Origin of the sequence: Flavobacterium caseinilyticum (assembly GCF_004349085.1) — a bacterium.
GTDB lineage: Bacteria > Bacteroidota > Bacteroidia > Flavobacteriales > Flavobacteriaceae > Flavobacterium > Flavobacterium caseinilyticum.
Genome location: NZ_SMFM01000003.1, coordinates 230,686 through 288,268 on the forward strand (window position 1 = coordinate 230,686; position 57,583 = coordinate 288,268).

A 57,583-nucleotide genomic window follows, 5' to 3' on the forward strand; every position below is an offset into this window, starting at 1 on the left:
AATTTTTTATTTAATGCTTCTGGAAGTCTAATTTCAGCAGCTATACGATTACAGAAATCTTCTAATATGTTTTCATTATCCATTCTTTCAGGAGTTGCTGTCAATCCTAAAAGCACTTGTGGTTTGAAATAATTTATTATTGGTCTATAAGTCGATGCCGAAATATGATGCACTTCATCAACAATTATAAAGTCATAATATTCAGGGGTTAGAGTAATATCTTTTAATCTATTATTTAAAGTTTGAACCGAGGCAAAAACATATTCATTAGAATTTGGTTCCATTCCATCAACCCATAAATCTCCAAAATTATTATCTTTTAAAACTCCTCGAAATGTTGCTTGTGCTTGTTGCAAAATTTCTTTTCTATGAGCCACAAAAAGTAACTTTGATGATTTATTATTACTTCTAAAATTTTTATAATCAAATGCAGAAATAACTGTTTTTCCAGTTCCTGTAGCGGCTACTATAAGATTTCTATATCTATTATGAACCGTTCTTTCAACTTCTAATTTTTCAAGTATTTCATTTTGATAATGAAACGGTTTTATATCAAAATAAGATGTTGTAAAAGTGTATTCTTTTGAAAACTTGCCCTGTTTTAAAGCTTCGACTAATTTTACAGAATGAATATTTTTATTATATAATTCAAATTCAGTATTTTGCCAGTATGCCTCAAATGTTTTCTTGAATTTATCAATTATATGCCCCACTTCTTTAGTCGTCACTTTTAAATTCCACTCTAAACCATCCGTTAAAGCAGAACGGGAAAAATTAGAAGAACCGATATATGCCGTATGAAAACCTGTGTTTCTTTGAAACAAATAGGCTTTTGCATGCAATCTTTCATTACCTGTATTGTAGGAAACTTTTACTTCCGTATTTTCTAAAGAAGCTAAAAACTCCACTGCTTTAGCATCTGTAGCTCCAATATAAGTAGTTGTAATTACTCTTAATTTTCCTCCACGACTCGTAAACTCTCTAAGTTCACGTTCTAGAATCCTAATTCCTTTCCATTTGATAAAAGAAACTAATAAGTCAATTCTATCTGAAGATAAAATCTCTTTTCTCAATTCACTTTCAAGAGTTGTCCCTGAATTTCCACCTGTAAAAAGTTCACTGTGAATCAATCTTGTGTAAGGAGTAATTTCTTTTAAATGCAAATCCAAATCAGTGAAATGAGCATCCACTTTTGTAAAAACAGCTTTTAGAATTTTACCTTCTGTTTCTATTAGATCATCCTCAAACTCTTCTTTTTTTAATTCTTCTTTCAGAAATAAAATAATCTTATTAGCGATCTCTATTTGTGTCTCTACAACATCATCACCCTTAATTAAAGTGAAAGCATGTTTAATTGTTTTACCGATATGTTGCGATAATAATTGAGCAGCTTCGGCTTTATCAATTGAAGTTTTCTTAACCTGAAAAGTATCTTTATCTAATTCGTTTATTTTAAAGTTGATTAGTTTAGTAACTAATTCCTCATACAGTCCTTGGTTCATAATTCGAGTTTTAAAAATTCTTCAACGATTGGCAAATCTGCTTCTGCCCAATCAAGACTTAATAGTTCTACTTTTTCTAATAACTTGTAATCTTTATGCTCTGCCAATCTAATTTCACCATGAATATATTTTGCTATAAAAGGAATTAAATTAATTTTAAAAACTCCGTAATCATAAATGCTACTAGAAAGCTTTTTTATAACTTCAATATCTATGTTTATCTCCTCTTTAATTTCTCTTTTAACACAATCTATTTCAGTCTCGTTTTCTTCTAACTTTCCTCCTGGAAATTCCCATTTCAAAGGCAATTTCATTTTATCACTTCGTTGAGCAACTAAAATTTTATTCTCAATTAAGATAATGGCACAAGTGACGTTTACAATGTTTGACATTTTATGAATAATTATAAAAAAGTAAAGTTTAATTGTACGAAAGATAGTCTGTTTTATATCAATATTAAAAAACTAACTGACAAAAAAAACGCTACTCTTTCGAATAGCGTTTTTTGAATTTCTTATCAATTTATGATGTGATTGCCACGTTCCTCGCAATTACAATCGTCTGAGGAATCGAATGCCCTAGCCCTGATGGGAACGGCATCCTTTTCCTTCCGCCACTTTCGGCGGAGGAAAAGATACAGTGTACAGCAGGAAATAGCTCCTCCCTTCGACTGCGCTCAGGGTAAAATCCTTACCTACAATTGTTGTTACTCCAACTCTGGCAATAATACCACTCCCATGTTGTATAACGTAAAGGCCTGAATATCGACATTTTCCTGAATGGTTGCTGCTACGGATTTTCCGGCGCCGTGTCCTGCATTGATGTCAATACGGATTAGGGTTGGGTTGGTTCCGGTTTGTTTTTCCTGTAATTCGGCAGCAAATTTGAAACTGTGCGCCGGTACAACTCTGTCATCGTGATCGCCCGTTGTGACCATGGTTGCCGGGTATTGAATCCCTTTTTTTATGTTGTGTACGGGAGAATATCCCTTGATGTAGTTGTACATTTCCTTGCTGTCCTGCGCCGTTCCGTAATCATACGCCCAACCTGCTCCTGCGGTAAAGGTATGGTAGCGCAACATGTCCATCACGCCCACTGCCGGTAAAGCAACTCGCATCAAATCCGGACGTTGCGTCATGGTAGCTCCCACAAGCAATCCTCCGTTTGATCCACCGCGAATGGCTAGGTATTGTGAAGAGGTGTATTTCTCAGCAATCAGGTATTCTGCCGCTGCGATGAAATCATCAAATACATTTTGTTTTTGCATTTTGGTTCCGGCATCATGCCATTTTTTTCCGTATTCGCCACCGCCACGTAAATTGGGTACGGCATAAACGCCTCCGTTTTCCATCCAAACGGCATTGGCAATGCTGAAACTTGGTGTCAAGCTCACGTTAAATCCTCCGTAACCATACAACATGGTTTGATTTGTCCCGTCAAGTTTCAATCCTTTTTTGTGGGTGATAATCATCGGGATTTTGGTTCCGTCTTTGGAGGTATAAAACACTTGCTTGGACTCGTATTTCTCGCTGTCAAAGTCTACTTTCGGTTTTTCATATACCGCAGATGTTCCTGTTGCTGGTTCGAATGAAAATATAGAACCCGGCGTGATGTAATTTGTGAAGGAATAATACAAGGTTTTCTCTTTTTTCTTTCCGCCAAAACCACCTGCAGTTCCTACGCCCGGCAATTGGATTTCACGTAACAATTTCCCGGAATAATCATATTGTTTTACTACCGAAACGGCATCTTTCATATAGTTAGCAAAGAAATACCCTCCACCTGTTGATGGAGACAACACATTCTCCGTTTCTGCAATAAAATCTTTCCAGTTTTCCGGTTTCGGGTTTTTCACGTCTACGGTAACGATGCGTTTGTTGGGCGCATTTAAATCGGTTTCTATGAATAATTTCCCGCCTTCGTTTTCGATGATGTTGTTGTCACTTTTGAAATTATCCACAATAGTCACAATAGGACTGTTGGGTTTTGTCAAATCTTTGATGTACAACTCGTTTCCATAGGTAGAATTAGACGCTGTGATAACCAAATAACGGTCATCTTCAGTCACGCCACCGCCTACATAACGGCGTTTTTGATCTGCACCAAAAATTACTTTATCGTCTTTTTGTGCGGTTCCTAACTTGTGGAAATACAGTTTATGTTGGTCGGTTTTCGCCGACAATTCACTTCCTTTTGGTTTGTCATAACTGGAATAGTAGAATCCTTCGTTTGCTTTCCAAGAAACACCACTGAATTTCACATCGACAATCGTGTCTTCGATTATTTTTTGCGAAATAGCATCCATGATGATGACTTTTCTCCAGTCGCTTCCGCCTTCTGAAATGGCATAGGCTACTTTAGACCCATCTTTGGAGAAATCCAATCCGCCAAGCGAAGTGGTTCCGTCTTTAGAAAAGGTGTTGGGGTCCAAGAATACGGTTTCGGTTCCTTTGGCATCTTTTCTGTACAACACCGATTGGTTTTGCAAACCATTATTTTTATAGTAATACGTAAAATCTCCTTCTTTGAAAGGGGCTCCTATTTTCTCGTAATTCCATAGTTTTTCCATTCTTGCTTTCAAGACATTGCGAAACGGAATTTGGGCTAAATATCCGTAAGTCACTTCGTTTTGTGCTTTTACCCAAGCACCCGTTTCCGCAGATTTGTCGTCTTCTAGCCAGCGGTACGGATCCGGAAGCTTGGTATCGAAATAGACATCAACAGTTTCCCCTTTAGAGGTTACGGGATAGGTTATGGGTTTTGGATTTGGGTTTTGGCCAAAAGTCGCCATTGCAGAAGATACAGCCATTATTAAAAAAGTTTTTTTCATATGTTGATATTTAGTGTTTTTCATCGGTCATATGTAATTCACATATCATCATTGGTGCTTGCGACCCAATTAACGTTATGCTCATTTCATTAGATTCTGTTTTAGGTTGTTACAAAAATAGGGAAATAGTTAGTGTTGTTAAGGTGAGAAAGTCTTAAATAAAACTAAAAAAAACGTTTGCTTTTCGAATAGGATTTGGGTTGAATGAAATAGCAACTATTTTTTTCGCCACGAATTATTCGAGTTATAGTTTAAGTTAAAAGTTTAATGAATTTTAAAGCCAGTACAATTGTGTCCGCACTGCGGACGTAATTCAAATACGGCCACAGATGACACGGATTGAACGGATTCACACTGATTTCATAGCTGATAGTTCTATATTTTCTGGTCAACATTTATGTCTGAACAGTACCTTATTCATTGTCCTTTCCTTGCTCAAAATTCTGCAGTTCAATATTCACAGCTTCCAACAACTGTTGCTCCGTGGGCAGGTATAATTTATATTGACTGGCTACAATATTTTTCTCGTTTTCCGGCAGCGTAAATTTCACTACTCCGTCATTTTTATTAGCACAAAGCAAAATATCAATAGTTGGATTTTCACGAGGCAGTTTTTCTACTCGATCATAATAATTCACATACATCTGTAATTGACCGATATCCTGATGCGTAAGTTTATCTGTTTTGATTTCGATAATGACGAAGCATTGCAATATTCGATTATAAAAAACTAAGTCAGTAAAGAATTCATCGCCATCAATATGTATTCTTTTTTGTCTGGCTACAAATGAAAAACCATTTCCCAGTTCCAATAAAAAATCCTGCAAATGAGTAATTATGGCACTTTCTAAATCCCTTTCATAGTATGCTGCTTCCCTTTTTAACCCAAGAAACTCCAGATACATCGGGTCTTTTATAATCTCTTTAGCATCCGAAGGCAATTTTTCGTTTTTGGCTACAGCAAGTACGCTTTCTTTATCATTGCTGATTAAAAGTCGTTCCCAAAGACTGCTATAAATTTGACGTTCTAATTGCCTGGTATTCCAATTATTTTTTACCGTTTCGGCTATGTAGAAGTCCATTTTATCTTGACTATCAAGACGAATAATTAGTTTGTAATGCGTCCAACTCAATTGCGAACGCAGTGCGTTCGCAATTGGAAAAGAGCGATAAAACTGTCTAAATAATTCTATTTGCCGTTTTGAAAAACCACTTCCAAACTCGGGTTCTAACTGTTGTGAAATGTATTTTGTTAAATACTCTCCATAATCCGCACGGTCCTTTCCATCTTGTTCTTCCTCGAAAATACGTTGCCCAATATATCAATACATTAAGGTTCTTTCATTGTCTACCGCTCTAATTGCTTTGTCTTTCGAAGCTGTTATAATGGCTTTAATATCAGGAATTACAGATTGGTTTTGTAGCATCATAATTTTGGGTTATAAAAATTCATTCGATTCTATACACAATAATACGAAAAAAGCACTGAAATAGTAATCAATGGTTTTTGTGCTTAAACCAAAAAAACGCTACTCTTTCGAATAGCGTTTTCTAAAATGGTTGACATCAGAATGAAGTGCTTATTTTACTTTAACTGGATATGTAATTTGTGCATCTGTTGCTCCACCGGCATTTGTAATATCCCCAGCTGCAACACCCGCTGCACTTTTAGCTGGTTCGTGTCTCAACACAACCACTATGTTTCCAGTTGCTGCTGCTGTACCTGTTTTCAAAGTAAAAGCCAATCCAATAGGCTTCCCGTTAACATCGGCATCGGCATAAGTAAAAGCTCCTATTGTTGCTGGTGCCTGAAAAAACAACTGGTGCTCATCGCCTTCTTCTTTTATTTCCAATGTAATATCATCAACTGGCGTCACGGTCTCGTTTAGGAAACGCACTGCTCCTGTGTAAGTTGTGTTTACCAATAAATCTCCAGAAACAGTTACCACTGGCGCATTTGGTCCGTCTCCATCAAGATCTCTCGACGTCATAGTAATCGTCTGGCTTCCAGCGGTCAGAGTTGTAGTCACCGTTGTGATTACTTCTTCCTCATTTACTGCAATTGGATCGTCATTGTTACAAGATGAAAAGCTTACTAAAGTGATTAATGCGATTGCTAAAATTTTTGAATTTTTCATTTTATTGTTTTTGTTTACTTTTTAATAATTGAATTTTAATTGAATTTGAAAGTTTCTACCCATTTCATCGGCAAAAAAACGTTGCCTGTTCAGATAGTCCCTGTAAGTAGTGTTTAAAATATTTTGAACAGAAAATGCGATCGTTGCATTGGTTTTACCGAAAGTCTTGAATTTCATTTCCGAATAAAAATGCAACAATTGATAGGCCGGTGGCGGTGTACTGATATCTACCAGAACGGGTACTAACTCGTTATTCACGATAATGTTTGTAATGAAATTATTGTCAGGAAACTGATTTTGACGCAGTACCACTTCGCTCTTCAATTCGAGTTTCAAATCATTCCATTCGTTCTTTGAAAACTGTATTTTATTACTGAAATTCAATGGCGGAATATCTATTAACGATTCCTTGTTAGTGAGGTCTTTCCCGTTGACATAGCCTAAAGCGAAATCATGTTGCCATTGTTTGCTTATTTTCCAATGGGTTTGCACATCAACTCCCGTCAATCTTGCATTAGTTTGTTGGTATTCCCAAACGGGGAAAGCACCACGAGTAGTTGTTTCAAAATCAATAGGACGCAAGAACATAAAATTGCGGACGCTATTGATAAATGGATTCACCTCAACAGAGAAAGCGGTCCATTTTTTCTGCAATGTTGTCGATAGTTTGATTGCTTGTTCTTTGTCTAAAGCTAAATCGCCTAACTCGATAATCCCGGTGGAATGATGCAAACCGTCACTAAAAAACTCGGATGGATTTGGGTTTCTTGTCGCAAGGCTAATATTAGAATACCAATTCAAGTCTGCATCAAATTCCTTGTGAAACCCTGCACTGGCTGAAATATTATGAAACGTAAAACTAGGCTTTACTAACCATTTAAGACCATTTTCACCCACTATAAAATCAGCGAATTCAGTTGCATAGCCTCTTTCGTCCCATCTGGATTTATAATAAAACTTAGCCGCATCCACTTGAGAAAAATCATAACGCATTCCTGCATCCACAGAAAAGCTATCCGATACATCATAACTGGCTATTCCATAAGTTCCAAATTCGATTCGTTCAAAATTAGGAATAAGCGGATCTATTCCCGTGGCTGGATTAGCAAAATTATTCTGGAAGGAGGTGTTGAATCCCGTTTTTAAAGTCCAGTCATGAAGTGCTTTCTTGTAATCTACATTGATGGCATTAGTCGTTAATTCCAAGTCTAAAGCCGCTACGTTACTAAAACCTCCTCTTCGTACATCAAACTCTAATCTTTCATTGAACTGAAAAGAATACTGCACAGCCAGGGAAGCCGTTTCATCGAAATAATAGTTGTAGTTCAACTTAGCCAGATGATGTTGCACCTTCTGCTTTGGATTTTTTATCGTGTACGTGAAATCATTTACAACCGAGGGAATTTTATTGGTAATGGAATTGTACAAATCGTTTACATTCCCGGTATGAGAAGCACTCAAAATACCAATCGTAGTATTGTAAAAACTGTAATAACCGGAAATATCATATTTTTTTCCAGTGAATTTTACATCTCCGGAAAAATTAGCTTCCCGATTTCCTGAATTGGACAATACATAATCCGGTGCTTCTTTGTCGCCTGAATACTTGAACGTTCCCAAAGCATTCCAACTCCATCCTTTGTCGTTTCCTTTGTGCAAACTTGTACTAACGGAACCCCCTCTGCCATTGGACGCCAAATTCAGAATGGTTTTACCAAACAGCGTGTCTCTTTTTACTGAAACCGGTTCTATAACCACTAAACCTCCTACCGCATCACCACCATACTGCAACCCGGAAGCGCCTTTAATCACCGTTATTTTCCCCGCAGCGTTTACATCAAAATTGGGTGCATGTTCCGTTCCCCATTCTTGATCTTCTAATCGCACATTGTTATTGATAACTGGAACCCGACTTCCAAACAAACCATTAATAACCGGCTTCACCACAGAACTTCCCGTTTTCAAGCTGGAAACTCCCGCTACCTCTTTAAGGATATCTCCAAGTGTCTGGTTGCTGAATTTTTCGATAGTTTCCGTTTTGATCTTTTGTTCCAATAGGGATTTGTTCAGCGTATTGGCTTTTTGCCTTATGATTACTTCACGAAGTTGGTCCGTATTTTCTTTTAAAGTAAAGTTCAAAACTTGGTCGCCCGATAAATTTACCAGCGTATCAACAGATTTATAACCAACATACGAAACGAATACTTTGATATTTCCTGCAGGCAGTTTTTTTATGCTGTAGTTACCGGAAACATCCGAAGAAACGGTTTTTGTTCCAATGTGAATGTGACTCCCGGAAAGAGGCATTCCTCCTTGGGTAGTGATTTTCCCACTAACGGTGTTTTGCGCAAAACTAAGGCTGCAAAACAAACAGAAGCAGAAAACAATATAGATTTTTGTTTGCATTTTCCTTGTTCAAAATATATAAACATGTGAATCATTTCCAAAATTGAAAATAATGTATTAATGTGAAATATAATTTAAACTAATGGAGGAGCTCGAAGCGCAAAAAGGCTTCCTTTAAAGAATTGTGTGATTTCTTTGGACTTAAAATCAGCGTTATTTAAGTATAATTCTGCTGAATTTATTTTAAAATGAAGAAAAACAGGAAATATAAAACCGCTTAATTTATAATCGCACACATCACAAAAATCTAAATTATGATGTTCGTGTGTTATTTCAGCAGTGGCACTTTTCTTATGAACACATTGTATGTTGGAAAGTTGCTGTGCTATATGTTCGTATTTATGAACGGATTGGAACAGCATCGAAAGCAATACTGTCATCGTTAATAAGAAACTAAATATAGAAAAATTCTTTTTCATCTTTGGCAAATATAACAATACTGAAATATAAATCCATTTGTTTTAACAAAATATACATTTCGTCAAAACAAATGGATTTCAAAAATTAAACCAAAAATCAAATTTTCATTCTTCTGGAGAGGGAAAGCAAGCTTTTTTTACATAAAAACTTAAACCAATTTCGCCGCAATCAAATATTCAGCAATTTGGATTGTATTTGTTGCTGCTCCTTTTCTCAAGTTGTCCGCAACAATCCACATATTCAAAGTGTTTTCCTGGCTTTCGTCACGACGAATTCTACCTACAAAAACGTCATCTTTTCCTTGTGCATACATTGGCATTGGATACGTATAAGTATCGTTATTATCCTGAACTACTACGCCATCGGTATGATGCAAAATGTTTCTTACTTCGTTTACGTCAAAATCATTCGAGAACTCCACGTTTACCGCTTCACTGTGTCCGCCAACAATTGGCACACGAACCGCAGTTGCTGTAACGGCAATTGTATTATCGCTTAAGATTTTTTTAGTTTCACGAACCAGTTTCATCTCTTCCTTAGTGTATCCATTTTCTTCAAAAGAATCACATTGTGGAATCGCATTTCTGTGAATTGGGTATTTGTAAGCCATTTCGCCTTGAACACCTGCGTATTCATTTTCCAACTGTTGCACTGCTTTTACACCCGTTCCAGTAATGGATTGGTAGGTAGAAACAATTACACGTTTGATGTTATATTTTCTGTGTAAAGGAGCCAATACCAAGACCATTTGTATTGTGGAACAGTTAGGATTCGCAATGATTTTATCTGCTGCAGTCAGTTCAGTCGCATTGATTTCCGGAACGATCAATTTTTTGGTTGGATCCATTCTCCACGCCGATGAATTATCGATAACGGTTGTTCCTGCTGCTGCAAATTTTGGAGCCCACTCCAGTGAAGTATCGCCACCTGCAGAGAACAAAGCAATATCTGCTTTCATATCCACTGCGGTTTGGATGCCTACTACTTTATATTTTTTACCATTGTATTCAATTTCTTTACCCACTGATCGCTCAGAAGCAACCGGGATTAATTCTGTCACAGGGAAATTTCTTTCTGCCAAAACTTTCAACATTACTTCGCCAACCATTCCGGTAGCGCCTACAACTGCTATTCTCATCTTATATTTTTATTACTGAATATTAAATTTGAAGTACAAAAGTAACTAATATTAAAACCAAAACAAGTGGCTTCACAAAAAATAACAAAATGTTACATTTATAACATTTGACTAAAAATATGAAAATCCAAAGTAAAATTGTTTCAAGTAATTGTTTCTTTTTGAATGGCAAAGCTTATAAAATTATGTTCTATATAATATTTGAACCATTAAGAATTTAAGAAAATTAAGTTTCAAAGTGCTTCTTAATGTAACCTAATTTCTCAATGGTAAAAAAAATGCTAGTGTCTAGATAAACTTTTAAAGAAAAACCGCCTCGATTACGAAGCGGTTTAGTCCTGAAATGTATTCAGGATAAATTAGAATATATAATGTAGCAAAAATTACTTTTTCAATAAATCTCGAATCTGAGTCAATAATTCTTCTTGAGTTGGTCCAACCGGCGCAACTACAACAATTTCTTTTTTCTTGGCTTTTTCAGCGGCTCTTAAAATCACAAAAACAAAAAACGCAATAATAACGAAGTTTATAATAGCTTGTAGTAAATTCCCATAGGTAATTACAGCAGCGCCAGCCTTTTTGGCTGCGGCCAAATCAGGATAACTGTTCCCATCCAAAGTGATGAATTTTTGGGTAAAATCGATACCCCCAGTTATCAAGCCAACTATCGGCATAATGATATCATCCACAGCAGATCCAACAATTTTGCCAAATGCACCAGCAATAACTACTGCAGTAGCTAACGACAATACGTCGCCCTTCATTAAAGAAGCTTTAAAATCACTTAAAAACCCCATAATATATTTATTTAAGTTAAACTTGTTTAAGTTGCGAACATAATTAAAATTTTAACAAATCCATGAATAAATTATCGCTTTTTTAACTATTCTCTATAAAAAACACGTTTAACCCGTTGAGATACACTTGTAAGAATTTCATAAGGGATTGTATTTAGTTTTTCGGCGATAAAATATACCGTTGGATTTTCTCCAAAAATAAGTATTGAATCACCCTCTTTACATTCGATTCCCGTGACATCCACCATCAGCATATCCATGCAAATACTTCCAATTATATAGGCCTTGGAGTTTTTTATCATCACAAATCCTAAACCATTTCCCCAACCTCTGGAAATTCCATCAGCATATCCTATAGGAATAGTAGCAATTTTGGTTGGCTTTTCGGCTATAAACCGGCGTCCGTAGCCCACACTTTCTCCTGCCGCGATCATTCTTATTTGCGAAATAACCGATTTCAGCGTACCCACATTTTTGAGTTGTTTTTGTTCTTCGACATCATTTGAAACGCCGTATAATCCAATCCCCAAACGAACCATATCATACTGTGAATCTGGAAAATTACTGATTCCCGATGTATTTAAAATGTGTCGCAACGGTTTTATTTGTAATTCAAACATTAATTTAGACGATAATTTTTCGAATAATGCTATTTGTGAATGGGCAAAACCCATGTGTTCGAGATCATCACTGGTGGCCATGTGTGACAAAATACTCGTTATTTTTACATTTGTATTTCCTTTCAACGCAGCTATCAGTTCTTCAATCGTGTTTTCCTCAAAACCAAGTCGATGCATACCCGTATCAAATTTAATATGAATCGGAAAGTGTTCTAAATTTTTCTGCTTCGCTATTTTCAAAAAAGCATAAAGTCCTTTCAAGCAGTAAATTTCCGGTTCTAATTGATGTTGGATAATAGCTGAAAAACTCGTGTTTTCCGGATTAAGAACCATTATTGGCACCTGAATCCCTCCATTTTTCAATGAAATACCTTCATCTGCAAAAGCCACTCCTAAATAATCAATCTTATGATATTCTAGTAATTTCGCTATCTCGAGTCCACCATTTCCATAACCAAATGCTTTAACCATCACCATAATTTTTACGTTTGGTTTACACTTTGCCTTAAAAAAATTTAAGTTGTAGCTGATTGCATTTAGATTTATTTCCAGCACTGTTTCATGTGTTTTCTCTTCTAATAAATAAACAATTTCTTCAAACTGGAACGATCGGGCTCCTTTTATCAAAATGGTTTCATTTCCAAAGTCAAGATTTTCAAAATCAGCGACAAATGCTGCCGTGTTTTTGAAAACGATACAATTATCAAATTTATTTTTGAATGCCGAAATAGTCTCTCCAATCCCGATAACGCGGTCAATTTTATTCGAAACAATCAACTGGGAGACTTTAGTATATAATTCTTCATTAGGCAAACCGCTTTGAAAAATATCCGAAAGAATGACCGTTTTCTTCTTGTACTGTTTTTGACTTTCGAGAAAATCCAACGCTATTTTCAATGATTGAAAATCAGAACTATAACTGTCATCTATGATACTACAGTTGTTGATTCCGTTTTTGACTTTTAAACGCATTTCCACCGGATACAACAATTCCATTCGATTTTGAATGGTTTTTTCATCATATTTAAAATACAACAAAACCATCAAACACGAAATTGCATTTTCAATAGAAGCCGCATCTTGAAAAGGAATTTTTATTTCAAAATTTTCCTGTCCGAATTGAATATTCAAAACGGTCTTATCCTCTATATTTTTTTTAGAAACAAAAACCGATGCACTTTTATCATTAAAACTCCACGAAAAAGCTTTGGTTCCCGAATTGATACGAGCATCAATACTTTTATTTTTATGATAAATTAAAACCTTAGCGCGCTCAAAAAGTTTAAATTTTTCTGTTATTTTTTCTTCCACACTTGCAAACCCTTCATCATGTGCGGTTCCAATATTAGTAAGGATTCCAATGGTTGGCTTGATAATCTCCTCTAATTTATCCATTTCAGAACTGGTGGAAATACCCGCTTCGAAAATTCCTAAATTGTGTTTTTCATTAATCGCAATCACGGAAAGCGGAACACCAATTTGTGAATTATAACTCTTTGGACTGCGAATAACGTTATAATCAGGACTCAATAAAAAATTGAGCCATTCCTTGACAATCGTTTTACCGTTACTTCCAGTCAATCCAATAATAGGAAAATCAAAAAGACTGCGGAAATTGGCAGCGAATTGTTGTAGAGCGACAAGTGTATTTTCAACAACATAAAAATTAGCTTTATCCTTACAACCATCAGGTATATGGGTCACAACAAAATTTTGAACACCACTCGCTATTAAATCATTGATATAAATGTGAGCATCGATATGAGCGCCTACCAATGCAAAAAACACCGTGTGAGGGCCATTCTGCAACGAACGACTGTCTATAGAAACACTGTCTAAGGTTACATTTTCTCGGTTACCAATACATTTTGCAGATATTTCTTGAAGACTATCTAGAATTTTTTGACTCATGGAATTAGAAGAGATGAAAGTGAATTTCTTTTTTCGAAAATATATCTATTGCAGTTTTTATTGCTCTAAAACTTCTCCAAAAATACCACTTCTTTTCAAAACGAGAACCTGGTTATTCTATAATTATGAGTAATATCGTTTATAAAACATATAGAAACAAAAGCATTATGATGCGCTTTTTTTGACAGATTGCTTATATTTGTTTTTAAAAAAAGTAACTCTTGAAAAAAATTCTCCCTTTTTTCTCTTACATTTTCCATCCGATATTCATACCGGCGGTTGCCACGTTGTTCTATCTTTTTTACGAGGTACCGGAATTGGTAAATCAAGAAAAGTTATTTGTTTTTTTTCAGGTTGTTATAGTAACACTTGTTATTCCTATCCTGGCTTTCCTGCTTTTGCGCGCAACAGGAAATGTAGATTCAGTAATGCTATCCAAAGCATCACAGCGCAAAATTCCATTATTACTGCATTGTTTTTTGCTCATACTTTTAGTGCGGACAAGTATCACAATAGACCGATATCCAGAATTACATTTTTTCTTGCTCGGGGGACTTTTAAGTAGCCTGACAGCACTACTGTTATTGTTCGGGAATATAAAAGCTAGCCTTCACATGATAGGCATGAGCTCCTTGACCGTATTTGTTATTGGGTTAAGTATGCATCTGCAAATTCAGAGTGTTTTTACTATTGGAGCGCTGATTCTGCTAAATGGCTTTGTGGCTTCATCCCGGTTAGAAATGAAAGCACACACCAATCAAGAACTGATTTTAGGTTTTATGCTGGGAGCAATACCTCAGTTGCTTTTGCTGGTATTATGGTTATAAAATGTAGAATATAATTCCAAAATTCAAAGATCGCATATCAATGGATTCATCGTTTATCTCCGCTGACTCAAACAACGTATTCAACCCATAATACGCATATAAATTAATCGTATTATAGCCCGACGAAATATAAGCGCCATACTGAAATTTATTAAAATCTTTATTTCCGGTAACTGCCACTTTACCCGTACTTCCATCAAAAATAGATTTATCATACAGCAAATAACTAAACTTTATTCCTGTGTAAATTCTCCAGAATTTATGGCTTTCATAAGTAGATGATCTCCATCTAAATTCAACAGGCACATCAACAGAAAGTAAGGAGAATTTATTTTTATTATACGCCGTATCGGAATCGATAAAGGAATAAACCGACCCTGCATCAGTTGGAGAAATAATCAGATTCTGATTGTAATTATTATAAGTAACACCAAATCCCGCAGCTATAGCAATCGTTCTGTTTTTATTAATGGGCATATCTCTCAAAAAACCCGCTGAAAAACCGGAAGAAAATTTGTTTTGCGACAAGCCTGTTGGCTTATCGACCAGCGTGTTATACGTTATCGCAAAATAAAACTGATCCTCTCGATATAAGGAATCAACTTTTGCAATTGGAGTATCTTCAGTGGTGGTATTTTCTTGCGCAAAAACATTAAAAAAGGAAAGAAAAAGAAAACCGCTTAGAACTATTCGCATATTGTTTTAGTTTTTAAAAGTGTTTATTGATTATTATAAACTGACATTCTGGATATTGTTTCTAAGTATCGTTTTACAAATATACCATTTAGATCGATTTTTCGCCGTAACAAAAGACAATTAATTCTTTTTGAAGCGCGGTTAGTCGAATAAAAAAATCCTGCTAGAATTGTTTAGCAGGATTATCATTGTGCAGAGAGAATGGGATTCGAACCCACGTTATGTTGCCATAAACACGCTTTCCAAGCGTGCGCCTTCAGCCACTCGGCCACCTCTCTATTTTATAAGATTGCAAAGAACACGAAAATAAATGAGTTAGAAAAATAAAATCTGATTATTATGCCATTTCTCCCCGTAAAGATGTTTCGAAGGCATTTTTGAATTCGCTCCCAGATGTTTCTTGACCTAATAAATGCATTAATTTCGTGATTGCAGCTTCGGTGGTGATATCTTTTCCGGAAATAACTCCAATTTCTTTTAAAGCAGTACTCGTTTCATATTGCCCCATATTTACACTACCGGCTGAACATTGCGTCACATTAATGATATGTAATCCTTTATTGATGGCTTCTTTCAAAAGATTAATAAACCAATCTTCTGTAGGTGCGTTTCCGGCACCATAAGTTTCTAAAATAATTCCTTTTAAATTCGGAATTGAAAGAATGGCTGCCAAAACGACTTCATTAATTCCCGGAAACATTTTTATAATTGCAACATTGTTATCTAGATTTTTGTGAACTTTAAACTGCAAATTGCTGGATAAGGCCCAAAATAATTCAGAATTCAGTTTTAGATGTACTCCGGATTCTACTAAATCAGGATAATTCGGCGAGGTAAAGGCGTTGAAATGTTCCGCATTAATTTTTGTGGTTCTATTTCCTCTGTACAGTTTATATTCAAAATAAAGACATACTTCACTAATGACCGGTTTCCCCTTCTCGCGTAAGGAAGCAATTTGAATTGCAGTAATTAAGTTTTCCTTCGCATCTGTACGTAAATCGCCAATAGGCAATTGGGATCCGGTAAAAATAACGGGTTTTGCTAAATTTTCAAGCATAAAACTCAGCGCCGAAGCCGAGTAGGACATCGTATCGGAACCATGAAGCACTACAAATCCGTCAAATATCGCATAATTATCTTCAATGATTGTCGCAATTTTCGCCCATTTTTCAGGATTCATATTGGAAGAATCAATGGGCTTTTCGAAAGAAATAGTTTCTATATCGCAGTCCAATTGCTTCAGTTCCGGTATTCTTTGCAGCAATTTACTAAAGTTGAAAGCTCTAAGAGCACCGGTCTCAAAATCTTTTTTCATACCAATAGTCCCACCGGTATAAATCAAAAGTATTTTGGATTTAGACAACATTGTGGTATTTCAATTTATTCACAACAGGATTAGCATACATGGCCAGAAAACCGTCTAAGGCAACCGGATTGTCATGATCAATTCGCATTTCTAATCTGCGCTCAAAAAGTAACTTTTCATTTTCAGTATATAAATGCGAATAGGCATTTGATTTATGTACAATATCGTAAGCGATAAAGTTCGTAGACCATAATTTATAATTGCTCAATATTGCATCATCAATGACTTGAGCCAAAGCTTGTATTTGCTTATTTGTATTGTCATTTTCAGCGACAATCGTATCAATTTCAGTATCTAAAACTTTACCTATATGAATATGGATTCTTTTCTTTTGGCCCATGGCGCCACTAAGGATCGTCATGAAATCCTCATTTTTTTCCTTGATATAAACTTCATTATTGGCCTCAGCCATCAATTGGGGCATTTTCAAAGCGTCAGTTGGATCGTATTCATAGGAAATTGATACTGGCACTATTTTGATTTTTTTAAAATAATCCATCAAATTTTTCTCATCCGAACCCATTCCAAGCATTTTCAAAACTCCCGGATTTGTGGCGTCATTTCCGTCTTTTGTTCTTCCTTCTCGCTGTGCAATCCAAACCGAACGATTTTCATGAAGCAATAGATTGCCGATATATTCCGATAACAATTTTGAGCTTTGCAGCATTTCTCTTGGAGTCAGACCACGAAGCACCAGGAAATTACGATTCAGTTTGGCTAACGTACTTAAAAAAGCTTTTTTGACCAAATTATCTCCAATCGCCGAAGCGGTCATTACTAAACCATGTTCAAATAACGCAGTATTTAATAAGGTTGTATCTAAAAGAATATCCCGATGATTTGATATAAACAAATAGGACGTGTTTTTTTCTAAATTTTCAAAACCGGAAGTTGTCATGCCTTCCGAGCTTTTTTCTAATACTTTTTTGACCGAATGGTAGATAAAATTACATTGAAAATCACGAATAGAATGCGTTTTCTTGAGTTGTTCTTTCCACACTTCGTCCTCCACTTTAGGGAAAGTAAAATTCATTAATGCTTTCATCATCGGATGATGAATCACATTTTGAAGAGCCTCGTTTACTTCGGAATCGTAAAATGGCCGAATAGCGTCAAATTTTTGCATTGTGGTTCTCAATTTTTGTGTGGGCAAATGAACAAAAAAAATATTAAATTAATGTGAATTCTCTCTTTAAATCCCAAAAATAGCTTTCGAATTCTCCGTTGTAATTGCCGCAATATCATTTGCCGGAAGGCCATAAATTTGCGCTAACTTATCCACGACATTAACGATATAACTACTTTCGTTTCGTTTTCCACGAAAAGGAATCGGCGCCAGATAAGGGGAATCGGTTTCTAAAACGATATTTTGTAAATCAATTAAATGCAAAAACTGATCAATTTTTCCATTTTTAAATGTTACTACGCCACCAATTCCAAGTTTCATATTATAGGAAATCGCCTTTATAGCTTGTTCATGTGTTCCCGTAAAACAGTGAAAAATCCCGAACAGATCCGCTGATTTTTCTTCTTCCAAAATTTCGAATATTTCATCAAAAGCTTCCCGGCAATGAATCACAATGGGTAATTTATAGGTTTTCGCCCATCGGATTTGAGTTCTGAAAGCAAGTTGTTGTTCTTGCAAATGGGTTTTATCCCAATATAAATCGATACCAATCTCCCCAATGGCGTAGAATTTTCTTTTCTTCAATTCATTTTCCACATGCTGCAATTCTTCCAGATAATTCTCCTTAACATAGGTGGGATGTAAACCCATCATCAAGAAAACATGCTCCGGATAATTTTTCTCTAATTCATACATTGCTTTCGTACAAGTGGAATCAATCGCGGGAATAAAAAAACGTGAAACTCCAACATTGATAGCACGTTGTATCATTTCGTTGCGGTCCTGATCGAATTCTTCGCTGTAAAGATGCGTATGCGTATCTGTAATTATCATATTTTAAGTTTCAAAGCTGTAAAGTTACTATTTAGAATTATTAGATTTTTAAGATTCTTGGATTTTTAGAGTACTTTTGGGATTCATTTTTGATTTATGAAAAACCTGCACGATATCCTAAAAAAAGAAAATTACAAAAAAGTAAAATTCAAAATTACCAAAACACAGCATCTTTTGATAAAGGCTAAAATAAATGGTGTTGTGGGAAACTTCATCCTAGATACTGGTGCTTCAAACAGTTGTATCGGATTTGAAAGTGTTGATTTGTTTCTACTGGAAGCTAAAAAATCAAAGACTAAAGCTTCCGGTGCAGGAGCAACGGGAATGTTTACACAATTAGCTACAAGAAATCAACTGCAATTAGGATCGTGGAAAGACATTTCTTTTAATATTGTAATTTTCGATTTGTCTCATGTCAATGAAGCTTTAAAACAACATAAAGCAAAACCTGTGCACGGCATCATTGGTGCCGATGTTTTGATGAAAGGTAGAGCGATTGTAGACTATTATAATCATTATCTCTATTTACTCAAATAGACTCAATATAAAAAAAAGCATCGGGATCTCCGATGCTTTCTCTTACTACTCAAATATAAAAAACTTTACTCTTTAATAATTTTAGCGACAGACGCTTTTCCATCTATACTTGTTTTGATGATATATACTCCTTTTTGTAGCTCATTCGTCTGTATGATCGTTGAATTACTTTGCGGACTTTTTACCATAACTTCCTGACCTAAAATATTATATATTACTACTTTTTCGATCATACTGTTTGCTTCAATTGTTAAATAATTGGTAACCGGATTTGGGTACATGACAACATTTGAAGTCTCAAAATCACCAACGTTTAAATTACCTGCTACCCTGCTAAAATAAACATTGTCAATGTAAACGGTTCCTGCCGGCGCTCCGGATAATACTAATTGGGCAATATGTCCTTTAGTTGTTAAACCTGTAAACTCAGACAAAGGTATATGGTAACTGTTCCATCCTGATAATGTTGGTGTACGCGTCACTTCAAACTCCACATCATCACCTCCTTGATAAACACCGTTTGCACCAAAATCAACTAACTTAACTCTGAAAGCTGTTAAATCCGGCGTCCATACATCAATATGAAAATATAGCATTGGCGTCGCGTTTATTGTACCAGTAACATCCACTCCAAAATAATTCAAATTGGTATATTTTTTTGTGTCATTTCCGGCAATTTGCATGTCTGTTAAAGTACTGCCTGACGACCAATCTGTTCTCCAAGTGGTAACAGGAACATTAGTGTACGCATTACTGAACATCGAAATGACATCAGCTGCAGCAGTTGTAGGCGTTGGCGCTGCAACAGTTGGTCCCGTTGGAGTAACCACAGTTGATTTATAAAAATAAAAATTATCCAGATAAACCGTTGTACCGGCGGGAACCGAAGACAAACTCATTTGAAAAACAGTGCTGAAATTTATTCCTGGAAAATTCGCTGCGTTTAAAGTCATATCAAAACTATTCCATCCCGGGACGATTGTTAATGTAACACCGGCTTCTACAGGACCTTGATTTATAAGATTAATTTTAACAGAAGTTGCAGTTGACGACCATAAATCTACGTGCATCGTTGTCATATCAGAAAGATCAAAAACCTCTGCACCAGGCAAAGTAATACCCTGATAATTGAAATTACTTAATTTTCTTGTATTGTTGTTTGCAATAAGTTCGTCAGTAACATCTGTTGACTGACCCCAACATTTACACCAATCTCCGGCTTTGTAAACAGCGTAAGCATCGCTGAAGACAGATTTTACATCTGTTGCTACTCTAACGGGAGGAGTTGGTGCAGCTACGGTTGGTGCAGCTGCAGGAACTGGAGCGTTTATTTTTGCAGAAAATTTGATATTATCAATATAACATACGTGGTCAGCTGCTCTTGTTGTACCTTCAGCAATAAAATCCGGGAATATAATTATTTGGTCAATTCCTGTTGAAACTCCCTCCCCAATTTTTCCGGCAAAGTTGAATGTCAATTCTTCCCATTCGTTAATTTTAGTATTAGTAACAGTGATTTCGCCTGTTGATCCTCCATCAGGACGTGCAAACTTAATTCCAACTTTACTGATTACATCCTTATATACCATCATTTTTACAGTACTGTTGGTCTCATTCAATGTAAAAGTCCCAATACCATTCGTCCCAGAAGCATGAGCGGTTTCAAAACCAGTGTACCATGCGCCTGTAGTTAAAGCCGTAAATTTAACAGCTGTATTTGATGTATTAATTCCTGCTTTATTAGGATTTGGAGCAAGCAGTGATGCCGTTGAAGCTCCTGAAGGATTGTCAAAAGAGGTCAATGTCCAAGTAGATCCATACTCGCCAGTTTCAAAAGTAACGGGAGCATAAGGAGCGGCAGCTGGCGGAGCTACGATTGCGACCTTGTTAAAATAAACATTATCTATATATATTGTCCCTGCCGTTCCCGAAAAAACGAATTGTGCAATGTTCGCTTTCGTAGTCAAACCTGTAAATTCTGACAGCGGAATTTCTAAGCTGTTCCAACCGCTTAAAGTTAAGGTACGAGTGATTTCAAATTCTTTATCATCTCCGCCTTGATACGCACCATCAGCTCCAAAATCAACTATTTTAATTTTAAATGTTGTCACATCAGGTGTCCACACATCAATATGAAAATTAAGCATTGTCGAAGCATTAATTTTAGTCGCTTCGGTAATAACTCCAAAATAACTTAAGTCCGTATATTTTTTTGTGTCATTCCCCGCAATCTGAATATCAGACAAAACGTTCCCTGATTGTCCCCAATCTGCTCTCCAACTATCCACTGGTACATTTGTGTAGGCATTGCTAAATAACGAAATAACATCTGCTGAGGCTTTCGTTGGAGTTGGCGCGGCAACGGTTGGGGCAGTCGCTGTTGGTTTTGCCGAAAAGCTAACGTTATCGAAATAACTGGTTGTTTCAACCGTTCTGGCATTAAAATCTAAAAAGAATATAATTTGATCAATATTAATTGTTTCATATAATCCTATTTTCCCTGAAAAGTCAAAAGTCAATTCTTCCCATTCGTTGATTTTGGTGTTAGGCACTTTAATTTCAGGCTGAGCGCCACCATCAGCTATTGCAAATTTGATTGCCACATCGCTTATGACGGTCTTGTACACCATTATTTTGACGATGCAATTAGAAGAACTCAAAGTAAAAGTTCCAATGCCGTTTGCGCCTGAAGCATGAGCCGTTTCAAATCCGGCATAAGGAGCAGCTCCTGATGCGGTTGTTCCAGCAACAAACTTTCCTACTGTGGCTGAACTGTTAATCCCACCCGGAAACGGATTGGAGACTTTGGAATAACCTGCTCCGGTTCCATTTTCAAAAGAGGCAAATGGCCAAGTCGATCCGAATCCTCCGATCTCAAAGGTTATTGGTGCATTTTGTGCGAATCCAATTGAAAACACCAACAGGAAAGTGATTAAAGTAAAGTTCTTCATAATTTTGAGTTATTTAGTTGTTCTCAAATTTATGAATGTATTACGTTGCGGCTTAGAATCACAAGTATCTAAAAACTATACAGGATTAGAAAGAAATTGTTTAATTGCAAACATTCTTAAATGCTACTATTGCTGGTACTTAACCAACTTGACGAAGCAATTTAACAAGAGCTTTAACACTAATTAATTCATACATGTTGAGGTAATGTAATGGTAAATTATCATTTAAATTCTTATAATCATAAACTACACGCAAATTATTTACCAATAAAAAACCATAATCATAAAAAAAAGGAATAATAAATACATATTCCTAAGTTTAAATTTAGTTAAAAAAAATCCCGCCTTGTTATCAAACAAGGCGGGATTGCAATATGTTTCTGTAAATTTGATAAAAATCAATATTACAACTCTAATGCTTTTTTAGGATTGTTATCCATCAATAATTCTAATGGGTTTTCTAAAGCTTCTTTTACAGCAACCAAGAACCCTACTGACTCACGTCCGTCAATAATTCTATGGTCATAAGAAAGAGCAACATACATCATAGGATGTATTTCCACTTTTCCATTTACGGCAATTGGACGCTCGATAATGTTGTGCATTCCAAGAATTCCAGATTGTGGAGGGTTGATAATTGGTGTACTTAACATACTTCCAAATACACCACCGTTAGTGATTGTGAATGTTCCACCAGTCATATCATCAACTGTGATTTGTCCGTCGCGAGCTTTAATTGCTAATCTCTTAATATCCGATTCTACACCACGGAAAGTCAAGTTTTCCGCATTACGAACTACAGGAACCATTAATCCTTTTGGCCCTGAAACTGCAATTGAAATATCACAAAAATCAAAAGCAATCTTATGATCACCATCCATCATTGAGTTCACATCAGGGAATAATTTTAATGCTCTGGTTACTGCTTTAGTAAAGAAAGACATGTATCCTAAACCAATTCCGCCATGTTTTGCTTTGAACGCATCTTTGTATTCATTACGCAAGGTGTTGATTGGCGTCATGTTTACCTCGTTAAAAGTAGTCAACATGGCTGTTTCGTTTTTAGCGGCAACTAATCTTTCAGCCACTTTACGACGTAACATCGATAATTTAGTACGCTCCGATCCACGAGAACTACCTGTAGGAGTTCCCATTGAAGGCACTGCATTTACAGCATCATCTTTAGTGATTCTGCCGTCTTTTCCAGTTCCTGCTATGGAAGCTGGCGCTATATTTTTCTCGTCTAATATTTTTCTTGCTGCCGGAGATGGAGTTCCTGAAGCGTAAGTCGCTGCTGGAGCTGCCGCTATGGGAGCCGCTTTTGGTTCTTCTGCTTTAACTTCAGCTTTTGGTGCTTCAACTGTTTTTGCAGCTTCAGCAACTGGTGCATCACCTGCTGGTTTTGCTCCGTCCGTATCAATGTGGCAAACTACTGCTCCTACCGCAACTGCATCACCTTCTTCTGCTTTTAAAGTAATGATTCCGCTTGCTTCTGCTGGCAATTCTAAGGTTGCCTTATCAGAATCAACTTCAGCAATTGCTTGGTCTTTTTCTACATAATCTCCGTCTTTTACCAGCCACGTTGCAATTTCAACTTCCTTTATAGATTCCCCTGGTGATGGGACTTTCATTTCTAAAATCATGTTCTATTATTTTAAATTATGAATTTTAAGTTTTAAATTGTTCTCGAACAACCTATGTTTATTATTTGTACTATTTTTTAGCCCTGATGGTAGCGACATCCTTTTTCTAGCTTCTTTAGCTAGGAAAAGATATAGCGTACAGCAGGAAATAGCTCCTTATGATCTGTATAAATTTTTATCAAAAACCATTCGTAAAGCATCAGCCTGACGGCGTTTTGCTCTTGTGTAGCTTCCTGCTGCCGGAGCCGCGTATGCTTTTAATGAAGCTAGTCTCCATTTTACTAAATTGAAATTCATCAACATAAAGCTGTATGCTCCCATGTTTTTTGGTTCTTCCTGTGCCCAAACATAATCATCAGCGTTTGGATATTTAGCAATAATTTCTTTTAATTGTTCCACCGGCAATGGAAATAATTGTTCGATTCTAACTACCGCAACGTCATTTCTACCAAGAGTCTCTCTTTCGGCAGTAATGTCATAGTAGAATTTCCCGGTACAGAAAACTAGTGTTTTCACCTCGTCTTTATTCACTGTTTCATCATCGAATGTTTCCTGAAAACTTCCTGTTGCAAATTCCTCAACTGTAGAAACTACTCTTGGGTCACGCAACAAACTCTTTGGTGTAAACACAATAAGCGGTTTACGGAACGTTGTTTTCATTTGTCTTCTCAACAAGTGAAAAAAGTTAGCTGGGGTTGTACAATCAGCGACATACATATTATGTCTGGCGCAAAGTTGTAAATAACGCTCCATTCTGGCCGAAGAATGCTCTGCTCCTTGTCCTTCATAACCGTGAGGCAGTAATAAAACAATTCCGTTCTGGTTGTTCCATTTGTCTTCACCACAGGAAATATATTGATCAATCACAATTTGGGCTCCATTGCTGAAATCTCCAAACTGTGCTTCCCAAATTGTTAGTGCATTTGGATTTGCTAAGGCATAACCGTAATCAAAACCCAAAACTGCATATTCCGATAACAAGGAATTGAAAATATTAAATTTTCCGGTTGCCCCTTCTAAATTACTTAGCAGGTTCACCTCTTCTTCTGAATCTTCCACTTTTACAACGGCGTGACGGTGAGAGAATGTCCCGCGCTCCACGTCTTGCCCGGAAATACGAACATCGTAGCCTTCTTTTAAAAGGGAACCATAAGCCAAATGTTCCGCCATGGCCCAATCCAGCTTGTTGGTTTCGAAAAACATTGTTTTTCGGTCGTTAATCAGCTTTTGTATTTTATTAATAAACTTTTTATCCGAAGGCAGGTTACATATTACATTTGCCAATTCGGTCAGTCCTGCTGCAGGGAAAGTTGTGTCTACTTTTTTGAGCATTTCAACATCTGAAACTTGATCAAATCCCTTCCATTCATTTTTCATAAACGGTGTAATAATGGTCAAATCTTTTTTACGGGACTCTTCCAGATTTATTTCTAAATCTGATTTGTATTCTTGTTCCAATCCTTTTACAAAAGTGGAATCAATTACTCCGTCAGCAAGTAATTTTTCCATGTAAATGTCTCTCGGATTTTTGTGCTTGGCAATAATTTTATATAAAACAGGCTGCGTAAAACGAGGCTCATCGCCTTCGTTATGGCCATATTTCCTATATCCTAATAAATCTATGAACACATCGCTACCAAATTGCATTCTATAATCCAATGCAAAGGACATCGCGTGAACTACAGCTTCCGCATCATCCGCATTTACGTGTAACACCGGCGAAAGTGTAACTTTAGCAACATCTGTACAATAGGTAGAAGAACGGGCATCAAGGTAATTGGTGGTAAAACCTACTTGGTTATTGATAACAATATGAATGGTACCTCCGGTTTTATAACCGTCAAGTTGTGCCATTTGTACAATTTCATACAAAATTCCCTGACCGGCAATTGCGGCATCTCCGTGAACGGCGATTGGCAATACTTTTGAGAAATCGTTAGGGAAATATTTATCTTGTTTCGCCCTTGTAATTCCTTCGATTACTGCACCTACAGTTTCCAGGTGCGAAGGATTTGGCGCTAAATTAATATTGATTTTTTTACCTGTACTGGTAACTTTATCAGCGGTGAGTCCCAAGTGGTATTTTACGTCTCCGTCAAAATATTCCTGGTCGTAATCTTTACCGTCAAACTCTCCAAATATGTCTTGGGTTGATTTGCCAAAAATATTTGCCAAAACATTCAAACGGCCACGGTGTGCCATTCCCATTACAAATTGTTCAACTCCTTTTTCAGCTGCTTTTTCAATTAAAGCATCCAAAGCCGGTATGATTGATTCTCCTCCTTCAAGAGAAAAACGTTTTTGACCTACATATTTAGTATGCAAAAAGTTTTCGAAAGAAACAGCTTGGTTTAATTTATTCAGAATTGATTTCTTTTCGTCCAAAGAAAATTTAGGCTGGTTGTCATTATAACCCAATTTTTTCTGAATCCACTCTACCACTTCTGGTTTACGTATGTACATATATTCGACCCCAATGTGCTGGCAATATATGGTATCAAGATGTGTAATGATTTCCTGAAGCGTGCAAGGCTGTATATGAATAACTTTTGCCGCATCAAAAACAGTGTTCAAATCTGCGGACGAAAGTCCGAAATTTGTGATTTCCAGCGTTGGTGATGAAATACGTCTTTCTCGAACCGGATTCGTTTTAGTAAACAAATGACCGCGAGAACGATACCCATCTATTAATTTCAATACGTTGAATTCCTTTTGCAGTTTGTCAGAAACTAAGCTGTAATCGGCATTATTAACTGCAAAATCAGCAATTTGCCCCACTTTGTTCTCCTCATTGTAAGTCGTCATTCCAAAGTCGAAACCTTGAAAAAAACTTCTCCAACTAGGCTCAACGCTATCTGGATTCTCTAAATATTGATCGTATAATTGTGCAAAAAATTCTGTGTGTGCTGCGTTTAAAAATGAAAACCTATCCATAATATTTAGTGAATATACCTTTTTTGTTAAAATAGTTTGGCAAAAGTACGATAATACAATAAATTTATAATTTATTTTAAGATACTTTTACATTGAATATTGTTAAAAAACTGAAAACTCATGACAAAGAATGACTTTTTAAATAAATCCAAAACCTTTTCGGTGCTATTAGCATTATTTTTTTCAACTTGCCTTTTTGCCCAACAAAATGATATTCCGCCAGAAACGGAAAATCAATTCTGGAAAAATGTACAATTCGGAGGTGGAATTGGTTTAGGATTTGGTTCGGGCTACACCGATATTTCGTTGGCGCCAAGTGCTATTTATAATTTCAACCAATATGTCGCTCTGGGAGTTGGTGCTCAATATAAATATTTAAAGCAAAAAGACTTTTATGCCTCGCATTTGTATGGCGGTAGTGTCATAGGATTGTTTAACCCGATAAATCAAATACAACTTTCGGCCGAATTAGAACAATTGAGAGTCAATGTAAATTTAGATGGATCTAACAGCAATTCGCAGGATTACTGGAATACCGGATTATTTCTGGGTGCTGGTTACCGGTCCGGCAATGCTACGATTGGCGCCCGTTATAATGTTTTGAGTGACAAGAACAATATTTACGGCAGCGCCTTTATGCCATTTATCAGAGTGTATTTTTAATTATTTACGATGAGAAAAACTTTTCAATTATTCTGTATTTTATTTATCAGTTACAGTTTTGCACAAAACAGTATTTTACAATCCGGGCCGATGGTGGGTTATTGCGAAATGACTGAAGCAGTGATTTGGCTACAAACCAACAAAAAAGCCTCGGTGAAAATAGCTTATTTTGCTGTTGACAATCCTACTAAAATATTCTATTCGGATGTCTATTCGTCTTCAAAAGAGGTTGGCTTCACGCATCATATTATTTTAGATCAATTAAGTCCCGGAAAAAAATATAAGTATGATGTTTTGATAAATGACAAAAAAATCATCTTGCCTTATGAGACTTCTTTTTCATCAAAAAAACTTTGGGAATGGCGCGAAGATGCTCCTGATTTCACAGTGGCAATTGGAAGTTGTTCCTATTTTAACGAAACTCCACTGGATAGACCGGGAAAAGGGTATGGAAGCGAATATGGGATTTTTGAAAGTATCGCCAACAAAAATCCAGAAATTATGATTTGGAGCGGCGACAATATCTATCTGAGAGAAGCTGACTGGGATAGTAAAACTGGAATTTATCATCGCTATACTCATTCAAGGTCGATAAAAGAAATACAGCCTTTGATTGCAAAAACGCAGAATTTTGCGATTTGGGATGACCATGATTTTGGTCCGGATGATAGCGACGGGAGTTTTTACAATAAATTTCTGACTCAAAAAGCATTTAAAGATTTCTGGGCAAACAAAAGCTACGGCATGAATCCAGAGCAGAACGAAGGCGTTTATTCAACCTTCAGCTGGGGCGATGCACAGTTTTTTTTATTAGATGATCGGTTTTTCAAAACTCCAAACAACAGAATTACCGGCGAAAGAACGATTTTAGGAAACACTCAATTAGAATGGCTTATTAACGCGTTAAGTTTTTCTAAAGCGAATTTTAAAATCATTGTAATTGGCGGACAAGTATTAAACTCAGTAGCAGGAAAAGAAAATTACAGCAACTACCCTAAAGAGAAAGAAAAATTGCTAAAAGAAATTCTGGACAATAAAATAAAGGGAGTGTTATTTATAAGCGGTGACAGGCATTTTACTGAATTTTCCGAAGTTCCCCGCGAGAATACCTATTCTTTATTTGACTGGACTGTTTCCCCGTTAACTTCTGGTGTAGCATCTGAAAATGTGTGGAAGGAAAACAATATTTACAGAACAAAAGGCAGCTTGATTACGCAACATAATTTTGGGACTATTTCATTTTTGGGTTCAAAAGAAAACCGCCAAATGAAACTCACCATATTCGATACCAACGGAACTGAATTATGGAATAAAATAATCTTAAAAAAAGACTTGCAATAACTAATACTTATTCCTGAACCAAACTTTTTGCCATTCTCTTTTTAAAATCAGAAAAGCGACTTGTTCCGCGAGAATTACTAAATCAGAACCATCGAGTTTTTTTATTTCGTCTTCTGAAACATCAATTATGTAAAGTAAATTGAGATATTCAGCAAACTTATGCTGGATGAGGAGATAGATTTTTTCATGCAATTGCAGCTTCAATTCTTTTGGAGAAATACTTAAAGGAAAATCAACTGCTTCGTTAGCCAAATTGAAATCCTTATTCATTTGTTCGATTAATTTCAAATATAAGTTTTCACCTTCTGCTTCCGTAAGCAGTAAATCGGTATTTTTTGGAACTATAAACATTTGATTTCAAATTGTTGATTAGCGAATTTAGATTTATGATTTTCAGAAACTGCTCTAAATGTTTGATTTTTTTGAATTATACTGATTTTTGAAATAAACCATTATTTACCCGAAGTAAAACTTCTGCGATCAAAAATCGTTAATCTGCAATCAAAAATCTAAACTTTTCTTCCCATTAAATTTTCACCAAAAGCCTTCAGCATTTCTTTTTTATCGAGGCTGATATTCATTTTATCCAAGGTTTGGAAAGCCTTAAAAGTAAAGTCCTGTATTGCATTTTGAGTGGCTTCAGAAGCGCCGGAACTATTAAATAGCGCTTTTACACGCTCAATCTTGTCAGTATTATCTTCTGGCTGAATCGAAAATAAACTTTTCAATTCTTTCGCTTCTTCTTCATTTGAAAATGCAACGGCTTTTAGGTACAAATAGGTTTTCTTATTTTCAATAATATCACCACCAACTTGTTTTCCAAAGGTTTCCGGATTACCAAAAGCGTCCAGAAAATCATCCTGCAACTGGAAAGCCAAACCTAAATTAAGTCCGAAATCATAGATTAAATTAGCGTTTTCTACCGAAGTTTCAGCTATAATAGCTCCCATTTTCATTGCTGCTGCAACCAAAACGGCTGTTTTATATTGAATCATTTTCAGGTATTCCGGAATGGTAACATCACTTCTTTCTTCAAAATCGACGTCCCATTGTTGTCCTTCGCAAACTTCAAGAGCAGTTTTGCTAAATAACTTTGCTAAATCCCTAAAAATTAAAGGCTCATACTGCTCAAAATATTGATACGCTAAAATCAGCATGGCATCACCTGATAAAATGCCGGTGTTTAAATTCCATTTTTCATGAACGGTTTTATGACCTCTGCGCAATGGCGCATCGTCCATAATATCGTCATGTACCAAAGAAAAATTATGAAAAACTTCAACCGCCAAAGCCGCTGGCAACGCTTTTCTGTAATCCGCATCAAAAACCTCCGCACTCATTAATGTAAGCACCGGACGCATTCTTTTGCCTCCAAGATCTAAAATATAATGGATAGGCTCATATAAATTCTTAGGTTCTTTGGTTTCATATTGAGATTGCAAATAAGCAGAAAGGAACTCTTGATATTGAACGATATTGTGCATTGTTATTTTGTTTAGCGTTTAAAATTTAAAAAGGAATACAAAACATTCCAACTTTGAACTTTATATCCACAAAGAAACTCAAAAAACTTGAAACTAGCTAAAATGTTAAAGTTACTCAAACGTTAAATAAATCTAAATACTTAGGAAACTTTTTTGGTATCTACGGTTTCCGTCTTACATTTGCACTCGAAATTGACTGCTACATTTTTCTACTTTCACACTTGATAAAATTGTTGTTTTCTTTTCTAATCTAAAATACTCAAATCCTTATGAAAACCACATGGACAATTGACTCGAACCAATCTGATGTTCTTTTTAAAATGAAACATTCTATCATTGCATATTTAGCAGGTAGCATCAATGAATTTGACGGTTATATTGACATAGACAATAATCAAATATCCGATGCATCAATCGCCTTTTCATTAGATGTAAACAGCAGAGACGCTACGTTAGAACAAATAGACAACCACTTAAAAATGGATGATTTTTTTAACGTTAAGGAGTACCCATTAATTCGCTTTAAATCCACTTCTTTCGAAAAAGTTACTCCTAATATCAATTTCTTAAAAGGAAATCTCACCATTAAAAACATCACCAAAGCGGTAGAACTTGACGCGGAATTTATTGGAATTAACGCATACAATGGCATCAAAAAAGCAGCTTTTGAAATAACGGCTAATATCAATCGCAAAGATTTCGGCTTGACTCAAAATCCTTTTCAACAAGCTAGCGGACTATCTCTAGGACAAGATATTAAATTGATAGCTAATCTAGAATTTACAGTGTAGCGTACATTAATAATTTAAAGTTAAATAATTACTAATAAAATGGAAACTTTTTTAGTTCCTAGAGTTTCCATTGTATTTTTACATCAATTTTAAGGACTATTGAACATCTTTTAACTTAAAAATAAACCGACTATAATTACCCAAACCAAATGAAAGAGAAAATTATATCAAAAGCTAAGGAAATGTTTTTGAAACTCGGTTTCAAGAGTATCACTATGGATGATATTGCCGGAGAAATGAGTATTTCAAAAAAAACAATTTACAAGTATTTCGCTAACAAAGAGTTACTTATCGAGGAGAGTGTTCAAATAATTCACACCGAAATAAATAACATAATCAACACGATTACTTCACAAAATTTTAATGCCATAGAAGAGAATTTTGAAATCAGACGGATGTTTGATGATATGTTCAAATCCACTGATACTTCCCCAGTGTATCAACTTAAAAAACATTATCCTGAGGTATACCAAAAATTATTATCAGTTCAAGTTGAAATGTGCGAATCCTGTTTTAGGAAAAACATCGAAAAAGGAATCGTCGAGGGTTTATACCGCAAAAACCTGAATATAGATGCATACATCAAGTTTTACTACACTTTAATTTTTTCGATTAACGAAAATATTAGGTCAGAACGAGAAGCCTTTGCGCTTGAAATGGAAGCACTACAATACCATACCAGAGCAATGGCAACAGACAAGGGAATACTAGAATTAGAGAAAAATTTAATCAAATTAAGCTTATAAAATGAGAAGAACAATTATACTAATGACCGTGCTGCTTTCTTTAAGCATTAATGCACAAGAAATAAAAAGCCTAACTCTGCAAGATGCCATCGTATACGCACTAGAGAATAAAGCTGATGCAAAAAAAGCAAGATTACAAATAGAAAAAGGGGAATACGAAATCCAAGAAGTTCGTTCAAGAGCCTTGCCTCAAATTTCAGCAAATGGTAGCTTAAACTACAATCCTATTTTACAAACTACCGTAATTGACGGAGCGGGATTTGGCGCACCAGGAAATACAATTCAGGCTGCATTTGGTCAAAAATGGAACTCAACTGCAGGTATATCTCTTAATCAAGCCTTGTATGACCAAGCTGTTTTTGTAGGTTTGAAGGCGGCAAAATCAACCCGTGAATTTTACCAAATAAACGCACAGTTAACCGAAGAGCAAGTTATAGAGCGTGTAGCAAATGCTTACTACCAAGTTTACGTAACACGCCAAAACTTAACTGTACTTGATAACAACCTTAAAAACACCACAAAAGTTAAGGACATCATAAAAGGGCAATACGACAACGGATTGGCCAAAAAAATTGACTTGGATAGGACTATGGTTCGTATATCAAACATAAATACCCTACGCCAGCAAACCATAAATGCCGTTACACTACAAGAAAATGCATTAAAATTTTTCATGGGTTTACCAATGGATACTCGCATTTCTATTCCCGAAACGGAATTCGAAATTACTCCAAATGCACTTTCGTTGACGCCAGATACTACAATAAGAACCGAATACTTATTGCTTAAAAAGAACGAGCAATTATTAGAGTACCAAAAAAAATCTATAGAGGCAGCCTATTACCCAAGTTTATCGCTTACTGGCGGGTACAACTTCATTGGTCAAGGTCCTGAAATGCCTTGGTTCAGGAAACCATCAGATGGAGTGTACTGGTCTGATTTTGCTTCTATAGGTTTAAATTTGCGCATCCCTATTTTTTCAGGTTTTGGAACACGATCAAGAGTAAGTCAAGCTGATAACAAACTTGCCTCCATAAAAGTAGACTTAGAAGAAACGAAACTTTCATTGGATTTACAATATACCAACGCTAAAACACAAATTGAAAATAGCATTGTATCTATCAACAATCAAAAAGAAAACGCAAAACTAGCACAAGAAGTTTTGACCAATACCAACAACAACTACATTCAAGGTCTCGCATCATTAACTGATTTACTAGAAGCTGAAAGCGAACTTGTTGTTGCTCAAAACAACTACACTACAGCGCTATTAGATTATAAACTAGCCGAAATACAATTAATAAAAGCAAAAGGAGAATTAAAAACGTTAACCAATAAATAATCAAAATGAAAAAAATTATCATAACCGTAGTAGTAATTGCTGCCTCTTTAGGGATTATTACTTACATACTTACCAATAACAAAAAAGACAACGAGGCTAAAACTGCAGTAGTGGCTGAGAAAAATGCAACAGTATCTGTACGTACAGATGTTGTTAAAACAGAAGATGTATCTCTTGACTTTGTTTCTAACGGAAATTTTGAACCGGTTCAAGAATTAAAATTCTCAGCAGAAAAGTCAGGTAAAATCACCAAAATATTAGCCAAAGAAGGTGATTACGTGAGCGTAGGACAAACTCTTGCTATTGTACGTAGTGATGTGGTGAATGTAAATGCACAAAACGCAAACGCAATTTATCAAAACGCAGTTGCTGATTACAACCGATTTGAAAATGCATTTAAAACCGGTGGTGTAACCAAACAACAATTAGACCAAGCCAAACTACAAATGGTAAATGCTAAGTCACAACTTACACAAGCCAACATTAACGTAGGTGATACTAGAATCAAGGCACCAATAAGTGGGTTTATCAATAAAAAACACATTGAAGTAGGTTCTATCATTACAGGAATGCCTGCAACACAATTATTTGATATTGTAAACGTATCAAAGTTAAAATTGAAAGTTAACGTAAATGAAAGTCAAGTAGCTGGATTAAGAGTAGGAAGTGCTACTAATGTAGTTGCCAGTGTGTATCCAGATAAAACATTTTCAGGAAAGATTACTTTCATTGCTGCAAAAGCTGATGAAACTTTAAACTTCCCTGTAGAAATAGAAATTACAAACAATGCCAACAAAGACCTAAAAGCAGGAATGTACGGTACTGCTGCTTTTGCATCTAACCAACAAAAACAATCCTTGAAAATCGTTCCAAGAAATGCCTTTGTAGGTAGTGTAAGCAGCAACCAAATATTTGTAATTGAAAATGGAACTGCCAAGTTAAAAACAGTAACTGCTGGCAGAATTCTAGGCGATAAAGTAGAGATCTTAAACGGACTTGAAGATGGTGAACAAGTTATTGTAACCGGACAAATCAATTTGCAAGACGGAAGCAAAGTGGAAATTATTAAATAATCTTAAAGCCTTAAGCCTTAAAGTCAAAAAGCAAATAAAAAAATGAAATTAGCAGAAATATCCATAAAACGTCCCTCATTAGTCATCGTATTATTTACGATACTAACTCTAGGAGGACTGTTCAGCTACAGCCAATTGGGCTATGAATTGATCCCAAAATTTGAAACCAATGTGATTTCGATTGCAACGGTTTATCCCGGAGCATCACCTAGTGAGGTCGAAAATACCGTTACCAAAAAAATTGAAGATGCAATTTCATCCTTGGAAAACATCAAAAAAATTGATTCTAAGTCATTTGAAAGTTTGTCCTCGGTTTCGATAACATTAACATCTAATGCTGATGTAAATATTTCTATGAATGATGCGCAGCGTAAAATAAACGCCATCATTAATGACTTACCTGATGACGCTCAGGCGCCTTCATTAAACAAGTTTTCGTTGAGCGATTTACCAATTATGACCATTGGTGCCAACGGAAAAATGGACGAAGTTGCTTTTTACGACTTAATAGACAAGAAACTTGCGCCGGTTCTTTCTCGTGTGCAAGGAGTAGCTCAAGTTAATATCACAGGCGGACAAGAGCGAGAAATTCAAGTAAATTTAGATGCAGTAAAAATGCAAGCCTACGGACTTTCGGTACCGCAAGTGCAACAAAACATTTTATCCTCCAACTTGGATTTCCCAACCGGAAATATTCAAACCCGTGAGCAAAAAATATTAATCCGTTTAGCCGGAAAATATAAGAATGTTGAAGAATTAAGAAACTTAATTGTTGCTTCTAAAAACGGAATCCAAGTTCGTTTAGGCGAAATCGCTGATGTTCAAGACACTCAAAAAATCACTGAAAAAGTAGCTCGTGTCAATCAAAAAAGTGCTATTATTTTGCAAATCATAAAACAGTCCGATGCTAATGCGGTTGCGGTGAGTGAAGAGTTGGTGAAAACAATTGCTAAACTAGAAGCGGAGTACAAAACGACTGAATTAAAACTAGAAATCGCAAAAGATAGTACTGTATTTACACTTGAAGCTGCTGATGCCGTTGTACATGATTTACTTATTGCGGTACTTTTAGTAGCGTTTGTAATGTTGTTTTTCTTACACAGTATTCGAAACTCATTGATAGTAATGATTTCGATCCCAGCATCGTTGATTGCTACTTTTATTGGAATCTATTTAATGGGTTACACGTTGAACTTAATGAGTTTATTGGGACTTTCACTTGTTGTAGGAATTCTGGTAGATGATGCTATTGTGGTTCTAGAAAACATTTACAGGCACATGGAAATGGGCAAAAACAAAGTTCGAGCTGCCTATGATGGTACAGCCGAAATTGGTGGAACTGTAGTATCGATTACGCTTGTAATTGTGGTTGTGTTTTTACCAATTGCATTGAGTTCTGGTCTGGTTTCTAATATTATTACGCAATTTTGTGTGACGGTAATTATATCCACTTTATTATCATTAGTTGCTTCGTTTACTATTATTCCATGGCTATCATCCAGATATGGAAAATTAGAACATATTGAAGGTAAAAACCTTTTTGGAAGAATCATTCTTGGTTTTGAAAGTTATTTAACGCGTTTCATCAACTGGATTTCTGGATTATTGACTTGGAGTTTAGATCATTACAAAACAACACTAGCTATTGTTTTAGTTATCTTTTTCAGCTCAATTGCATTGGTTCCTGCGGGGTTTATTGGAGGTGAATTCTTCGCAGCATCAGACAGTGGTGAGTTTTTAGTTCAAATCGAAATGCCAAAAGATGCATCGTTAGAAAAAACCAACTTCATGACGCAAAAAGCAGAGGCCTTTTTAGACAAAGAAGATTTTGTTCACAGTCAATTTACTATTGTGGGTCAAACTAGTGGTGGTATGGGGGCTTCACAATCAACTGCTTATAAATCAGAAATTAACGTGAAAATGGTTGAATTAGACCAGCGCGATGAACCTGCAAATGTTTACGCTGCAAAAACCAAACGTAAATTAGAAAAATTACTAGTTGGCGCAAAAGTAAAAACAGTTCCTGTAGGTATTTTAGGAACGGCTGAAGATGCTACTTTAGGACTTATTGTAACAGGTCCAGATGTAGAAAGTGCCATGAAATTTGCTATTGCTGCCGAAAAAGAATTGCGCACTATTCCTGGTGCAACAGAAATTGAATTATCGGTAGAGGACGGAAATCCTGAAGTAAGCGTAAAAGTAGACAGAGATAAAATGGCCGCACTTGGTTTGAGTTTACAAACCGTAGGTATGACAATGCAAACTGCTTTTAGTGGAAACACAGACGGGCGTTTTAGAGCTGGAGAATACGAATACGACATCAATATTAAGTATAATGCTTTCGATAGAAAAAGTATTGCTGATGTAAGCAACTTGATTTTCATCAATGATATGGGTCAACAAATCAAGTTAAATCAATTTGCGACCGTTACGGAAGGTTCTGGTCCAAGCCAATTGGAACGTAGGGACAAAACGGCATCTGTGACAGTGAAAGGGCAAAACGTGGGAGTTGCTTCTGGAACAATTGTTGCGCAATGGCAAGAAAAAATAGATCAACTAAAAAAACCTACCGGTGTCAACTACATTTGGGGTGGTGATCAAGAAAACCAGTCAGAAGGTTTTGGAACATTAGGAATTGCTTTATTGGCTGCTATTATCTTGGTTTACCTTGTAATGGTTTCCTTATACGACAGTTTTGTGCATCCATTTGTAGTATTATTTGCTATTCCGCTTTCGTTCATTGGAGCATTACTAGCACTAGCATTAACGAATAACACCTTGAACATCTTTACGATTCTTGGAGTCATCATGCTTATTGGTCTGGTATGTAAGAATGCGATCATGCTTGTGGATTACACCAACCAACGTAGAGCCGCTGGTGAAACCATTAGAACCGCATTAATTCAAGCGAATCATGCGCGTCTTCGTCCAATTTTAATGACAACAATTGCAATGGTTTTTGGTATGTTCCCAATTGCATTAGCTGCTGGAGCTGGAGCCGAATGGAAAAACGGACTAGCTTGGGTAATTATTGGTGGATTGATTTCGTCCCTATTTTTGACCTTGATTATTGTTCCGGTGATTTATGAAATCATGGAAAAATTAATTGCTAAATTCTCTAAAGGAGAAAAAGTAAATTATGAAACTGAAATGATTGCTGATTACGAACATCGCGAATTAAGCGAAGACGGATTTACACCAAAACATTAACACATTCACTCTTCATAAAAAAACGACCTGCTCTTTATAGATGCAGGTCGTTTTTTTTGGCTTGTGTTTAATGGAATTAAAAAAATGTTTTCTTGTTTTAACTACATTATTTAGTTCATTACTGTGGCCTTTTTTGTCTCATCGAGCGCAGTCGAGATGTCACAACGGTTCTCGACTGCGCTCGAACTGACAATGGAACTATTATTTAGTTTATTACTGTAGCTTTTTTTGTCTCATCGAGTGCAGTCGAGATGTCACAACGGTTCTCGACTGCGCTCGAACTGACAATGGGACTATCATTTAGTTTATTACTGTAGCTTTTTTTGTCTCATCGAGCGCAGTCCAGATGTCACAACGGTTCTCGACTGCGCTCGAACTGACAATGGGACTATCATTTAGTTTATTACTGTAGCTTTTTTTGTCTCATCGAGCGCAGTCCAGATCTCAAAACGGTTCTCGACTGCGCTCGAACTGACATTGGGAATATTTTAGAATAACAAATGATGCAGACCTTAAATTAAGAAATATTACAACGAAAACCGGACCTTAAACAACAATTGCCTTGGTCTTAACATAAAATTAGTTGCCACATAACTAAAATCACTGACATTAATGGTTTCGAAATTATTGGTACCAAAAACATTGTTCACTTGCATCTCAAAATCAATTTTTTTCTTTTGAATCGTGTATCGATAAATAAAATCTGCAAAAACATTTTCGTTTCTTTCATTGAACAAGGTCGTGTTTATATACTCTGTTTTTAAACCTACATATTGTTTGCTTTTCAAATTAAAATTTAGATTTAAAACATGATTTTGTTGCTTTACTAGCGGTTGTTTTAGTTCCTCTAATTTGTTATTCGAGAACATCCACCTACCTGCGTATTCCAAATTAAGCCAATCCGTTAAATCGGTATCTATTTTGCTGCCCAAAATCAGATTTTGATTTGCAATGTCTACTAAATTAGCATTAATAATTTGCTGAGATTCCTGCAAAACAAAACTGCTATTTAAAGCTACATTTGATTTAAATGCAGAAACATATTTTCCTATTCGGGTTGAAAAATTATGACTGTATCTCGTGTTTAATTGCTCAATTGCATCAATTGAAACTGCTCCATTTGGTGAAACTTCACTTTGATATAGTAAATTATTCTCACTTTGTACATTACTGTAGCTAGTATTAAAAAAAAGTGATTTTACAGAATTCCTAAACGAGATTCCCACATTATAATTTTGAATTTTTGATTGTGGCAAAGGAGAATCAATTCTCTTAATGCTTCGGTAATTTTGCAAAATATAACCATAATGCAACTGGTTTATGGTACCAAATTGATTTGAAATTCCTGCCGAAGAATTAATTTTCCAATAAGAATTTACATCATAGTTCACCGTCAGTCGAGGTTCAAAAGTAGTTTGATTCACAGCCTCAGCTAGTTGTAACGGTATGTCTTTTATTGTATAGGCATGGAAGTTTATTGGGGTTGAGAGTTCAAATCGCCAATTCGCTTTTTTAAATTGAGTATTCAAATCAACATATAATTTAGAACGAAACCAATCTAGAGTATTCGAAAAATCAGGACTTAAAACGCTATTGGTTGATGTAGTTATATTACTATTGAGTTTTTGATTTTCCAATTGCAAACCTACTTTTGACTCCAATGTAAAATACTTTACCGCTTTGATCATCGATAAGGAGTTGTTTGTGTAATAGGTGAGTAAATCTATATGTTGTGTAACTGAATTGTACGGTTTATTTTCGTTAAGTAAACCCTCAAACTGTCCCGGATTTACGCGCAGTTCTTGTGGTGTTTTGTTTAAACCTAAGTACGAAAAAAGTACGACCTTTTGTTTCCCAATTGAAAAAATTGATTTCAAATTATTAGAAAATCTAAAATATTCATTGCTCAACTCCTGCTTTAAACCTTCGTTATTCAAAACGATATTCCCGCGCTGACTATCCCAAAAGCCTTGAAACTCCAGACTATTTTTGAAATAATTTTTGGTGGTGTTTTTTTGAAGTGTAAAGTTTGTTTGCAAAGAATTGTAATAGAATTGATTGTATTTTTCTTCTAACAAATCAATTGTACCCGAAGGCGTAAAAAACTGCGTATTGGTAAAACCTTTTTGCTGTTGATAATCATTTAAATACGAAACATTCACCCGCAATTCATAGTCTTTTTTTAACTTTTGCAAATAATTGCTCGACAATAAGTGAATGGAATTATCAAGCCATCTTTTTTCAGAAAATTTTGGATTGGCTAATTGTTGTACTGCAAGCCAATCTATTTTCTCTGAATTGTTTTCAAATTGATTCAGTAAATCTTCAATCGTTAATTTTTTAAGCTGCAACGCCACATTATCTCCCGTATTATTCGTTTGATAGGTAGTGAGCATTTGTCTTTTTTTAGAAAAAAGCATCGGAGTAATATTAGCATCCCAAAGTAATGGGCTAAAACCAGTGCCAATTCTCGCTTGACCTGTAAAAGTATAGGTGTTTTTAAGTTTGATATTGAGCGCCGTTCGATCAGAAAACTGTAAACTATCCAGTGTTTTTATGGGCTGATGGTTCTCCAGAATTTGTACTTGAGAAACCTCTTGATAAGGCAAGTTATCATTAGCTAAATTGTATTTCCCTTCTAACAAATCTAGGCCTTCAATATAATATTTATTAATTGCTTTACCTTGATATAAAATTTTACCATCAGGAAGCACTTCAATTCCTGGCATTCTCTTTAACACATCACCAATGCTGCGGTCTTGCTCTTTTGAAAATGAATTTACCAAATAGCGCAGAGTATCGCCTTTTTGTAAAATAGGCGCTGCTTTAACGGAAACCTCCTTTAAGACAAATGACTTTTCAGAAAGAATGAAATTTTTAATTTGCGTAGAATTATTAATTGCACTTACTACGGTTTCATACCCCATGCAGCGTACTTCCAAATCTACTTCAGGATCAGGACTGACTAAGGTAATTGCAAACATACCCTTACTATCTGTAATGGCATAAGCAATGATAGCAGATGATGATTTTTTATAAATGGATACACTTGCATTAACAATTACCTTGCCTCGTATATCCAAAACTTCCCCTTTAATTATGGTTTGAGAATACAGGCAATTGCCGAGAAATAATAACAGCCAAAAAACTATTCGCATTAATCTGTAAGTTCCATAGGATTGTTTTCAAACTTCATTTTTTCTTTAGCTCTTTGATCAGCTAAATCAAGCATTTCCTTTGGAAAAGTCATTCCTCCAGAATTAATCAAGGACGATGGCTTTTCCTTGTATCTCTTTTTTAGTTGTTTATACTCTTCATAAGTTATTTGAGTAGGTTTCTGTAATTGTTCCCCAGTATTACAAAAACTGGAACTATTTTTAATACTTGCAACAGTAAACTGATAATGTTTATTGGTATCATAAATTGATAAAATTAAACCCGGCAAACCACGAAATTTATATGGCCCATCGGCTATACTAATTTCTGTGGTATACCATGCCACATAAGTTCTACCCGCAAACTCAGTAGTTGCTTTTTTACAGTTATATCCTAATATGTCTTTTTGCTCCTCTTGTAATTTCCAATCAAACTTATCTAAATTTTGATTGTATGTATAAGTACCTTGTCCAATCCTATCGATAAAAATTGATTTAATAGTACTGTATTCCTTTACTATTGTATAATTTATTTTTGATCTCGATAGTGCCTTTCTATCAGGAAGCACCTTAGACACCTCATAATCACGCGCCATATCAAGTAATTTCTTTTGATTCAAACTTATATAATATGAAAAATCTTTTGCAATATACAATGCCATTAGCTCTTTCTGTTTACTGAGAGTATCCTCTTTGTTCACTTGGTATGAATAATCGTAGGTGATTTCATACCGCAAAGTATCTTTTGGAAAATTTTGAGCGTAAATTAAACCTCCTGTCCCTAGTGAAATAATTACCAATAAAAGTGATTTTATATTCATTTTTTGTTTTTTTTTAATAGGGCTGAAAAATAGCCCTATTTTTTGTTTGTGCCGTTAACAACCAGTTACCTCATAAATAATTTCTGACGCAGTTAGAAAAGCTGTAAACGGTGTATAATACATACTATCATATTCTACAATCCACTCATTACCACAATCATCAATGAATAAGAAAGATTTGTCTAATTCTTCAAAACTAACAATATTTAAGGTACCACTACTTACCATTTCTTTAAAAGTAGCAAAATCAATTTTTTTAGAAGTTTTAAAATCTAAAATTTTTTCATTATCCAAGCTTTCCAATTGTTTTTCATTGATTGTGCTATTATTTGCAAAAGCAAATGATCCAATCATAGCGAACGCCAGTGTAAACATTAATTTTTTTATAATTTATGGTTTAATAGTTACTCCATTAAGGACTTGAGCGGTTAGTTTTCGTCCTATTAGGTTAGTTTATCGTGATTCCACATCACTATTTTATTTTTAATTTTCTTTGGTTATAAATAAACAAAACCCCGCAATTCGTAGCTACTGAATATTTTTTACATTAAGGATTATTAAACCTTATTGCAAGACAAATCTGAAAAAAAAAACAAAAAAACACAATCCTTTAACACATAATTAACAATATTAATCATGTTTTTTTAAAATTAGATTCTTCATACACAATAATTTAAAAAAATTATAATCAGAATAGTGAAAATCAAACCTCCTATATAGTAAAGCAGTAGCAGACTATGAAGCTGAAATGATTGCTGATTACGAATACCGCGAATTAAATGAGGAGGGAGTTACTCCAAAACACGAGATGTAAATCTTATCAATATTCAAATACAAAACCTGTTCATTAGTTTGAACAGGTTTTTTCATGTCAATTTTTTGCAAATCTATCTTTCCGAACTACTTTCCTTTAGCAAAAACCATTGGAATATACCTGCATTACAGATTGCATTTTATTAAAAAAAACTTAATATTCGGTCCTAAAAAAATTTATTATGCTGCTTTTTTTCAAAATAGGTGTTTGATTTTCAATAATTTAAATACAAATAGCATATTGAGTAACCAAAGACCTGAAGAAGGAATTAAAAAATTTGGCATACTCCTTGGATATTCCTAATCAAATAAGAAAAGCGAAAGCCGAAAAGCTCACGAGTAGGCAAAATTCAAAATAGATGTATCATGAAAAAAATTACTCTTTTAGTAGCTAGCATCTTCGTATTTGGAGGTAGTGCAGCGAACGCAGCAGAAAAAATCGATTTTTCTGTAGAAAGAAGATCTCCAGTAGATTTTAGAAACGCCGATCCAATTGTGTTCACAGAACGTGGAATTGAGTTCTTCGTATTCCCTGACGGACAATTAGATTTCAATACGCGTCCTGCAAACGGCGGTGATAGATATTACAGATCTAATTACAAAGGCGGAACAAATAGAACCTATGGCGCACCGAATTCTGTCCGAAATGCAAATTATGGTGTAAAAGTGGAACACGATAATATGGGTCGAGTAAGACAAGTTGGAAATGTGTTCATCAATTATGATGTGAATGACAGAGTAAAAAGAATTGGCTCTGTTTACATGACCTACAACCGTTTTGCATTAGAAAGAGTAGGCGGATTAGAAATTATCTACAACCGTCGTGGTCAAATTGTTGATACTTTTGGGACTGTAAATGGTGGCAGAGTGGTCCAATTCAACCAAAACAATGTTAACAGAAATGGCTATGGTTATGGTTATGGAAATAACCAAAATTCAAATAATCAGGACGACTATTACTATAAAACTACTAGTCCAAAAGTCAAAAAAGAAGATAACAGAGTTGCAGCAGGTGCACCAATCAGAATAGAAAGAAGAAATTAGTTAGTTAAAAAATGGTTAGTTAGAAAATTCCCGCTGGTGTTGTCTCAGCGGGATTTTTGTTTGAAAATAATAATAATAATAATAAGGACTTGCACCATTTGAATTCTTTCACAAGCACGAATTGAGTTTTAATCACAACCATCAATCCCACAGCTGTCTCCATCCGTACCCTTCAATACCGTTATTTTCGCGTCAAATTTGCCTTCTTCCCATACTTTTTCAAGTGTTTTTACAAACGTTTCTACATGTTGCGCACCCGAAACAGCATATTTATTATCGAAAACAAAGAAGGGAACACCTTGTACACCGATAGCTTGTGCCTCATCAATATCTTGCCGCACTTCATTTGCGTAGGCATTCGAATGCAAAACTTCATCAATGGATTCAGCATTCAGTCCTACTTCCAATCCCAATGCCTTCAATGTAACCAAATCATTTATATTCTTGCCATCCGTCAGATAGGCTTTGAACAATAGTTCTTCTAAGTCATTTGCCAAATTATACTTTTTTGCCAAATGCAACAAGCGATGCGCATGCAATGAATTGGCCATAACCGCTTTTTCAAAATGAAAATCCAGCCCTGAATTTTTAGCATTTTGGGTCATATCGTCAAGCATCCCTTGTGCCCAATCGGTATCTTTTCTATATTTTTCTGCCAAATGCTCGACCATATTATCTTCCGGAGAAGCAACAAAGCCAGCATCCAACTGAAAGCTTTTCCATTCAATTTCAACTGCATCTTTATGTTCAAAATTTTGTAAAGCACCTTCTATTCTTCTTTTTCCTATATAACAAAACGGACACATAATATCCGACCAGATTTGTATTTTTAATGTATTTGCCATATTACTTTCTTTAATTAAATTCAAATTTATTCTATAACGCAAAATTAATCAATTCAGTTTTGCGCTTTTTGTGTTTTAGTATTTAATTATAGATATATGAATAGTAAATATTTATCCGAATCAAGAAAACACCTTTAAACCAAAAAAACCATCAAAATTGCTCTTGATGGTTTTTTGTATATTTTTAAAAATTTGGTTTATGCCAATAAATCTAAAACAAAAGATGGAAACAAACCTAATGCGATATTCAACATAATTGCAATAACCGCTACGGCATAAATGATAACCGGAGTTCCTTTTCGCTCTTCGTTTGATTCTTTGGTATACATAGCCAATATCAATTTAAAGTAGTATCCAACGCTTATAATAGAATTAACGACCGCTACGATTACTAAAGCCAAATAACCTGCCTGAATCGTTTGATTAAACAAAACCAACTTAGCAAAGAATCCGGCAAAAATTGGAATACCTGCCATAGAAAGTAAAGCTGCCGTAAGTATGGCGGCTAATAATGGATTGGTTTTTCCTAAACCGTGGAAATTCACAATATCTTCGTTGTCTCTATTTTTACAAACGTATAAAATCACACTAAAAGCGGCGATTCCAGATAAAGAATACGCAGATGCATAATACAACAAACTTCCTGCTGATGTAGACAAACTCAATAAAGTCATCAACATGAAACCGGCGTGGGAAACCCCTGAAAAAGCCAACATACGTTTTACATTTGTTTGTCTCAAAGCCATAATATTACCAACGGTCATCGAAGCCATAGAAATCACGACTACAACAATTTTGAATGACTCAGAAATATCCGCATTCATAACGGATAACAATTTGTATAATGCCGCCATAGCAACTACTTTCGCCAAAGTGCTCATCAATGCGGTTGTCAACGCCGGAGAACCTTCATAAACGTCCGGTGCCCAGAAATGGAAAGGAACTGCAGCCACTTTAAACAACATTCCAATTGTTACCAATACAATTCCTATTGGGAACCAAACCGGCAATTCAGCTGATTGTGATAATTCACTGATTTCAGTAACATCAAAACTTCCCATGGCTCCGTAAATTAAACAGATACCAAACAAAATAATTCCTGACGCAAAAGATCCCATTAAGAAATACTTCATCCCCGCTTCGTTACTTTTTAAATTCATACGATCACTTGCCGCAAGAATATAAAGCGCAATGGATAAGACTTCGATTCCTAAAAAGAACATCGCTAAGTTTCCAAAAGAAACCATCGCCACTGATCCTGCCAATAAAAATATTTTTATGGCAATATAATCCGAGATTTTAGATTGATGATTTTCGTAAAAATTATGTCCTAAGGCAACCAAGAAAATAGTAAGCACAATAAACAAAGACGAAAAAGTACTTGAAAATTTACTCACAACAATCATGTTGTTATAGTAGCTTTCTGTTGAATTAAATTCAGATATCGTTAAACCCAACACTCCCAACAATCCAAGTATTGTTATTGGTACAATGGCTTTCCTTAAATTAAATATTTCAAATAAAAGGCATAAAACACCTAATCCTATTATAGCTATTAATGTATTCATTTTTTTTATTTGACTTAGTTAATTCGGTTTATTTGAGTTAAAATTTCTTCCAGACTTGGCGTAATCAAATCGGTAATTGGCTTTGGATACATCCCAAAAAAGAATAAAACACCAATTATAAGTACCAATGTTATTCCTTCATTGACAGTTACATCAGCAAAAGGCTTTGTATTTGTCTCTCCCAACATTGCATGTTGAAACATTTTCAACATATAATACGCTCCTAAAATAATGGTTGTTCCACCTAAAATGGCAAACCAAATATTGATTTGTGAAAGACTGTATAAAACGGTGAATTCTCCAATAAAGTTAAAAGTAGTTGGCAAGGCAACAGATGCCAGAACCAAAATCAAAAACATCGAAGTGAATTTTGGTGATTGTGTACGAATTCCGCCCATTTCAGCAATAGCTCTGGTTTCATATCTTCTGAATATAATTTCAACTGTATAAAATAATCCAACAACTACAAATCCGTGTGCAATCATTTGTAAAACTGCTCCACGCAATCCGTCTAATGTCAACGTGTACGTTCCAGCTGCTATTAATCCAACGTGAGCCAAAGAAGAATACGCTAATAATTTCTTTAAATCTTTTTGTTTCAATGCAACGATAGATCCGTAAATCACACCTACAATTCCAAGTCCAATGAAAATATACATGTATTCTTTGGCTGCCAATGGTGCCAATGGCAATTGCCAACGAATAACGCTGTACAATCCCATTTTTAGCATGATACCAGATAAAAGCATAGTACCAACAGTTGGTGCTTTTTGGTATACACTCGCTTGCCAAGTGTGGAAAGGAATTAATGGAATCTTAATTGCATACGCTAAGAAGAAAGCCAAGAATATCCATAATTGTTCGGTTGCTGATAGATTCAATTTATATAAATCTTCTAATAAAAGACTTCCGGCTTTTTGATACATATATACAAAAGCCACTAACATAAATAAAGAACCTGCAAGTGTGTAAATAAAGAATTTCACTACCGCTTTTTTGCGTTCTTCTGCGTCTCCGTTACCCCAAATTAAAGCAATGAAGTAAATAGGAATCAATGATAATTCCCAAAAAATATAATACAAAAGACCATCTGATGCTAAGAATGTTCCTGCCATTGCAAAAGACATAAACAAGATTAACGCATAAAATGATTTTGAATTTTTATAATCATTTCCAAAAGAAGAGAATATAATAATTGGAGTCAATACCGTGGTCAACAAAAGCATCGCCATCGATAATCCGTCTGCTTTTAGAGCAAAAGAAATATTAGGTTGTGTGATCCACTGGTTGATGAAACTGATATTTTCACCTAAATTATAGTGATTTAATAATACAATAGCAGCGCCTGCAGCAGCTAACCCAAAGAACAAAGCCACTTTTGAAGCCAGTTTATCGCCTGCAAGAAAAGTTGCAAACGCACCAACCAAAAGTATAATTAATATTAGAGATACATTCATGATATATGATTATTGTTGAGCTAAAAATAAATAAGAAACAATGGCACAAAGCCCTAATACGAAAACAAAAAGATAAAGACCAATGCTTCCATTTTGTATTTTCTTTCCTTGGTAACTTATTTCGTTGGTAACTTTTCCGAATCCAAAAACTAAAGCTGATAAACCCGTTTCTACAGTGTCTCTGAAAAAACGAGACAAGAAATTAATCGGTTTAACAAAAATAGCATCATAAAATTCATCAACATAATATTTATTGTAAAGCACTTTAGAAAATCCTGTCATTGCAGCATCTTCAGTTGGAACATTATTTTGTTTGATGTATTTGGCGTAAGCAATACCAATTCCTACTAATCCACCCACAACAGCAATAGCCATCAAGATAAATTCTGTAGTTCCTAAATGGTGTTCAGCGGTTGCTAATTTCGGTAAAATAGGAATCAGATAATGATTCAACCAACTGTTTCCAGGTAAACTAATCATACCACCGATCGTAGCCAAAATTGCTAAAACAATCAAAGGAATCGTAATCAAAGAAGGACTTTCATGCAAATGGTGCTTTTGTTCTGCTGTTCCTCTGAATTCTTGGAAGAATGTCAAGAACATTAAACGGAACATATAAAAAGCAGTCATTATAGAGGCAATCGAAGCCACAACCCATAACGGAATATTTTGATGGAAAGCCACTAATAAGATTTCGTCTTTCGAGAAAAATCCTGAAAACAATGGAACTCCTGAAATCGCTAAAGAAGCAATCAACATCGTTGCAAACGTAATTGGCATTGCTTTTTTCAAACCACCCATATTTCGCATGTCTTGTTCTCCGTGCAAAGCATGAATTACAGAACCTGAACCCAAGAACAAACAAGCTTTGAAGAAAGCGTGTGTGATTACGTGGAAAACGGCCACTTCATAAGCGCCTAAACCTAAAGCTAAAAACATTAATCCCAATTGAGAAACCGTAGAGTAAGCCAATACTTTCTTGATATCATTTTGAACCAATCCAATAGTTGCAGCAAGTAAAGCAGTAACAGCTCCAACTATCGCAATAATCGATTGAACATCCGGAGTCAAATCAAATAAGAAATTCAATCTGGTAATCATAAAAATTCCTGCAGTAACCATTGTAGCCGCGTGAATCAAAGCTGAAACCGGTGTTGGACCAGCCATTGCATCTGGTAACCAAGTATATAATGGGATTTGTGCTGATTTACCACAAGCGCCAATAAATAAAGCGAAAGCAGCAACAGAAAGCCAATACATATCAAGATTCGTTGCTCCGGCAATTGCCGTTTTTAAAGTAGCGTAATCTAAAGTTGAGAATAAATTCCCAAGAATGAAAATTCCAACTAACAATCCCAAATCACCAATACGGTTCATAATAAACGCTTTCTTAGCAGCGTCATTGTATTCTTGGTTTTTATGCCAAAATCCAATTAACAGATACGAACAAAGACCTACGCCTTCCCAACCGATGAACAATACTAATAAGTTACTTCCTATTACCAAAGTAATCATGAAGAATATAAACAGATTCAAATACGCAAAAAACTTGTGCATGTTTTCATCATCGTGCATGTAGCTTATCGAATACAAATGAATCAAAGATCCAATTCCGGTCACGAAAAGCAACCATAAAATAGACAATTGGTCCAACTGAAAGCCAAAATCCACATTGAAATTACTGATTTGAATCCAGTCAAAAAGTGAAATACGAATTCCTTCTGGTTGTGCTGAAATTCCACTAAAGAAATATCCTGTTGCTATAAAAGAAACTAAAACTGAAAGCGTTCCGATTATTCCTGAAAGCGATTTTCCAAGGCTTTTGCCAAAGAAAACATTGATTAAAAATCCTAAAAAAGGAGCGAGAACTAAAACTAAAGCTATATTGGTATTCATTTCCATTTATCCTTTTAAGTTTTTTAAATTATCGATAGTAATTGACCCTAAATTTCTAAAAATAGAAACCAGAATTGCCAATCCTACCGCAACTTCTGCCGCAGCAACTGCCATCGAAAAGAACACAAAAACTTGTCCTTGTGCATCTTGATGATAGGTTGAAAATGCTACAAACAATAAGTTTACTGCATTCAGCATAATTTCAATTGACATAAATACGATAATGGCATTTCGTCTGTACAATACCCCAAAAACGCCAATACAAAAAAGTATTACGCTTAGGAATATATAATTTTCAATACCAATGTGGTTTAAAATATTGTTCATCTTATTTTTGCAATTTTTCTTTTTTAGACAATAACACAGTTCCAATCATAGCAACCAAAAGTAATATGGATACAAATTCAAACGGAACCATATATTCATTCAACAATATTTTACCCAATACTTTTATAGATTGGTAATCTTCGCCGGTAGTGACATATTCTCCAACAATAGGTTTTGAATTGATAAAAATGGCTATTAAAACCAAGCAAATCAAGCAAAAAGAAACAATAGCTCCTACTCTTGTAATTCTAGGACGGTGCACTTCTCTTTCCTCATTTAAATTCATCAACATGATGGTAAATAAAAACAAAATCATAATCGCTCCAGAATACACAATAACGTGAACTATCGCCAGGAATTGAGCGTTCAATAATAAGTAATGACCTGCGATCGAAAAGAAACAAATAACTAAATAAATAGCACTGTGAATCGGATTTCTGCTAAAAATTGTTAAAAATGCGGTTGCTAATGTAATAGCAGCCAATACACAAAAAATTATAAGTACTGTAGACATTAGTTAGCGTTTTTAAGTTGAGCATTTTGCATTGCGATATCTAAAGGCATAACTAATTTATCTTTTCCAAAAATAAAATCTTCTCTTTCATAACTGGAAGGAACCAAAACTTTAGAAGTTGTAAGGTAGATAGCGTCTTTCGGACAAGCCTCTTCACACAAACCACAAAAAATACAACGCAACATATTGATTTCATATATCGACGCATACTTTTCTTCTCTGTACAAATTTTTTTCATCTGCTCTGCGTTCTTCAGCCTTCATCGTAATTGCTTCAGCAGGACATGATAAGGCACACAAACCGCAGGCCGTACAATTCTCACGACCTTGCTCATCACGTTTCAATTGGTGTTGACCGCGATACACTGGACTCATTTCACGCACTTGCTCCGGATACTGAATCGTTACTTTTCTGGTGAACAAATGCTGAATTGTAATTATCAAACCTTTGACAATTGCAATTAGATACATTCTTTCCCAAAAAGTCATCTCCTTGTTGGAGACTAGCTTTTTTCTTCCCGATAAGGATATACTTTCTATTGACATTTTTTATTTTTATTTGAAGCTTAATCCTGCTATTCGTTTCAATCTTTATTGTTTTTTAAAGAAAAAACAATAAAGGATTTACACTGCTATCAGGGCTAGGGCTTTTTCTATATGAATTATATTTAATCCTAACTATATCCCCTAAGGGGTTAGGGCGCTCAAAATCCAAAATAAGCAGCAATATCTGCTCTCAAAATTACAGTTCCTGTAATTATAATATTAACAATCGCCAATGGAATCAATATTCTCCACCCCAAATGCATCAGTTGATCGTATCTGAATCTTGGAATAGTCCAACGAACCCACATGAAGAAAAATATGAATCCACATAATTTGATAAACAAAGCACCAAATCCTAAAACATTGGCAATATTTACACCCCAATTTTCAACAGCCCAGCTCATTCCAGGATAATTATAACCTCCAAAGAACAAAACCGCTAAAATAGTGGAAGAAATAAACATATTCGCATATTCAGCAAATAAATAAAATCCCATTTTCATCGATGAATATTCGGTGTGATATCCTCCAATTAGTTCCGTTTCACATTCCGCTAAATCAAAAGGAGTCCTATTGGCTTCAGCAAAAGCACAAATTAAAAATATGATGAAAGACAACGGTTGGTAAAATATATTCCAATTCATTCCTGCTTGCTGCATTGAGATTTCTCTTAAACTCAATGTTCCGGTCATCATCAGTAATGCAATTATGGACAATCCCATAGCAATTTCATAAGACACCATCTGAGAAGCTGCTCGAACGGCACCAATCAATGAAAATTTATTATTCGAAGCCCAACCACCAATCATGATTCCGTAGACACCCACTGACACAACCCCAAAAAAGTATAACAATCCAATGTTTAGATCAGTAGCCTGCAATAAAATATCTCTTCCAAATAAATGCAGCCTGTCTCCCCAAGGAATTACAGCACTCGTCATTAAAGCGGTGCTCATTGCAATTGCCGGTCCTACAAAAAACAAAAATCTGTTTGGTGTATTTGGTTCAAATTCTTCTTTCGAGAATAATTTTAAACCATCAGCAAGCGGTTGAAACAATCCAAAAGGACCGGCTCTGTTTGGTCCAACACGATCCTGAAGCCATGCGGCAACTTTTCGTTCAGCCCATGTGGAATACATTGCCATCAACATTGTCAGCGCAAAAACTGCAACAATAATGACACTTTTTTCTATGATAATAGTACTATCCATTATTACCCAAGCTTTTTTGATTAATAATGTCTTCTTCAGTCAATGGAATTTCGACCATGCTTATTTTCTTACGGTCTTCTTCTCTACCTAAAAGAATATGATCTTCAGTAGCGATCTCCACTTTTTGTAATTTTCTGTTGTATTTATTTTGGTTGATAACGGAATCTTTTTCAAATGCTCTTGGTCCTTCAATAGTCCAATCGGCAATATCTTTGTGGTCAAAACGACATCCGTTACAAATAAATTCATCTACTTCATGGTACTCATCTTTTCTTCCGGTAACACGTTGAATTTCGTCACCAAACATCCAAACTGTAGTTTTTCCGGAGCAAGTAGGACAATTTCTGTGTGCATTGTAAGGCTTGCTGAACCATACTCTGGATTTAAATCTAAATGTTTTGTCAGTCAATGCTCCTACAGGACAAACATCAATCATGTTTCCAGAGAACTCATTATCAACTGCTTTAGAAATACAAGTAGAAATATTAGAATGATCTCCTCTATCCATTACTCCGTGAACACGATCATCGGTTAACTGATCTGCAACCATTACACAACGGTAACAAAGAATACAACGGTTCATGTGTAATTGAATATTTGGACCAATATTTTCTGGCTCAAATGTTCTTTTTTCTTCAATAAAACGAGTTTCTGATTTCCCGTGCTCAAAGCTCAAATTTTGCAAATCACATTCTCCTGCCTGATCACAAACCGGGCAATCTAATGGGTGATTGATCAATAAAAACTCTGTAACTGATTTTCTGGCTTCTTGAACTCTTGGCGAAGATTTACTGTTCACTTCCATTCCGTCCATACAACCTGTTACGCAAGATGCCATTAATTTAGGCATTGGTCTTGGATCAGCTTCACTTCCTTTTGCAACTTCCACTAAACAGCAACGGCATTTTCCACCGCTTCCTTTTAGTTTAGAATAATAGCACATTGCTGGCGGAACTACTTCTCCACCTATCATACGCGCCGCCTGCAGGATTGTTGTTCCTGGTTCTACTTCTATGCTTTGACCGTCTATGGTTACTTTCATTTTCTGAAATTCTTGACTTTATACGATTACTTTAGAAACTAAATGCTTAACTTTTTCGAAAGGTTCAGCAACAAAATGATCTCTATTTTTTATTTTTTCCGGAAAACGGATATGGTATTCAAACTCTTCTCTAAAATGACGAATTGCTGCTGCTACTGGCCAGGCTGCTGCGTCACCTAATGGGCAAATCGTATTTCCTTCAATTTTACTCTGAATACTCAACAGCAAATCGATGTCTTCTTCACGACCGTGACCATTTTCTATTCGGTGCAATACTTTTTCCATCCAGCCAGTACCTTCACGACATGGGGAACATTGCCCACAGCTTTCATGATGATAAAAACGTGAGAAATTCCAAGTATTACGAACAATGCAAGAGGTATCATTATAAACAATAAATCCACCTGATCCTAACATAGAACCAGTTGCAAATCCACCGTCACTTAAAGATTCGTAAGACATCAAACGATCTTCACCGTTTGCCGTTTTATAGATTAAATGGGCTGGTAAAACGGGAACAGAACTTCCTCCCGGTACAAATGCTTTCAAAGGTCTGTCAGAACTCATTCCGCCTAAATATTCATCAGAATTCATGAATTCATAAACACTTAAACCCATTTCGATTTCGTAAACACCAGGATTTTTAATATGTCCTGACGCCGAAATTAATTTAGTCCCAGTAGAACGACCAATACCAATCTTAGCATATTCCGCACCTGAATTATTAACAATCCATGGCACAGCGGCAATCGTTTCTACGTTATTTACAACCGTAGGATTTGCCCAAAGTCCTGAAATTGCAGGAAATGGCGGCTTGATACGAGGATTTCCTCTTTTTCCTTCCAAAGATTCAATTAATGCAGTTTCTTCACCACAAATGTAAGCTCCGGCACCACAATGAACATAAAGTTCTAAATCATACCCTGAACCCAATATGTTTTTACCCAAAAATCCAGCAGCTTTTGCTTCGTTAATGGCTCTTTCTAATATTTTATAAACCCACATGTATTCTCCACGAATGTAGATATATGAAAGGTTTGCTCCCAATGCATAACTGGACGTAATCATTCCTTCAATTAATAAATGAGGAATAAATTCCATCAAATAGCGATCCTTGAAAGTTCCTGGCTCAGATTCATCCGCATTACAAACTAAATGTCTTGGTTTCCCTGATTTTTTATCAATAAAACTCCATTTCATTCCTGCTGGGAAACCTGCTCCTCCACGACCGCGTAATCCTGAAGTTTTCACTTCTTCGACAACTTCGTCTGGTGTTAATGTTTTTAAGGCTTTTTCTACTGAAGCATAACCACCGTTTTGACGATATACTTCGTAGGTTTTGATGCCCGGAACATTTATTTTATCTAATAATATTTTTTGTGACATATTATTTATCGTGTAATATTATTGTATCGTTTTTGCAATCTTCAATTAACTGGTCGATTTTTGCTGCAGTCAAATGTTCTTTATAAAAATCGCCTAATTGCATCATTGGAGCGTAACCACAAGCTCCTAAACATTCAACTCCTCTAACTTCAAACAGACCGTCTGGAGTAGGTTCGCCCACTTTTACACCTAGTTTTTCGCAGGTATAATCCATTAGATCTTCCACTCCATTCAAACAACATGGAGAAGTTTGACAAAATTCAAACATGTATTTTCCAATTGGTCTTTGGTTGTACATCGTATAAAACGAAACTACTTCGTATACTTCAATTGGTTTAATCAAAAGGATTTCGGCTACTTTATTCATCAATTCAATACTCAACCAATTCTCGTGAGCATCTTGAACTTCATGCAAAACCGGTAATAAAGCCGATTTTCTTTTGTCTTCAGGATAATGACTAATCAATTCATTGATGCGAGCCATCAATGCTTCAGTCATATTTATTTCTTGTTTGTGATACGTTCTTTCCATTTTAATTATTTTAAATTTTGAATTCCAAATTTTAAATGTTTTGAATAATTTATAATTTAAAATTCATCATTTATAATTTTACTAAGCGTCTAATTCTCCGGCAATAACATTTAAACTTGACAAAATAACAATTGCATCCGACAGCAAAGCCCCTTTTATCATTTCTGGATACGCTTGATAGTAAATAAAACAAGGTCTACGGAAATGCAATCTATAAGGAGTTCGACTTCCGTCTGTAACCAAGTAAAAACCTAGCTCTCCGTTGCCTCCTTCTACAGGATGATATATTTCAGCAACTGGAACAGGAACTTCTCCCATAACAATTTTGAAATGGTAAATCAACGATTCCATACTTGTGTAAACATCTTCTTTTGGAGGAAGGTAATAATCCGGAACATCAGCATGAAAGTCATTCCCTTCCGGCATTTTTGCTAATGCTTGACGAATAATACTTAAACTTTCCCAAACTTCGGCGTTACGAACACAAAAACGGTCATACGTATCACCCGATTTTCCAACTGGAACTATAAAATCAAAATCTTCGTAAGAAGAATACGGTTGTGCTACACGAACATCATAATCGACACCCGCAGCACGTAAATTTGGACCTGTAAATCCGTAAGCCATCGCTTGCTCAGCTGTTATAGCTCCAACATTTACCGTTCGGTCAATAAAAATTCTATTTCTTTCGAATAAGTTTTCAAATTCTTTCCAAGCTGCTGGAAATTCTTCTAAAAACACATCTAATTTTCTAAAAGCTTCTGGTGACCAATCTCTTTCGAAACCACCAATTCTTCCCATATTAGTTGTCAAACGAGCACCACAAATTTCTTCGTAGATTTCGTATACTTTTTCTCTAAACTGAAACACATATAAAAATCCGGTATATGCTCCGGTATCCACACCAAGAATTGAATTACAGATGATATGATCCGTGATTCTTGCTAATTCCATTACGATAACTCTTAAATATTGCGCTCTTTTAGGAACTTCAATATCCAACAATTTTTCTAATGTCATCCACCAACCCATGTTATTTATAGGTGATGAACAATAGTTCATTCTATCTGTAAGAGGGGTAATTTGGTAAAATGGACGGTTTTCAGCAATTTTTTCGAAAGCTCTGTGAATGTAACCAATAGTAGGTTCCGCTTCCAGAATTCTTTCTCCATCCATCAATAGGATATTTTGAAAAATACCGTGTGTAGCCGGGTGAGTTGGCCCTAAATTAAGGATCGAAAGTTCACTTCCGTCTTCATTTAGTTGTTCTTTTATTCTTTTAGCATAGCGATGCTCTGGTGGTAATAATAGTTCTGACATTTATTTAATGTGAAAAATTATAATAGTGTGTGTTTTTAATAATTGTCGGTTGTTCTTCCAAAGAAACGGTCGTCTTTATCAGTTCTTCCGCCATCTTCCAATGGAAATTCTTTACGCATTGGAAAAGAAATCATTTCATCCATATTCAAAATACGTTTTAATTGCGGATGACCAATAAAGTTAATTCCATAAAAATCATACGTTTCTCTTTCCATCCAGTTAGAACTAAGGAAAATGTTTGATATCGTTTTTATTTCTGGATTGTCACCGTTGATAAACGCCTTGATTTTAATCCTTTTATTTTCATACCAATTGTGTAGATGATACACCACTGCAAATTGATGGTCCACATCATTGTCAGGATAGTGAATCCCACACAAATCAGTTAAAAAATGAAAACGTAATATCGGGTCATTTTTCAAAAAAAGAATCACCGCTGTAATTTTATCGGCAGCGACTTCAAATGAAAATATATCTTTTTCCTGATTGAATTCAAAAACATCTGAATCAAATGTTTCAACTAATTTTTCTTGGATTTGTATCGTTTCTAGCGCCATTATTTATTTGATGTTATAAGAAGCCAATAATTCTTGATATTCTGGAGAACTTCTTCTTCTTACCGATTCCGTTTTAACCAATTCTTGCAATTTCATAACTCCATCAACGATTTGCTCTGGTCTTGGCGGACAACCCGGAACATAAACATCAACCGGAATCACTTTATCAATCCCTTGCAAAACAGAATAAGTATCAAAAATTCCACCAGATGAAGCACAAGCTCCAACGGCTATAACCCAACGAGGTTCCGACATTTGTTCGTAAACCTGGCGTAAAATTGGCGCCATTTTTTTAGAAATAGTCCCCATTACCATTAACATATCCGCTTGACGAGGAGAAAAACTCACTCTTTCAGAACCAAATCGTGCCAAATCATAATGCGAAGCCATCGTTGCCATAAACTCAATACCACAACAAGATGTTGCAAAAGGCAAAGGCCACAATGAATTTGCACGAGCCAATCCCACAACATCATTTAGTTTTGTAGCGAAGAAACCTTCACCAACAACACCTTCCGGAGGGGCAACCATATTTATATTTGAATCGCTCATTTTTTATTATTTTGAATTATAAATTTTGAATTGTAAATGAAATTTTTTTGCATTTAAAATTCAATATTTAAAATAAATTTTTACTCCCACTCTAACGCTTTCTTTTTGATGATGTAGAAAAAACCCACCAAAAGCAAAAGCATAAAAATTATCATTTTCACCATTCCTTCAATCCCTAATTCCTTGAAATTAACGGCCCAAGGATATAAGAAAATCACCTCAACATCAAATAAAACAAATAAAATAGCAACAAGAAAATATTTTACTGAAAAAGGGATTCTTGCGTTTCCAACAGATTCAATACCACATTCGAAGTTTTTATCTTTAGCTTCAGAAGATCTTTTAGGACCTAATTTTCCTGAAACAAAAATAGTTCCTACAACAAACCCTACTGCAAGTATTAACTGCATTAAAATAGGTATATAATTTAATTGATCGGATTGCATAAAATGAATTTTTTTGAATGAGAATAAGCGACAAAGATAACTTTCAAATTATTAAATAACAATTAAAACTTAAAAATACATCTCTACTACAACGATGTAAATTTACAGTTTTTATTTATTATAAATAAGGAAAGACTGTTTTCTTAAGATGTGTTTAACGTTTTTTGAATTTAATATTCGTTAATACAGGATCGTTTTTTTGGATTTGGTATACACAAAAAAAAAA

General features: G+C 35.4%; 47 protein-coding genes and 1 tRNA gene (1 of these 48 cut by a window edge). 10 read left to right on the plus strand and 38 right to left on the minus strand.

What is annotated here, in order from left to right:
* From E0F89_RS09460 to E0F89_RS09505, 10 genes are all read right to left on the minus strand, one after another.
* Nucleotides 1-1,502, minus strand: the start of a protein-coding gene (locus E0F89_RS09460) for a DUF3427 domain-containing protein (protein ID WP_131909554.1). 1,639 nt of this gene lie to the left of the window's left edge; the window shows 1,502 of its 3,141 coding nt (coding positions 1-1,502); the start codon lies at nucleotides 1,500-1,502; its stop codon lies beyond the left edge, outside the window.
* Entirely contained in the window at nucleotides 1,499-1,894 is a 396-nt protein-coding gene (locus tag E0F89_RS09465) for a (deoxy)nucleoside triphosphate pyrophosphohydrolase (protein ID WP_243699504.1), read from the minus strand. Before E0F89_RS09465 ends, E0F89_RS09460 begins: the two co-directional genes overlap by 4 nt.
* A 314-nt stretch (nucleotides 1,895-2,208) precedes the next feature.
* Nucleotides 2,209-4,311, minus strand: a complete 2,103-nt coding sequence (locus tag E0F89_RS09470; protein ID WP_243699506.1) for a prolyl oligopeptidase family serine peptidase — start codon at nucleotides 4,309-4,311, stop codon at nucleotides 2,209-2,211.
* Between the two features lie 434 nt (nucleotides 4,312-4,745).
* Nucleotides 4,746-5,651, minus strand: coding sequence for a PDDEXK nuclease domain-containing protein (locus E0F89_RS09475; RefSeq protein WP_317126095.1), 906 nt, complete (start codon nucleotides 5,649-5,651; stop codon nucleotides 4,746-4,748).
* Nucleotides 5,652-5,912: 261 nt separating this feature from the next.
* Entirely contained in the window at nucleotides 5,913-6,470 is a 558-nt protein-coding gene (locus E0F89_RS09480) for a type 1 periplasmic binding fold superfamily protein (RefSeq protein WP_131909556.1), read from the minus strand.
* Nucleotides 6,471-6,491: 21 nt separating this feature from the next.
* Nucleotides 6,492-8,876, minus strand: coding sequence for a TonB-dependent receptor (locus E0F89_RS09485; RefSeq protein ID WP_131909557.1), 2,385 nt, complete (start codon nucleotides 8,874-8,876; stop codon nucleotides 6,492-6,494).
* A gap of 74 nt (nucleotides 8,877-8,950) precedes the next feature.
* Nucleotides 8,951-9,295 carry a hypothetical protein gene (locus E0F89_RS09490; RefSeq protein WP_131909558.1) on the minus strand — a complete coding sequence of 115 codons (345 nt, stop codon included), beginning with the start codon at nucleotides 9,293-9,295 and terminating at the stop codon, nucleotides 8,951-8,953.
* Nucleotides 9,296-9,444: 149 nt separating this feature from the next.
* Entirely contained in the window at nucleotides 9,445-10,434 is a 990-nt protein-coding gene (locus E0F89_RS09495) for an aspartate-semialdehyde dehydrogenase (protein ID WP_131909559.1), read from the minus strand.
* A 383-nt stretch (nucleotides 10,435-10,817) separates the two neighbouring features.
* Nucleotides 10,818-11,231 carry a large conductance mechanosensitive channel protein MscL gene (mscL, locus tag E0F89_RS09500; RefSeq protein WP_131909560.1) on the minus strand — a complete coding sequence of 138 codons (414 nt, stop codon included), beginning with the start codon at nucleotides 11,229-11,231 and terminating at the stop codon, nucleotides 10,818-10,820.
* A gap of 86 nt (nucleotides 11,232-11,317) precedes the next feature.
* Complete coding sequence (locus E0F89_RS09505; RefSeq protein WP_131909561.1) at nucleotides 11,318-13,762, minus strand: bifunctional UDP-N-acetylmuramoyl-tripeptide:D-alanyl-D-alanine ligase/alanine racemase; 2,445 nt, start codon at nucleotides 13,760-13,762, stop codon at nucleotides 11,318-11,320.
* Nucleotides 13,763-13,983: 221 nt separating this feature from the next.
* On the opposite strand from E0F89_RS09505, the gene E0F89_RS09510 reads away from it, so the two are divergent.
* On the plus strand, nucleotides 13,984-14,589 hold the full coding sequence (locus E0F89_RS09510) for a hypothetical protein (RefSeq protein ID WP_131909562.1): 606 nt from the start codon (nucleotides 13,984-13,986) through the stop codon (nucleotides 14,587-14,589).
* On the opposite strand, the gene E0F89_RS09515 is transcribed toward E0F89_RS09510, so the two are convergent.
* The 5 genes from E0F89_RS09515 to E0F89_RS09535 form a co-directional block, all read right to left on the minus strand.
* A complete protein-coding gene (locus tag E0F89_RS09515; protein ID WP_131909563.1) occupies nucleotides 14,584-15,285 on the minus strand; it encodes a porin family protein in 702 nt (233 codons plus the stop codon). The genes E0F89_RS09510 and E0F89_RS09515 overlap by 6 nt on opposite strands.
* A gap of 193 nt (nucleotides 15,286-15,478) precedes the next feature.
* Nucleotides 15,479-15,563 (minus strand) — tRNA-Ser (locus E0F89_RS09520).
* Between the two features lie 59 nt (nucleotides 15,564-15,622).
* On the minus strand, nucleotides 15,623-16,651 hold the full coding sequence (locus E0F89_RS09525) for an asparaginase (protein ID WP_131909564.1): 1,029 nt from the start codon (nucleotides 16,649-16,651) through the stop codon (nucleotides 15,623-15,625).
* On the minus strand, nucleotides 16,641-17,777 hold the full coding sequence (locus tag E0F89_RS09530) for a 1-acyl-sn-glycerol-3-phosphate acyltransferase (protein ID WP_131909565.1): 1,137 nt from the start codon (nucleotides 17,775-17,777) through the stop codon (nucleotides 16,641-16,643). The genes E0F89_RS09525 and E0F89_RS09530 overlap by 11 nt, the downstream gene beginning before the upstream one ends.
* A 66-nt stretch (nucleotides 17,778-17,843) precedes the next feature.
* Complete coding sequence (locus tag E0F89_RS09535) at nucleotides 17,844-18,611, minus strand: TatD family hydrolase (protein WP_131909566.1); 768 nt, start codon at nucleotides 18,609-18,611, stop codon at nucleotides 17,844-17,846.
* Nucleotides 18,612-18,707: 96 nt separating this feature from the next.
* Here E0F89_RS09535 and E0F89_RS09540 point away from each other — a divergent pair, with 96 nt between their 5' ends.
* Nucleotides 18,708-19,148 carry a retropepsin-like aspartic protease gene (locus E0F89_RS09540; protein WP_131909567.1) on the plus strand — a complete coding sequence of 147 codons (441 nt, stop codon included), beginning with the start codon at nucleotides 18,708-18,710 and terminating at the stop codon, nucleotides 19,146-19,148.
* A 65-nt stretch (nucleotides 19,149-19,213) separates the two neighbouring features.
* Here the strand turns inward: E0F89_RS09540 and E0F89_RS09545 are convergent, their stop codons facing one another.
* The 3 genes from E0F89_RS09545 to E0F89_RS09555 form a co-directional block, all read right to left on the minus strand.
* A complete protein-coding gene (locus E0F89_RS09545; RefSeq protein ID WP_131909568.1) occupies nucleotides 19,214-22,099 on the minus strand; it encodes a T9SS type A sorting domain-containing protein in 2,886 nt (961 codons plus the stop codon).
* A gap of 404 nt (nucleotides 22,100-22,503) precedes the next feature.
* On the minus strand, nucleotides 22,504-23,742 hold the full coding sequence (odhB, locus tag E0F89_RS09550) for a 2-oxoglutarate dehydrogenase complex dihydrolipoyllysine-residue succinyltransferase (RefSeq protein WP_131909569.1): 1,239 nt from the start codon (nucleotides 23,740-23,742) through the stop codon (nucleotides 22,504-22,506).
* A gap of 156 nt (nucleotides 23,743-23,898) precedes the next feature.
* Nucleotides 23,899-26,676, minus strand: coding sequence for a 2-oxoglutarate dehydrogenase E1 component (locus tag E0F89_RS09555; RefSeq protein WP_131909570.1), 2,778 nt, complete (start codon nucleotides 26,674-26,676; stop codon nucleotides 23,899-23,901).
* A 120-nt stretch (nucleotides 26,677-26,796) separates the two neighbouring features.
* On the opposite strand from E0F89_RS09555, the gene E0F89_RS09560 reads away from it, so the two are divergent.
* Both E0F89_RS09560 and E0F89_RS09565 read left to right on the plus strand, forming a co-directional pair.
* Nucleotides 26,797-27,339, plus strand: coding sequence for a hypothetical protein (locus E0F89_RS09560; protein WP_131909571.1), 543 nt, complete (start codon nucleotides 26,797-26,799; stop codon nucleotides 27,337-27,339).
* 9 nt (nucleotides 27,340-27,348) lie between these two features.
* On the plus strand, nucleotides 27,349-28,680 hold the full coding sequence (locus E0F89_RS09565; protein ID WP_131909572.1) for an alkaline phosphatase D family protein: 1,332 nt from the start codon (nucleotides 27,349-27,351) through the stop codon (nucleotides 28,678-28,680).
* Here the strand turns inward: E0F89_RS09565 and E0F89_RS09570 are convergent, their stop codons facing one another.
* Both E0F89_RS09570 and E0F89_RS09575 read right to left on the minus strand, forming a co-directional pair.
* Nucleotides 28,681-29,031, minus strand: coding sequence for a hypothetical protein (locus E0F89_RS09570; RefSeq protein WP_131909573.1), 351 nt, complete (start codon nucleotides 29,029-29,031; stop codon nucleotides 28,681-28,683). It lies immediately after the preceding gene.
* A 158-nt stretch (nucleotides 29,032-29,189) separates the two neighbouring features.
* Nucleotides 29,190-30,164 (minus strand): polyprenyl synthetase family protein, encoded by a 975-nt coding sequence (locus tag E0F89_RS09575; protein ID WP_131909574.1) that lies wholly within the window; start codon nucleotides 30,162-30,164, stop codon nucleotides 29,190-29,192.
* Between the two features lie 269 nt (nucleotides 30,165-30,433).
* On the opposite strand from E0F89_RS09575, the gene E0F89_RS09580 reads away from it, so the two are divergent.
* From E0F89_RS09580 to E0F89_RS09600, 5 genes are all read left to right on the plus strand, one after another.
* Nucleotides 30,434-30,955 carry a YceI family protein gene (locus E0F89_RS09580; RefSeq protein ID WP_131909575.1) on the plus strand — a complete coding sequence of 174 codons (522 nt, stop codon included), beginning with the start codon at nucleotides 30,434-30,436 and terminating at the stop codon, nucleotides 30,953-30,955.
* A gap of 149 nt (nucleotides 30,956-31,104) precedes the next feature.
* Complete coding sequence (locus E0F89_RS09585) at nucleotides 31,105-31,701, plus strand: TetR/AcrR family transcriptional regulator (protein ID WP_131909576.1); 597 nt, start codon at nucleotides 31,105-31,107, stop codon at nucleotides 31,699-31,701.
* A gap of 1 nt (nucleotide 31,702) precedes the next feature.
* A complete protein-coding gene (locus E0F89_RS09590) occupies nucleotides 31,703-33,043 on the plus strand; it encodes a TolC family protein (protein ID WP_131909577.1) in 1,341 nt (446 codons plus the stop codon).
* Nucleotides 33,044-33,048: 5 nt separating this feature from the next.
* Complete coding sequence (locus E0F89_RS09595) at nucleotides 33,049-34,116, plus strand: efflux RND transporter periplasmic adaptor subunit (RefSeq protein WP_131909578.1); 1,068 nt, start codon at nucleotides 33,049-33,051, stop codon at nucleotides 34,114-34,116.
* Between the two features lie 42 nt (nucleotides 34,117-34,158).
* A complete protein-coding gene (locus E0F89_RS09600; protein ID WP_131909579.1) occupies nucleotides 34,159-37,326 on the plus strand; it encodes an efflux RND transporter permease subunit in 3,168 nt (1,055 codons plus the stop codon).
* A 527-nt stretch (nucleotides 37,327-37,853) separates the two neighbouring features.
* On the opposite strand, the gene E0F89_RS09605 is transcribed toward E0F89_RS09600, so the two are convergent.
* From E0F89_RS09605 to E0F89_RS09615, 3 genes are read right to left on the minus strand one after another with little or no spacing between them, the layout of a single operon-like run.
* Complete coding sequence (locus E0F89_RS09605) at nucleotides 37,854-40,484, minus strand: carboxypeptidase regulatory-like domain-containing protein (protein ID WP_131909580.1); 2,631 nt, start codon at nucleotides 40,482-40,484, stop codon at nucleotides 37,854-37,856.
* Nucleotides 40,484-41,302, minus strand: coding sequence for a GLPGLI family protein (locus tag E0F89_RS09610; RefSeq protein WP_131909581.1), 819 nt, complete (start codon nucleotides 41,300-41,302; stop codon nucleotides 40,484-40,486). Before E0F89_RS09610 ends, E0F89_RS09605 begins: the two co-directional genes overlap by 1 nt.
* A 54-nt stretch (nucleotides 41,303-41,356) precedes the next feature.
* Complete coding sequence (locus E0F89_RS09615) at nucleotides 41,357-41,656, minus strand: hypothetical protein (protein ID WP_131909582.1); 300 nt, start codon at nucleotides 41,654-41,656, stop codon at nucleotides 41,357-41,359.
* Between the two features lie 825 nt (nucleotides 41,657-42,481).
* Here E0F89_RS09615 and E0F89_RS09620 point away from each other — a divergent pair.
* A complete protein-coding gene (locus E0F89_RS09620) occupies nucleotides 42,482-43,159 on the plus strand; it encodes a hypothetical protein (protein WP_165930001.1) in 678 nt (225 codons plus the stop codon).
* 128 nt (nucleotides 43,160-43,287) lie between these two features.
* Here E0F89_RS09620 and E0F89_RS09625 read toward each other — a convergent pair whose 3' ends face one another.
* From E0F89_RS09625 to E0F89_RS09695, 15 genes are all read right to left on the minus strand, one after another.
* A complete protein-coding gene (locus tag E0F89_RS09625; protein ID WP_131909583.1) occupies nucleotides 43,288-44,004 on the minus strand; it encodes a DsbA family oxidoreductase in 717 nt (238 codons plus the stop codon).
* A 197-nt stretch (nucleotides 44,005-44,201) separates the two neighbouring features.
* Nucleotides 44,202-45,572: an NADH-quinone oxidoreductase subunit N gene (locus E0F89_RS09630; RefSeq protein ID WP_131909584.1), complete on the minus strand. Its 1,371-nt coding sequence runs from the start codon at nucleotides 45,570-45,572 to the stop codon at nucleotides 44,202-44,204.
* 14 nt (nucleotides 45,573-45,586) lie between these two features.
* The gene (locus E0F89_RS09635) at nucleotides 45,587-47,029 is read right to left on the minus strand and encodes a complex I subunit 4 family protein (RefSeq protein WP_131909585.1); all 1,443 of its coding nucleotides are present in this window, start codon (nucleotides 47,027-47,029) and stop codon (nucleotides 45,587-45,589) included.
* Nucleotides 47,030-47,038: 9 nt separating this feature from the next.
* On the minus strand, nucleotides 47,039-48,925 hold the full coding sequence (gene nuoL / locus E0F89_RS09640) for an NADH-quinone oxidoreductase subunit L (protein WP_131909586.1): 1,887 nt from the start codon (nucleotides 48,923-48,925) through the stop codon (nucleotides 47,039-47,041).
* A 6-nt stretch (nucleotides 48,926-48,931) separates the two neighbouring features.
* Nucleotides 48,932-49,252: an NADH-quinone oxidoreductase subunit NuoK gene (gene nuoK, locus E0F89_RS09645; protein ID WP_066079401.1), complete on the minus strand. Its 321-nt coding sequence runs from the start codon at nucleotides 49,250-49,252 to the stop codon at nucleotides 48,932-48,934.
* A gap of 1 nt (nucleotide 49,253) precedes the next feature.
* A complete protein-coding gene (locus E0F89_RS09650; RefSeq protein ID WP_131909587.1) occupies nucleotides 49,254-49,766 on the minus strand; it encodes an NADH-quinone oxidoreductase subunit J family protein in 513 nt (170 codons plus the stop codon).
* Nucleotides 49,766-50,311, minus strand: a complete 546-nt coding sequence (locus E0F89_RS09655) for a NuoI/complex I 23 kDa subunit family protein (protein WP_131909588.1) — start codon at nucleotides 50,309-50,311, stop codon at nucleotides 49,766-49,768. Before E0F89_RS09655 ends, E0F89_RS09650 begins: the two co-directional genes overlap by 1 nt.
* A 158-nt stretch (nucleotides 50,312-50,469) precedes the next feature.
* A complete protein-coding gene (gene nuoH / locus E0F89_RS09660) occupies nucleotides 50,470-51,522 on the minus strand; it encodes an NADH-quinone oxidoreductase subunit NuoH (RefSeq protein ID WP_131909589.1) in 1,053 nt (350 codons plus the stop codon).
* A complete protein-coding gene (locus tag E0F89_RS09665; RefSeq protein ID WP_131909590.1) occupies nucleotides 51,515-52,564 on the minus strand; it encodes a 2Fe-2S iron-sulfur cluster-binding protein in 1,050 nt (349 codons plus the stop codon). Before E0F89_RS09665 ends, nuoH begins: the two co-directional genes overlap by 8 nt.
* Before the next feature lie 18 nt (nucleotides 52,565-52,582).
* Entirely contained in the window at nucleotides 52,583-53,950 is a 1,368-nt protein-coding gene (nuoF, locus tag E0F89_RS09670) for an NADH-quinone oxidoreductase subunit NuoF (protein WP_131909591.1), read from the minus strand.
* 1 nt (nucleotide 53,951) lies between these two features.
* Complete coding sequence (locus E0F89_RS09675; protein ID WP_131909592.1) at nucleotides 53,952-54,482, minus strand: complex I 24 kDa subunit family protein; 531 nt, start codon at nucleotides 54,480-54,482, stop codon at nucleotides 53,952-53,954.
* A gap of 81 nt (nucleotides 54,483-54,563) precedes the next feature.
* A complete protein-coding gene (locus E0F89_RS09680; RefSeq protein WP_131909593.1) occupies nucleotides 54,564-55,802 on the minus strand; it encodes an NADH-quinone oxidoreductase subunit D in 1,239 nt (412 codons plus the stop codon).
* A 35-nt stretch (nucleotides 55,803-55,837) separates the two neighbouring features.
* Nucleotides 55,838-56,359 (minus strand): NADH-quinone oxidoreductase subunit C, encoded by a 522-nt coding sequence (locus tag E0F89_RS09685; RefSeq protein ID WP_131909594.1) that lies wholly within the window; start codon nucleotides 56,357-56,359, stop codon nucleotides 55,838-55,840.
* A gap of 3 nt (nucleotides 56,360-56,362) precedes the next feature.
* Entirely contained in the window at nucleotides 56,363-56,911 is a 549-nt protein-coding gene (locus E0F89_RS09690; RefSeq protein WP_066335808.1) for an NADH-quinone oxidoreductase subunit B, read from the minus strand.
* Nucleotides 56,912-56,991: 80 nt separating this feature from the next.
* The gene (locus E0F89_RS09695) at nucleotides 56,992-57,357 is read right to left on the minus strand and encodes an NADH-quinone oxidoreductase subunit A (RefSeq protein ID WP_131909595.1); all 366 of its coding nucleotides are present in this window, start codon (nucleotides 57,355-57,357) and stop codon (nucleotides 56,992-56,994) included.
* Nucleotides 57,358-57,583: the final 226 nt, after the last annotated feature.

Bases quoted from the DNA above. Each gene is read 5' to 3' on its own strand.
- E0F89_RS09525 (WP_131909564.1), bottom strand. From the start codon at position 16,651: ATGTTGTCTAAATCCAAAATACTTTTGATTTATACCGGTGGGACTATT.
- E0F89_RS09555 (WP_131909570.1), bottom strand. From the start codon at position 26,676: ATGGATAGGTTTTCATTTTTAAACGCAGCACACACAGAATTTTTTGCA.
- E0F89_RS09485 (WP_131909557.1), bottom strand. From the start codon at position 8,876: ATGCAAACAAAAATCTATATTGTTTTCTGCTTCTGTTTGTTTTGCAGC.
- nuoH (WP_131909589.1), bottom strand. From the start codon at position 51,522: ATGGATAGTACTATTATCATAGAAAAAAGTGTCATTATTGTTGCAGTT.
- E0F89_RS09570 (WP_131909573.1), bottom strand. From the start codon at position 29,031: ATGTTTATAGTTCCAAAAAATACCGATTTACTGCTTACGGAAGCAGAA.
- nuoK (WP_066079401.1), bottom strand. From the start codon at position 49,252: ATGAACAATATTTTAAACCACATTGGTATTGAAAATTATATATTCCTA.
- E0F89_RS09690 (WP_066335808.1), bottom strand. From the start codon at position 56,911: ATGAGCGATTCAAATATAAATATGGTTGCCCCTCCGGAAGGTGTTGTT.
- E0F89_RS09495 (WP_131909559.1), bottom strand. From the start codon at position 10,434: ATGAGAATAGCAGTTGTAGGCGCTACCGGAATGGTTGGCGAAGTAATG.
- E0F89_RS09580 (WP_131909575.1), top strand. From the start codon at position 30,434: ATGAAAACCACATGGACAATTGACTCGAACCAATCTGATGTTCTTTTT.
- odhB (WP_131909569.1), bottom strand. From the start codon at position 23,742: ATGATTTTAGAAATGAAAGTCCCATCACCAGGGGAATCTATAAAGGAA.
- nuoF (WP_131909591.1), bottom strand. From the start codon at position 53,950: ATGTCACAAAAAATATTATTAGATAAAATAAATGTTCCGGGCATCAAA.
- E0F89_RS09665 (WP_131909590.1), bottom strand. From the start codon at position 52,564: ATGAAAGTAACCATAGACGGTCAAAGCATAGAAGTAGAACCAGGAACA.
- E0F89_RS09680 (WP_131909593.1), bottom strand. From the start codon at position 55,802: ATGTCAGAACTATTATTACCACCAGAGCATCGCTATGCTAAAAGAATA.
- E0F89_RS09490 (WP_131909558.1), bottom strand. From the start codon at position 9,295: ATGAAAAAGAATTTTTCTATATTTAGTTTCTTATTAACGATGACAGTA.
- E0F89_RS09685 (WP_131909594.1), bottom strand. From the start codon at position 56,359: ATGGCGCTAGAAACGATACAAATCCAAGAAAAATTAGTTGAAACATTT.
- E0F89_RS09650 (WP_131909587.1), bottom strand. From the start codon at position 49,766: ATGTCTACAGTACTTATAATTTTTTGTGTATTGGCTGCTATTACATTA.
- E0F89_RS09545 (WP_131909568.1), bottom strand. From the start codon at position 22,099: ATGAAGAACTTTACTTTAATCACTTTCCTGTTGGTGTTTTCAATTGGA.
- mscL (WP_131909560.1), bottom strand. From the start codon at position 11,231: ATGGGGTTTTTAAGTGATTTTAAAGCTTCTTTAATGAAGGGCGACGTA.
- E0F89_RS09590 (WP_131909577.1), top strand. From the start codon at position 31,703: ATGAGAAGAACAATTATACTAATGACCGTGCTGCTTTCTTTAAGCATT.
- E0F89_RS09505 (WP_131909561.1), bottom strand. From the start codon at position 13,762: ATGAGTCAAAAAATTCTAGATAGTCTTCAAGAAATATCTGCAAAATGT.
- E0F89_RS09615 (WP_131909582.1), bottom strand. From the start codon at position 41,656: ATGATTGGATCATTTGCTTTTGCAAATAATAGCACAATCAATGAAAAA.
- E0F89_RS09655 (WP_131909588.1), bottom strand. From the start codon at position 50,311: ATGTCAATAGAAAGTATATCCTTATCGGGAAGAAAAAAGCTAGTCTCC.
- E0F89_RS09600 (WP_131909579.1), top strand. From the start codon at position 34,159: ATGAAATTAGCAGAAATATCCATAAAACGTCCCTCATTAGTCATCGTA.
- E0F89_RS09630 (WP_131909584.1), bottom strand. From the start codon at position 45,572: ATGAATACATTAATAGCTATAATAGGATTAGGTGTTTTATGCCTTTTA.
- E0F89_RS09560 (WP_131909571.1), top strand. From the start codon at position 26,797: ATGACAAAGAATGACTTTTTAAATAAATCCAAAACCTTTTCGGTGCTA.
- E0F89_RS09565 (WP_131909572.1), top strand. From the start codon at position 27,349: ATGAGAAAAACTTTTCAATTATTCTGTATTTTATTTATCAGTTACAGT.
- E0F89_RS09535 (WP_131909566.1), bottom strand. From the start codon at position 18,611: ATGATAATTACAGATACGCATACGCATCTTTACAGCGAAGAATTCGAT.
- E0F89_RS09470 (WP_243699506.1), bottom strand. From the start codon at position 4,311: ATGGCTGTATCTTCTGCAATGGCGACTTTTGGCCAAAACCCAAATCCA.
- E0F89_RS09610 (WP_131909581.1), bottom strand. From the start codon at position 41,302: ATGAATATAAAATCACTTTTATTGGTAATTATTTCACTAGGGACAGGA.
- E0F89_RS09530 (WP_131909565.1), bottom strand. From the start codon at position 17,777: ATGCAAAAATTTGACGCTATTCGGCCATTTTACGATTCCGAAGTAAAC.
- E0F89_RS09480 (WP_131909556.1), bottom strand. From the start codon at position 6,470: ATGAAAAATTCAAAAATTTTAGCAATCGCATTAATCACTTTAGTAAGC.
- E0F89_RS09675 (WP_131909592.1), bottom strand. From the start codon at position 54,482: ATGGAAAGAACGTATCACAAACAAGAAATAAATATGACTGAAGCATTG.
- E0F89_RS09595 (WP_131909578.1), top strand. From the start codon at position 33,049: ATGAAAAAAATTATCATAACCGTAGTAGTAATTGCTGCCTCTTTAGGG.
- E0F89_RS09695 (WP_131909595.1), bottom strand. From the start codon at position 57,357: ATGCAATCCGATCAATTAAATTATATACCTATTTTAATGCAGTTAATA.
- nuoL (WP_131909586.1), bottom strand. From the start codon at position 48,925: ATGAATACCAATATAGCTTTAGTTTTAGTTCTCGCTCCTTTTTTAGGA.
- E0F89_RS09620 (WP_165930001.1), top strand. From the start codon at position 42,482: ATGAAAAAAATTACTCTTTTAGTAGCTAGCATCTTCGTATTTGGAGGT.
- E0F89_RS09585 (WP_131909576.1), top strand. From the start codon at position 31,105: ATGAAAGAGAAAATTATATCAAAAGCTAAGGAAATGTTTTTGAAACTC.
- E0F89_RS09540 (WP_131909567.1), top strand. From the start codon at position 18,708: ATGAAAAACCTGCACGATATCCTAAAAAAAGAAAATTACAAAAAAGTA.
- E0F89_RS09605 (WP_131909580.1), bottom strand. From the start codon at position 40,484: ATGCGAATAGTTTTTTGGCTGTTATTATTTCTCGGCAATTGCCTGTAT.
- E0F89_RS09625 (WP_131909583.1), bottom strand. From the start codon at position 44,004: ATGGCAAATACATTAAAAATACAAATCTGGTCGGATATTATGTGTCCG.
- E0F89_RS09465 (WP_243699504.1), bottom strand. From the start codon at position 1,894: ATGTCAAACATTGTAAACGTCACTTGTGCCATTATCTTAATTGAGAAT.
- E0F89_RS09515 (WP_131909563.1), bottom strand. From the start codon at position 15,285: ATGCGAATAGTTCTAAGCGGTTTTCTTTTTCTTTCCTTTTTTAATGTT.
- E0F89_RS09575 (WP_131909574.1), bottom strand. From the start codon at position 30,164: ATGCACAATATCGTTCAATATCAAGAGTTCCTTTCTGCTTATTTGCAA.
- E0F89_RS09635 (WP_131909585.1), bottom strand. From the start codon at position 47,029: ATGAATGTATCTCTAATATTAATTATACTTTTGGTTGGTGCGTTTGCA.